63 protein-coding genes and 1 riboswitch (2 of these 64 cut by a window edge) are annotated in these 57671 nt (G+C 34.9%); of the genes, 34 read left to right on the top strand and 29 right to left on the bottom strand.

Going from position 1 to position 57671, the window contains the following annotated elements; translation table 11 throughout:
• The 3 genes from CHSO_RS20015 to CHSO_RS20005 form a co-directional block, all read left to right on the top strand.
• A protein-coding gene (locus CHSO_RS20015; protein WP_232509102.1) for an ATP-binding protein crosses the window boundary here: on the top strand, window positions 1–410 show its 3' portion. It extends 1813 nt beyond the left edge of the window; only the last 410 of its 2223 coding nucleotides appear in the window; its start codon lies beyond the left edge, outside the window; its stop codon occupies window positions 408–410.
• A 20-nt stretch (window positions 411–430) separates the two neighbouring features.
• Window positions 431–982 carry a biliverdin-producing heme oxygenase gene (locus CHSO_RS20010; RefSeq protein WP_045500036.1) on the top strand — a complete coding sequence of 184 codons (552 nt, stop codon included), beginning with the start codon at window positions 431–433 and terminating at the stop codon, window positions 980–982.
• A 119-nt stretch (window positions 983–1101) separates the two neighbouring features.
• Complete coding sequence (locus tag CHSO_RS20005) at window positions 1102–2028, top strand: malate dehydrogenase (RefSeq protein WP_045500033.1); 927 nt, start codon at window positions 1102–1104, stop codon at window positions 2026–2028.
• 47 nt (window positions 2029–2075) lie between these two features.
• On the opposite strand, the gene CHSO_RS20000 is transcribed toward CHSO_RS20005, so the two are convergent.
• The 6 genes from CHSO_RS20000 to CHSO_RS19975 form a co-directional block, all read right to left on the bottom strand.
• On the bottom strand, window positions 2076–3680 hold the full coding sequence (locus tag CHSO_RS20000) for a TIGR04141 family sporadically distributed protein (protein ID WP_045500030.1): 1605 nt from the start codon (window positions 3678–3680) through the stop codon (window positions 2076–2078).
• A gap of 160 nt (window positions 3681–3840) precedes the next feature.
• The gene (locus tag CHSO_RS19995) at window positions 3841–4515 is read right to left on the bottom strand and encodes an O-methyltransferase (RefSeq protein ID WP_045500027.1); all 675 of its coding nucleotides are present in this window, start codon (window positions 4513–4515) and stop codon (window positions 3841–3843) included.
• Window positions 4516–4589: 74 nt separating this feature from the next.
• Complete coding sequence (locus CHSO_RS19990) at window positions 4590–5312, bottom strand: DUF1963 domain-containing protein (protein ID WP_045500024.1); 723 nt, start codon at window positions 5310–5312, stop codon at window positions 4590–4592.
• A 15-nt stretch (window positions 5313–5327) separates the two neighbouring features.
• Window positions 5328–5588 carry a hypothetical protein gene (locus CHSO_RS19985; protein WP_045500021.1) on the bottom strand — a complete coding sequence of 87 codons (261 nt, stop codon included), beginning with the start codon at window positions 5586–5588 and terminating at the stop codon, window positions 5328–5330.
• Window positions 5589–5662: 74 nt separating this feature from the next.
• Window positions 5663–6214, bottom strand: coding sequence for a putative glycolipid-binding domain-containing protein (locus CHSO_RS19980; RefSeq protein WP_052480669.1), 552 nt, complete (start codon window positions 6212–6214; stop codon window positions 5663–5665).
• Between the two features lie 56 nt (window positions 6215–6270).
• Complete coding sequence (locus CHSO_RS19975; protein WP_045500018.1) at window positions 6271–6843, bottom strand: Crp/Fnr family transcriptional regulator; 573 nt, start codon at window positions 6841–6843, stop codon at window positions 6271–6273.
• A 155-nt stretch (window positions 6844–6998) separates the two neighbouring features.
• Here CHSO_RS19975 and CHSO_RS19970 point away from each other — a divergent pair, with 155 nt between their 5' ends.
• A complete protein-coding gene (locus CHSO_RS19970) occupies window positions 6999–8339 on the top strand; it encodes a M28 family metallopeptidase (RefSeq protein ID WP_045500015.1) in 1341 nt (446 codons plus the stop codon).
• A 70-nt stretch (window positions 8340–8409) separates the two neighbouring features.
• Here the strand turns inward: CHSO_RS19970 and CHSO_RS19965 are convergent, their stop codons facing one another.
• From CHSO_RS19965 to CHSO_RS19955, 3 genes are read right to left on the bottom strand one after another with little or no spacing between them, the layout of a single operon-like run.
• Window positions 8410–8946 (bottom strand): GNAT family N-acetyltransferase, encoded by a 537-nt coding sequence (locus CHSO_RS19965; RefSeq protein ID WP_045500012.1) that lies wholly within the window; start codon window positions 8944–8946, stop codon window positions 8410–8412.
• Window positions 8947–8957: 11 nt separating this feature from the next.
• Entirely contained in the window at window positions 8958–9350 is a 393-nt protein-coding gene (locus tag CHSO_RS19960) for a VOC family protein (RefSeq protein ID WP_045500009.1), read from the bottom strand.
• Between the two features lie 40 nt (window positions 9351–9390).
• The gene (locus CHSO_RS19955) at window positions 9391–10176 is read right to left on the bottom strand and encodes a hypothetical protein (RefSeq protein ID WP_045500006.1); all 786 of its coding nucleotides are present in this window, start codon (window positions 10174–10176) and stop codon (window positions 9391–9393) included.
• A 103-nt stretch (window positions 10177–10279) separates the two neighbouring features.
• Here CHSO_RS19955 and pafA point away from each other — a divergent pair, with 103 nt between their 5' ends.
• Window positions 10280–11926 (top strand): alkaline phosphatase PafA, encoded by a 1647-nt coding sequence (gene pafA / locus CHSO_RS19950; RefSeq protein ID WP_045500004.1) that lies wholly within the window; start codon window positions 10280–10282, stop codon window positions 11924–11926.
• Between the two features lie 60 nt (window positions 11927–11986).
• On the opposite strand, the gene CHSO_RS19945 is transcribed toward pafA, so the two are convergent.
• Together CHSO_RS19945 and CHSO_RS19940 are read right to left on the bottom strand one after the other, a co-directional pair.
• Complete coding sequence (locus CHSO_RS19945) at window positions 11987–13117, bottom strand: tetratricopeptide repeat protein (protein ID WP_045500002.1); 1131 nt, start codon at window positions 13115–13117, stop codon at window positions 11987–11989.
• A complete protein-coding gene (locus CHSO_RS19940) occupies window positions 13114–14721 on the bottom strand; it encodes a helix-turn-helix domain-containing protein (protein WP_045499999.1) in 1608 nt (535 codons plus the stop codon). The genes CHSO_RS19945 and CHSO_RS19940 overlap by 4 nt, the downstream gene beginning before the upstream one ends.
• A 203-nt stretch (window positions 14722–14924) precedes the next feature.
• Between CHSO_RS19940 and CHSO_RS19935 the strand changes: the two genes are divergently transcribed.
• The 3 genes from CHSO_RS19935 (at window position 14925) to CHSO_RS19920 (ending at window position 19496) form a co-directional block, all read left to right on the top strand.
• A complete protein-coding gene (locus CHSO_RS19935; RefSeq protein ID WP_232509101.1) occupies window positions 14925–16220 on the top strand; it encodes a T9SS type A sorting domain-containing protein in 1296 nt (431 codons plus the stop codon).
• Window positions 16221–16400: 180 nt separating this feature from the next.
• Window positions 16401–16578, top strand: a riboswitch (cobalamin riboswitch).
• A 33-nt stretch (window positions 16579–16611) separates the two neighbouring features.
• Window positions 16612–18447, top strand: a complete 1836-nt coding sequence (locus CHSO_RS19925) for a TonB-dependent receptor plug domain-containing protein (protein ID WP_052480668.1) — start codon at window positions 16612–16614, stop codon at window positions 18445–18447.
• A 5-nt stretch (window positions 18448–18452) separates the two neighbouring features.
• A complete protein-coding gene (locus CHSO_RS19920) occupies window positions 18453–19496 on the top strand; it encodes a DUF5074 domain-containing protein (protein WP_045499980.1) in 1044 nt (347 codons plus the stop codon).
• A 165-nt stretch (window positions 19497–19661) separates the two neighbouring features.
• Here CHSO_RS19920 and CHSO_RS19915 read toward each other — a convergent pair whose 3' ends face one another.
• The 10 genes from CHSO_RS19915 to CHSO_RS19870 form a co-directional block, all read right to left on the bottom strand.
• Entirely contained in the window at window positions 19662–21083 is a 1422-nt protein-coding gene (locus CHSO_RS19915) for a CCA tRNA nucleotidyltransferase (protein ID WP_045499977.1), read from the bottom strand.
• A 37-nt stretch (window positions 21084–21120) separates the two neighbouring features.
• Window positions 21121–21465: a nuclear transport factor 2 family protein gene (locus CHSO_RS19910; RefSeq protein ID WP_045499974.1), complete on the bottom strand. Its 345-nt coding sequence runs from the start codon at window positions 21463–21465 to the stop codon at window positions 21121–21123.
• 109 nt (window positions 21466–21574) lie between these two features.
• Window positions 21575–22123, bottom strand: coding sequence for an L-threonylcarbamoyladenylate synthase (locus CHSO_RS19905; RefSeq protein WP_045499971.1), 549 nt, complete (start codon window positions 22121–22123; stop codon window positions 21575–21577).
• A 298-nt stretch (window positions 22124–22421) separates the two neighbouring features.
• The gene (gene tnpA / locus CHSO_RS19900) at window positions 22422–22877 is read right to left on the bottom strand and encodes an IS200/IS605 family transposase (protein WP_232509100.1); all 456 of its coding nucleotides are present in this window, start codon (window positions 22875–22877) and stop codon (window positions 22422–22424) included.
• A gap of 280 nt (window positions 22878–23157) precedes the next feature.
• The gene (locus CHSO_RS19895; protein WP_045499969.1) at window positions 23158–23670 is read right to left on the bottom strand and encodes a DinB family protein; all 513 of its coding nucleotides are present in this window, start codon (window positions 23668–23670) and stop codon (window positions 23158–23160) included.
• Between the two features lie 112 nt (window positions 23671–23782).
• Entirely contained in the window at window positions 23783–24229 is a 447-nt protein-coding gene (locus tag CHSO_RS19890) for a GNAT family N-acetyltransferase (RefSeq protein WP_045499967.1), read from the bottom strand.
• A 7-nt stretch (window positions 24230–24236) separates the two neighbouring features.
• Window positions 24237–24713 carry a DUF4440 domain-containing protein gene (locus CHSO_RS19885; protein ID WP_045499965.1) on the bottom strand — a complete coding sequence of 159 codons (477 nt, stop codon included), beginning with the start codon at window positions 24711–24713 and terminating at the stop codon, window positions 24237–24239.
• A gap of 19 nt (window positions 24714–24732) precedes the next feature.
• Window positions 24733–25872, bottom strand: coding sequence for a cystathionine gamma-synthase (locus CHSO_RS19880; protein WP_045499962.1), 1140 nt, complete (start codon window positions 25870–25872; stop codon window positions 24733–24735).
• A gap of 116 nt (window positions 25873–25988) precedes the next feature.
• Entirely contained in the window at window positions 25989–26312 is a 324-nt protein-coding gene (gldC, locus tag CHSO_RS19875; protein ID WP_045499959.1) for a gliding motility protein GldC, read from the bottom strand.
• Window positions 26313–26595: 283 nt separating this feature from the next.
• Window positions 26596–27582: a gliding motility protein GldB gene (locus CHSO_RS19870; protein ID WP_171817671.1), complete on the bottom strand. Its 987-nt coding sequence runs from the start codon at window positions 27580–27582 to the stop codon at window positions 26596–26598.
• Window positions 27583–27628: 46 nt separating this feature from the next.
• Here CHSO_RS19870 and CHSO_RS19865 point away from each other — a divergent pair, with 46 nt between their 5' ends.
• The 9 genes from CHSO_RS19865 to CHSO_RS19825 all read left to right on the top strand — a co-directional run bounded on the left by CHSO_RS19865 (window position 27629) and on the right by CHSO_RS19825 (window position 32669).
• On the top strand, window positions 27629–28273 hold the full coding sequence (locus tag CHSO_RS19865; RefSeq protein ID WP_045499957.1) for a leucine-rich repeat domain-containing protein: 645 nt from the start codon (window positions 27629–27631) through the stop codon (window positions 28271–28273).
• Window positions 28274–28277: 4 nt separating this feature from the next.
• Window positions 28278–28799, top strand: a complete 522-nt coding sequence (locus CHSO_RS19860) for a GNAT family N-acetyltransferase (protein WP_045503034.1) — start codon at window positions 28278–28280, stop codon at window positions 28797–28799.
• 6 nt (window positions 28800–28805) lie between these two features.
• Complete coding sequence (locus CHSO_RS19855) at window positions 28806–29327, top strand: GNAT family N-acetyltransferase (protein ID WP_045499955.1); 522 nt, start codon at window positions 28806–28808, stop codon at window positions 29325–29327.
• Complete coding sequence (locus CHSO_RS19850; protein ID WP_045499952.1) at window positions 29327–29860, top strand: GNAT family N-acetyltransferase; 534 nt, start codon at window positions 29327–29329, stop codon at window positions 29858–29860. Before CHSO_RS19855 ends, CHSO_RS19850 begins: the two co-directional genes overlap by 1 nt.
• A 14-nt stretch (window positions 29861–29874) precedes the next feature.
• Window positions 29875–30666, top strand: a complete 792-nt coding sequence (nadE, locus tag CHSO_RS19845; RefSeq protein WP_045499949.1) for an NAD(+) synthase — start codon at window positions 29875–29877, stop codon at window positions 30664–30666.
• Window positions 30667–30761: 95 nt separating this feature from the next.
• Complete coding sequence (locus CHSO_RS19840; protein WP_052480667.1) at window positions 30762–31277, top strand: ribonuclease domain-containing protein; 516 nt, start codon at window positions 30762–30764, stop codon at window positions 31275–31277.
• Entirely contained in the window at window positions 31274–31648 is a 375-nt protein-coding gene (locus tag CHSO_RS19835; protein ID WP_316932454.1) for a GIY-YIG nuclease family protein, read from the top strand. The genes CHSO_RS19840 and CHSO_RS19835 overlap by 4 nt, the downstream gene beginning before the upstream one ends.
• A gap of 161 nt (window positions 31649–31809) precedes the next feature.
• On the top strand, window positions 31810–32364 hold the full coding sequence (locus tag CHSO_RS19830; RefSeq protein WP_045503025.1) for a hypothetical protein: 555 nt from the start codon (window positions 31810–31812) through the stop codon (window positions 32362–32364).
• A complete protein-coding gene (locus CHSO_RS19825) occupies window positions 32361–32669 on the top strand; it encodes a barstar family protein (RefSeq protein ID WP_045499946.1) in 309 nt (102 codons plus the stop codon). Before CHSO_RS19830 ends, CHSO_RS19825 begins: the two co-directional genes overlap by 4 nt.
• A 428-nt stretch (window positions 32670–33097) precedes the next feature.
• Here CHSO_RS19825 and CHSO_RS19820 read toward each other — a convergent pair.
• Together CHSO_RS19820 and CHSO_RS19810 are read right to left on the bottom strand one after the other, a co-directional pair.
• Window positions 33098–34350, bottom strand: a protein-coding gene (locus tag CHSO_RS19820; protein ID WP_144428993.1) for an IS3 family transposase whose coding sequence is annotated in 2 segments (ribosomal slippage) — window positions 33098–34023 and window positions 34023–34350 — 1254 coding nt in all. Because the reading frame shifts where the segments join, the coding sequence is not laid out codon by codon here.
• 189 nt (window positions 34351–34539) lie between these two features.
• The gene (locus tag CHSO_RS19810) at window positions 34540–35022 is read right to left on the bottom strand and encodes a cytidine deaminase (protein WP_045499942.1); all 483 of its coding nucleotides are present in this window, start codon (window positions 35020–35022) and stop codon (window positions 34540–34542) included.
• A 101-nt stretch (window positions 35023–35123) separates the two neighbouring features.
• Between CHSO_RS19810 and namA the strand changes: the two genes are divergently transcribed.
• From namA to CHSO_RS19770, 8 genes are all read left to right on the top strand, one after another.
• Entirely contained in the window at window positions 35124–36176 is a 1053-nt protein-coding gene (gene namA / locus CHSO_RS19805) for an NADPH dehydrogenase NamA (protein ID WP_045499939.1), read from the top strand.
• 27 nt (window positions 36177–36203) lie between these two features.
• The gene (locus CHSO_RS19800; RefSeq protein ID WP_045499936.1) at window positions 36204–36482 is read left to right on the top strand and encodes a DUF2752 domain-containing protein; all 279 of its coding nucleotides are present in this window, start codon (window positions 36204–36206) and stop codon (window positions 36480–36482) included.
• Between the two features lie 193 nt (window positions 36483–36675).
• Window positions 36676–37080, top strand: coding sequence for a type VI secretion system tube protein TssD (tssD, locus tag CHSO_RS19795; protein WP_045499934.1), 405 nt, complete (start codon window positions 36676–36678; stop codon window positions 37078–37080).
• An 84-nt stretch (window positions 37081–37164) separates the two neighbouring features.
• Window positions 37165–38226 carry a hypothetical protein gene (locus tag CHSO_RS19790; RefSeq protein ID WP_045499931.1) on the top strand — a complete coding sequence of 354 codons (1062 nt, stop codon included), beginning with the start codon at window positions 37165–37167 and terminating at the stop codon, window positions 38224–38226.
• Between the two features lie 30 nt (window positions 38227–38256).
• Window positions 38257–38910, top strand: a complete 654-nt coding sequence (locus CHSO_RS19785; protein WP_045499930.1) for a hypothetical protein — start codon at window positions 38257–38259, stop codon at window positions 38908–38910.
• Window positions 38911–39008: 98 nt separating this feature from the next.
• Complete coding sequence (locus CHSO_RS19780) at window positions 39009–39791, top strand: hypothetical protein (RefSeq protein WP_045499928.1); 783 nt, start codon at window positions 39009–39011, stop codon at window positions 39789–39791.
• The gene (locus tag CHSO_RS19775) at window positions 39791–40351 is read left to right on the top strand and encodes a LemA family protein (protein WP_045499925.1); all 561 of its coding nucleotides are present in this window, start codon (window positions 39791–39793) and stop codon (window positions 40349–40351) included. Before CHSO_RS19780 ends, CHSO_RS19775 begins: the two co-directional genes overlap by 1 nt.
• Window positions 40335–40718 carry a hypothetical protein gene (locus CHSO_RS19770; RefSeq protein WP_045499923.1) on the top strand — a complete coding sequence of 128 codons (384 nt, stop codon included), beginning with the start codon at window positions 40335–40337 and terminating at the stop codon, window positions 40716–40718. The genes CHSO_RS19775 and CHSO_RS19770 overlap by 17 nt, the downstream gene beginning before the upstream one ends.
• A 225-nt stretch (window positions 40719–40943) precedes the next feature.
• Here CHSO_RS19770 and CHSO_RS19765 read toward each other — a convergent pair whose 3' ends face one another.
• The 3 genes from CHSO_RS19765 to CHSO_RS19755 form a co-directional block, all read right to left on the bottom strand.
• Window positions 40944–42737, bottom strand: coding sequence for an endonuclease (locus CHSO_RS19765; RefSeq protein WP_045503023.1), 1794 nt, complete (start codon window positions 42735–42737; stop codon window positions 40944–40946).
• A gap of 246 nt (window positions 42738–42983) precedes the next feature.
• Window positions 42984–43511, bottom strand: a complete 528-nt coding sequence (locus CHSO_RS19760; RefSeq protein ID WP_045503020.1) for a DUF4136 domain-containing protein — start codon at window positions 43509–43511, stop codon at window positions 42984–42986.
• 1 nt (window position 43512) lies between these two features.
• Complete coding sequence (locus CHSO_RS19755; protein ID WP_007842321.1) at window positions 43513–43695, bottom strand: DUF5522 domain-containing protein; 183 nt, start codon at window positions 43693–43695, stop codon at window positions 43513–43515.
• Between the two features lie 40 nt (window positions 43696–43735).
• Between CHSO_RS19755 and CHSO_RS26355 the strand changes: the two genes are divergently transcribed.
• The 5 genes from CHSO_RS26355 to hemL all read left to right on the top strand — a co-directional run bounded on the left by CHSO_RS26355 (window position 43736) and on the right by hemL (window position 48764).
• The gene (locus CHSO_RS26355) at window positions 43736–44062 is read left to right on the top strand and encodes a membrane protein (protein ID WP_045503012.1); all 327 of its coding nucleotides are present in this window, start codon (window positions 43736–43738) and stop codon (window positions 44060–44062) included.
• Window positions 44063–44481: 419 nt separating this feature from the next.
• Window positions 44482–45390, top strand: coding sequence for a 1-aminocyclopropane-1-carboxylate deaminase/D-cysteine desulfhydrase (locus tag CHSO_RS19745; protein WP_045499909.1), 909 nt, complete (start codon window positions 44482–44484; stop codon window positions 45388–45390).
• Window positions 45391–45405: 15 nt separating this feature from the next.
• The gene (locus tag CHSO_RS19740; RefSeq protein ID WP_045499906.1) at window positions 45406–46464 is read left to right on the top strand and encodes a glucosaminidase domain-containing protein; all 1059 of its coding nucleotides are present in this window, start codon (window positions 45406–45408) and stop codon (window positions 46462–46464) included.
• Window positions 46465–46479: 15 nt separating this feature from the next.
• On the top strand, window positions 46480–47457 hold the full coding sequence (locus tag CHSO_RS19735) for a hypothetical protein (protein ID WP_144428992.1): 978 nt from the start codon (window positions 46480–46482) through the stop codon (window positions 47455–47457).
• Between the two features lie 17 nt (window positions 47458–47474).
• Entirely contained in the window at window positions 47475–48764 is a 1290-nt protein-coding gene (gene hemL, locus CHSO_RS19730; RefSeq protein ID WP_045499900.1) for a glutamate-1-semialdehyde 2,1-aminomutase, read from the top strand.
• Between the two features lie 48 nt (window positions 48765–48812).
• On the opposite strand, the gene CHSO_RS19725 is transcribed toward hemL, so the two are convergent.
• Window positions 48813–49166 carry a hypothetical protein gene (locus CHSO_RS19725; RefSeq protein ID WP_045499897.1) on the bottom strand — a complete coding sequence of 118 codons (354 nt, stop codon included), beginning with the start codon at window positions 49164–49166 and terminating at the stop codon, window positions 48813–48815.
• 263 nt (window positions 49167–49429) lie between these two features.
• Between CHSO_RS19725 and CHSO_RS19720 the strand changes: the two genes are divergently transcribed.
• From CHSO_RS19720 to CHSO_RS19705, 4 genes are all read left to right on the top strand, one after another.
• Window positions 49430–50764: an amidohydrolase gene (locus tag CHSO_RS19720; RefSeq protein WP_045499894.1), complete on the top strand. Its 1335-nt coding sequence runs from the start codon at window positions 49430–49432 to the stop codon at window positions 50762–50764.
• 12 nt (window positions 50765–50776) lie between these two features.
• The gene (locus CHSO_RS19715) at window positions 50777–51448 is read left to right on the top strand and encodes an ankyrin repeat domain-containing protein (RefSeq protein WP_045499891.1); all 672 of its coding nucleotides are present in this window, start codon (window positions 50777–50779) and stop codon (window positions 51446–51448) included.
• A gap of 381 nt (window positions 51449–51829) precedes the next feature.
• Window positions 51830–52675 carry a helix-turn-helix domain-containing protein gene (locus tag CHSO_RS19710; protein WP_045503009.1) on the top strand — a complete coding sequence of 282 codons (846 nt, stop codon included), beginning with the start codon at window positions 51830–51832 and terminating at the stop codon, window positions 52673–52675.
• An 80-nt stretch (window positions 52676–52755) separates the two neighbouring features.
• Window positions 52756–53994: an amidohydrolase gene (locus tag CHSO_RS19705; RefSeq protein ID WP_045499888.1), complete on the top strand. Its 1239-nt coding sequence runs from the start codon at window positions 52756–52758 to the stop codon at window positions 53992–53994.
• Window positions 53995–54492: 498 nt separating this feature from the next.
• Here the strand turns inward: CHSO_RS19705 and CHSO_RS19700 are convergent, their stop codons facing one another.
• On the bottom strand, window positions 54493–55896 hold the full coding sequence (locus tag CHSO_RS19700; protein ID WP_045499885.1) for a hypothetical protein: 1404 nt from the start codon (window positions 55894–55896) through the stop codon (window positions 54493–54495).
• Window positions 55897–55941: 45 nt separating this feature from the next.
• A protein-coding gene (locus CHSO_RS19695) for a TonB-dependent receptor (protein ID WP_045499882.1) crosses the window boundary here: on the bottom strand, window positions 55942–57671 show its 3' portion. 1060 nt of this gene lie beyond the right edge of the window; only the last 1730 of its 2790 coding nucleotides appear in the window; its start codon lies beyond the right edge, outside the window; the stop codon is at window positions 55942–55944.

Raw genomic sequence — 57671 nt, 5'->3', positions numbered from 1 at the left:
ATAATGCAAAAATCACTTACGGAAGTCCGGAAAGTGAAATTACCATTAAGGAGTGTCCGGATGTTTTGGCAGATAAAACAATGCTTCATCAGGTGTTTCTGAATATCATCAATAATGCAGTAAAATATTCTTCTCATAAAGAGCAGCCTAAGGTAGAAATTGAAGGAACGGAAGATGGGCAAACCATTGTATACAGGATTTCTGACAACGGAATTGGTATTCCTGAGGAGGAAAAACATAAGATGTTTAAAATCTTCAACAGAATGGATAACGCAAAGAAATTCAAAGGAAACGGAGTAGGACTTTCCATTGTACATCGTATTATGAAAAGGATAGGCGGAAATATAGATTATAAGAGCAATAAAGATGGTACATCATTTATTTTAACGTTCAAAAAACCTTACATTTGAGAAACTTTTAAAATGTTATTATGGTATCAGAATATCTTAAACAAAACACAGCAGACTATCACGATGCAGCGGAAAAACTTTTTAATTCTGAAAAGATTTTTAATAAAACCTTCACTTTAGAAGATTATAAAAAGATCATCCATACCAACTATCTGATGCTTCTTCACAGTGAAGATAAAATATTCAACAGTCTTTTTGATAAGTATGCTGATAAACTTCAGCTTGCGGAAAGAAAGAAACTTCCTCTTATCGAAAAGGATCTTGCAAGCCTTTCTCTGGAAAATCAATCAGCATCCCACTCCCTTGAATTTGAAAATGAACATGAAGCTTTAGGAGCAATGTATGTGATTGAAGGTTCTACGCTGGGCGGAAATGTGATTACTAAACAGCTTTCTAAAACAGAAGGTTTTGATGCAGTGACTTTTAACTTTTTCGGATGTTATCAGGAGAATACAGGACCGATGTGGAAGAATTTTAAGGAGGTTCTGGATACTGAAGTGGCAGAGGAAAAGTATGATGAAGTGCTGTCTGGAGCGAAAAAGCTGTATAGTTTTTTACTGAATGTCAACTAATTCCTTTTAATTCTAATAAAATTTCTGAAAAATTGCTCATTTTTTCAGGATTTATTAAATTTGGGAAGTTTCAAATTTAAATAGTAACTCAACAAATAAATAATTAAAAAAGTAACAATATGAAAGTAACTGTAGTAGGTGCAGGCGCTGTAGGAGCAAGCTGTGCAGAATACATCGCGATGAAGAACTTCTGTTCAGAAGTAGTTTTGGTAGATATTAAAGAAGGGTTTGCTGAAGGTAAGGCAATGGATTTGATGCAAACAGCGTCGCTTAACGGATTCGATACAAAAATTACCGGAACAACAGGAGATTACAGTAAAACTGCAGGTTCGCATGTAGCAGTAATTACTTCAGGGATTCCTAGAAAACCTGGAATGACAAGAGAAGAATTGATTGGTATCAATGCTGGTATCGTGAAAGAAGTTACTGAAAACTTAGTAAAACATTCTCCAGAAGTAATTATTATCGTAGTTTCTAACCCAATGGATACTATGGCTTATTTGGTACACAAAACTTCAGGTCTTCCTAAGCACAAAATCATCGGAATGGGTGGTGCATTAGACTCTGCAAGATTTAAATACAGATTGGCTGAAGCATTAGAAGCACCAATTTCTGATGTTGACGGTATGGTAATCGCTGCTCACAGTGATACAGGAATGCTTCCATTATTGAGCAAAGCTACAAGAAATGGAGTTCCAGTGACTGAGTTCTTAAGTGAAGATCAACAAAAATATGTTATTGAAGAAACTAAAGTAGGAGGTGCTACTCTTACTAAATTATTAGGAACTTCTGCTTGGTATGCGCCAGGTGCAGCTGTTTCTGTAATGGTTCAGGCAATTGCTTGCGACCAAAAGAAAATGATCCCTTGTTCATTAATGCTTGAAGGAGAATACGGTCAAAATGATATCTGCTTAGGTGTTCCTGCTATCATCGGAGCAAACGGAGTAGAATCAATTGTAAATGTAACATTAACTGCTGAAGAGCAATTGAAATTCGCTGAAGCTGCTAATGCAGTAAGAGAAGTGAATGGAGATCTTAAATTCTAATTACTGAATTTTATATAGGAAACGCCGCGCCCGGAGGGCGCGGTGCTTTATTTTTTCAAAATTGTTTTAACTCTTACATGAAACCCCCTATTTATTAATTCCTCTAAAGTTAATCTAAAATTAACCAAGCTAAAAAAAGGTAATGAGTCAACAAAATTTTTATTTTTACTGACTATTATAGCATAAGTTATTGTGTAGTTATCCGTTTTAAAATCTTTGTCTTCAAGAGGAATCAATTCTCTATTTTCTTTCAAAAACTTCCTTATATTTTTTCTAAATATTTTATCTTTTTGCAATGAATTAGAAGAGACTTTGCCTTGAGAAAATAAATGACTTAAAGTAGAGGAGCTTTCTCTGATTTTAATATGAATAAGTTCTTTATTTGATTTATTAAAAACATCACATACTTCAATTTGAGATCTACTTATATCAGATTTTATTAATTTTTTATCAAAAAGGATATAATTTTTATTGGACATAGCTAATTCTTCATTATAAATTCCTTCATCATATTGGCTTTTAGTTTTTGCCCTTAAACTTTTTAAACAATCTATAAAATGGGATTCTGATTCTTCAATTTGTGAACAATAATTATAAATATCTTCATAATAATTTTTACTTATTCTATACCAATTTGAAGAAGTGAAAATATATTTAAATCCATTGAATTCAGTTTCATAATTTATAAAGTGCCAAAGTTTATTATGAAATATATCTTCGGTTGTAAATTTAATGTAAATGTTTTGATTAACTAGTTTTTCCCAGTTCTCAAATTCAAAATGATCTTTAAATTTATAAGTATAAAAATTGGCTATATCAAACTCTGTAAACTTTTCTCCTTTAGGAGTATATGATAAGTATTCAAATTTTTCCCAATCTATAAGGTACGGAGGAGCTAAGTGTATGGTATCATCTTTAATATTTAAAGAACTTATTAAATTATCTCTTAACTTTTCAATGATAATCGGATCTTTTTCAGGTTTAATATTATCAATCCAATCAAACCTCTCTTTATATTCATTTGATACATAGGAACTATATAGGCTTTTTAAAATATTGGGAACTTTGGACATTCTAATTCTAGGAGAAATATGTATACCATCATTTCCTGTGATAATATTTCCATATAAATTTTCTTTAACAATTTTTGGCTCACCAGTAACACCCTTAATTAGGTCTCGTAATATATCAATTTCAAAATGAGATGGGCTTCCCTTTTTTGAAGCTTGAGTTTTTGTAAGAAGATTTAAGTCACCAATATTAGCTTTATCAACACTTATTAATTTATCAGCATCAATTATATTTAATGCTGTTTTCAACCCAAATTCTCTTTCAATGCATTCATCTTTCAACAATGATTTACCATAACCAAAACAAATGGCAAATATTCTATTATTTTTTTTAAAAAATAATACGGCTTTGTTCGATGTATTATTAAGTCTGGGAATATCGTCTTCACATACTGACTCTAATAACGCTTTCCATTCAGGTTCAGTTGACTTTTCTTTTCCAATAATTATAATTCCATCTTCTTCAAGGCTGTTTTTTAATTTATATCTTATAACATCATTAGATTTTATAAGATTATTATAATTTTTGAATTTATCCTTTATTAAGAATATAGCTAGTTTCTTAGTTATATCTTTTCTCATATTCAATGATTTAAATGGTTATTTTCAAATATAATTAAATTAGATTATAAAAAAATACGGGAATCCATAGCGAACTTTCAAAGTAGTTTCGGCGCGGCCTTTGGCCGCGCCGAAACTACTTATTAATAATATTCAATATATTTTAGTTTAATATTTCTTATCAATCAACCCTATTAACCACAGCAATAGCCATCCCATCATGTTCTTTCGCTCCAACGGTCTGAAGAATTGTGGTTGTGACGTTTTCAGTGGTACTTAATAATTTATTTAATCTTTGAACTCCCTGTACTTTCTCATCCTGGCTATTGGCATCGAGAATCTTTCCTTCCCTGATTACATTATCCAATATAATAATTGTTCCGGGACGTGATAATTGAAGGGCATATTTGAAATATTTTGTGTAAGGAGGTTTATCTGCATCAATAAAAATCATATCAAATTTTTCATTGTCGTCCTTTACCATTTGAGGCAAAATATCCAATGCTTTACCAATTCTAAACTCTACTTTGTCTGAAAGTCCTGCATTTTCAATGTTTTGTTGAGCAACTTTTCCATGATGCTGATCTACTTCTATTGTAATGATTTTACCTTCTTCTGGTAAGGCACGGGCCAGCCAGATTGTACTGTAGCCCCCTAAAGTTCCCAGTTCCAAAACTTTTTTTGCGTTACATGCCATCATCATTACCTGTAGAAATTTTCCTTGATTAGCAGAGACACTGTGTTGAGGTAGACCTTCTGTGTCGAGAGATGTAATCGTATCTTTTAGTACTTGATCTTCAGGAGCAAGTAAATCACTGATGTAATGGTCAATTTCTAAAAAAAAATCTGTTTTCATAGTATAAAAATTTAAGTGAAATCAATCCTTACTGATTGATTATAGATAGGTGAATTTTAAAATAGGAGATGACCTCAATAAAAGTCATAATATAAACTCCACTCCGCAGTCTCCTTATTCTTTGCAAACATGAGACTGCCACTGTCAATCACATTCAAGTTAGCCTTACCATCTGAAGAAATCTGAAAAACAAACTCAAAACCTTCTCCAAAGCCGTCTTTAAATCCAATACCGGGTTGGCAGAATGATGGATAACCACCCAGTTTAGTGCTGTAACAGTGATTAATAATTTGAAAATAGCTGTCGAAAAGTCCTTCTCTTTCAAGGGTAAGGATTTCAGAAATTAAGTTATAATCAATATCTTCAATTCCGCCGCCATCCCATAAAGGCGCGTCTTTAGTGTATAGCTGAGAGCGTAAAGGGAATGGTTTTAAATAGGAAACAGGGCTTTGTAAATCTTTGATGATGATATCTTCCAGATTATCATATTCTCTGATAAGCCAGTTGTCGCCCATTTTTTCAAAAGTTTCCGGGAAATCCTGAGAAATAAATACAGTAATCAGTTTTTTATCCTTTATCAGGTCTGGTACAAAGGGTTGGTTAGGGAGATAAAGCTGGATGAGTGGCATCATCGGATCCCCATTTCTATCCAAAGGAATCTCTTCGTTTTCAGCATAAGTAAATACGCGTCCGATCCATGATTCTTCCAAAACATTCAGAGGCCTGAATCCGCCGGTAAAAAACTCTGTAGCTGGTCTTTCTATCTGATCTTTTATTTCCCTAATTCTGTTATCCATTTTTGTGATAAGGTATTAGTCTTCTTCTTTAAAATCTTCCATCATCAAATTATGATATCCATTGTATTCCGCTTTTTCTTCATTTGTAAAAGCATCAAGTTCCAATGTGAGATTTCTGGCTTCTAGAGTTGAAATTTGTTGATTATGCTGGGTAAATGCAAAACATCCGAGATAGGAAATTCCACTGTCCTTTAATTCTCTTATCTTCTTACTCAGCTGCTGTTGGTTTAGAACTCCACAAGTAAGCGCTGCTTCTTTTATTTCGGCAATAGTCATGGTGATTGTTGATGTTGAGTCAAAGATAAAAAATTGAAGAAGGATAAAGAAATTAATGTTGAACAGGTTACATTTTAAATTTCAGCAATTTTATCAAATAGCTTAGGATAATTAACAACCAAACCATTCTCGTCCACTACAATATCCGATTTAAAATCGGTCTGCAGATTGTCATAATGGTAAGTGTAAGGAGCAATTCTGGTGTATTGCTGAGTAACTGGTTTTACAATATTACTTAAAACATCAATATAAATCACCTTAATTTTCTGAGTATCATTTTCAGCCAGCTTTAGATTGTTAATAGGTAAAGTATTGGTGAAAGGAGTTAAAGAAATATCAATAAAGCTAAAGTCTTTAAAATCAGGGTTAATTATATTGTTGATTTTCCATTCATCCTGATATTTTTTTCCTGTGAGTATATTTTTAACCGTATTGATTTCAGATTCAATCGTAAATTCCTGAATATTCCAATCAGGATCAATGATTAACCGATATTCTACAGTATACATGTTATTTTCATAACAGCCAATAATTTTGGATGTTACAACTGAAGCTTTTCCGTTTTTTTTAAGGTTGAAATATTCCAGTGATTGAAAAGCAATTCCTTGCCAGATCAATGTTTTCATTCTGTTTTTGGTTTATTGTGGTTGTATTTTTAGGGTCTTAGGCTAAGAAATTCCGGTTACTGGAAAATTCTCCGTTTCCTGATCCTGCTTAAAGTTTCTCTTGCCACTCCCAGGAATGATGCCAGTTGGGTAAGAGGAACGCGTTGCAGCATTTCAGGATATCTTTTTTCAAGATATTCCAGTCTCTCCTGAGCTGAATACAGTTTGAAAAGATTAGAAAACTCTTCCTGTTTAGAAGCAAACTGACGAATGCAGTGTCGCCCCAGTGATTCTATTTCGATGTGCTGCTCTGCAATGGTAAACAGTTTTTCTTTATCAAAAATCACAACATGCAATTCTTCACAGGCAGCCATATTGAATTCCGAAGGTTTCCCGCTCCCAAAACTGCCGATATGGGTAGCAATTTCATTTTCAAAGAAAAAATTGGTGTTTTTTATTACGCCGTCTATTTCATAATAAGATTTACAATATCCTTTATCAATGTAAAATAAAGATTTACATACTTCACCTTCCTTCAGTATCCATTCATTCTTTTTGTATCGTTTTTCAGTGAGAGCAGGTTGAAGTAAATTCCAGCTTTCATCTGAAAATGGAGTAAGAGAATGGATGTATTTCAGGAGGTTTTCCATAGTGCATATTTTGGAGAAGTAGTAAGGTATTTCAAAGATGCATATTTTTTACCAAATATCATATCTGCTGGGAGCTATTATCAATAGGGTTGCATTCTTTTTCGTAATTTCATCCAATCAAAATAAATGGTAAAAGATTAATTGATTGATTCATTATGATAAAAATACTCTTCACTTTGTTCTTTATTCCTGTTGTTTTTCATGCCCAGCAAACGGCTCATCAGGATCCTGAAATCATCAATTATGTTTCACAGGTAAGTACAGATTCTCTGAAAAGCCATATCAATTCCCTGGTGAGTTTTGGAACGAGACATACCATGAGCTCAACTACAGATCCTAAGAGAGGAATAGGAGCTGCCAGAAAATGGGTGCTGAAAAAGTTCAATGATTATGCTAAAAATGCTGGTGGAAGAATGGAGGTTTTTCTGCAGAATCAAACGATCCAGCCGGATGGAAAAAGAATTGACCGTCCTACCGATTTAGGAAATGCCATTGCGATTATCCATGGAACAGATCCCAATGATAAAAGGCTTTTTATGATGAGTGGACATCTGGATTCAAGGGTAAGTGATGTGATGAATAGTAAAGATAATGCTCCAGGAGCCAATGATGACGGAAGCGGAGTGGCGGCACTTATTGAAAGTGCAAGAATATTAAGCAAATCTAAATTTCCTGCAAGTATTGTATTAGTGGCTTTTTCCGGAGAAGAACAAGGATTGTTGGGATCAAAAATGTTGGCTGAGAAAGCAACTAATGAAGGCTGGCAACTGGAAGCTTTGCTGAATAATGATATGATCTCCAATAATCTCAGCAGTGATACTCATTTAACCAATACTCATCAATTAAGAGTCTTTTCCGAAGGCCTTCCTCAGTATGAACTGGATCAAAAAGCTCAGGATATCAGAAAATTCGGATTAGAAAATGATGGCGAACCAAGACAGCTGGCAAGATATATTAAAGAAATAGGAGAACGGTATGTTGATCATCTACAGGTTAAATTAATCTATAGAAATGACCGGTTTTTGAGAGGCGGAGATCATACTCCATTTGTTGAAAAGGGATTTTCTGCTGTACGACTGACGGAATTCAATGAAAACTTCAATCATCAACATCAGGATATCAGGAAAGAGAATGGAGTGCAGTATGGAGATTTACCGGGATTTATGGATTTTGACTATTTTAAAAAGAATGTAGGCGTGAATATTGCGGTTCTTGCTAACCTGGCAAAATCGCCTTCAAAACCGGAAAATGTAAAAATAGAAGTCACCAAGCTTACCAATTTTACAGATCTTTCCTGGGAAAAACCCAAATCAGGGGAAATAACAGGTTATTATATTCTAATGCGTGAAACAGACACTTCTGTGTGGCAGAAAAAGATTTTTACCAAAGAAAATACAATCAAGTTGCCCTATTCTAAAGATAATTATTTCTTTGCTGTACAAGCCGTAAATGCTTCCGGGAATGAAAGTCTGATCGTTTTACCTAAAATCAAATAAAAGAAATTTAAACATCAATAGGAGCGGGCTATTATCCTGAGCGTTGTAGAAGAATGCCCGCTTTTATCATTTATTCTATATCCAGTGTCATAAAAAGAGCAATTTCTTCGGAGTTATCGTATAATCTCGTATTCACTCCGGTGATATTGAAGCCCATTCTTCTGTAAAACTGTATCGCAGGATAGTTCGTATTCTGAGTTTCAAGTTCAATAACCCTGCAGTTCAGTTTCCTGGCTTCCTTGATGGTATTTTTAATCAGCATGATCCCTAACCCCTTTCTTCTGTATTTTTCATTAACCAGAAGGTTTTCGATATAGAAACTATTGTTCCATATTCTGTGTTCACCAATGATCCAGCCTTGAAGTTCACCATCTGCAAAAACTCCGAAAGAAGAGTCTTTTTCGATAATGGTATTGAGCTCATCAATGTCGTCAGAACAGGTTTCCCAAACTTTAGTGTAGGATAATCTTTTTTCTCTCATACTAAACTCAAAAGAATCGTTGAACTCGATTGAAGAAATAGAGTAGATGATATCTGTTGAATATCCGTTATGACCCCAGCTTAAACTAGGGTTGGAAGTTAGCTGTTGTAGTTTTTTTATTTCCACGGAAGAATATTTTATTGAATTTCAGTACAAATTTCCACGAGGTAATTATTAGGATCTTTGATGTATGCTGTCTTTTGTCCCCAAGGTTTTACAGCAATATCTTCGTACAGAACAGCTCCGTTTTTTATTGCTTTTTCTACTAAGGTTTCTACATCATCTGTGACAAATCCCAGCTCAATTCCAAAAGGTTTTTCTTCCGTTTTTGAAAGCATAAATCCTTTTTTAATATTGGAGCCGGCTAATTCAACAGAGGCAAAAGACAGCGTAGTTTCTCCTGTAACCAGTTCACCATAGTCTTTTTCCGGAGTGATGAATTTGATCTCAGCATTGAAAGTGTTTTGGTAGAAATTCATTGATGATTCTACATCTTCTACATACAGAATAACATATTTAAACTTAATCATAACTATTATATTTAGAGGCGTTTTTTGAATTAAACTTGTTTTATTTTTTACTTAAAATATATTCTTCATCCACCATCAACTCAATATTAGGACCATTTTGAGGATAATATTTTAATCCTTCAAGATGACCAAAATGAAGCGGATATTTTTGAGTAAGCTGTCTTACTTTATCTCCAAACGAATTAAGATTGACTGTTTGAATTGAATCTTTTTTCTGACGACCATTGGTAAAGAAAAGCATCAGGTTACAGTGATTGTAGAAATCATAATCGTTATAATAGAATACATTGAGGTTTTCTTCACGACAGATAGAACCCAGGTCATTAATGAAGAATTCTTTATCAGATAAAGGCAGGTTACAATCAATTCTTATGGAAAGATTTTCAGCATTATTTTTTTTGAGATCTGAACCTATAATCTGTAGAAAACGGTGTTCATTATTTCCCATATTTTCTCCTTCAGTATGATAGGCTTTGGTAGAGAGTGATTTAAATGGGATACTGAAATCTAATATAATAGCATGTTCACGAATCAATAATTCTTCTATTTCAAGAGCCAACTGGAAATAAAAATCAAAAAGAACATATCCTCCAATGCTGATGATGAGTTGATTCTCGTTGATATTAAGATGTAAAAAAGCTTTCTTAAACTGGGTTTTCAGTTTTTCCAATTTTACAATAAAATCATCTGCATTCTCAACCTGAACTCTTGCAGCCAATTCAGCAGCATTATCTGCATGACCTCCATATCCTTCGAAAAACTTAAAAAATCTGAAATGATATAAACTTTCAGGAAATTTAAAATACCAGTAGGCTCCTAAAATCATGATGAATTGTGTTGAGAATTGAATAAAGATCAAATTTAAATAAAAATTCACGTTCTAAAACATTCAAAACCCCTAAATTTGTGAACAATAAAATTTTACTTGGATGCTTAGGAACATTTCAATTGCGGCAGCTACTTTTTTGTCCGTAGTTACAATCAATGCACAGAAGAATAGAAATTCTCAACTGGAAAGACCCAAATTGGTAGTGGGTCTGGTAGTAGACCAGATGCGTTGGGATTATTTATACCGTTTTTACAATAAATATGGAAATGACGGTTTCAAAAGACTTTTGAATACAGGATATTCTTTAAATAACGTACACATTCCTTATGTTCCTACCATTACGGCTTTGGGACATACTTGTATCTATACAGGATCAGTACCTGCCATTCACGGGATTGCCGGAAACGACTGGACAGATAAGGAAACAGGTAAAGGAGTATATTGTACGGCGGATGACAGCGTTCAGCCGGTAGGAACAACCAATACAAAAACAGGAAGCCACTCTCCGAAAAATCTTTGGTCTACAACAGTAACTGATGAATTGAGACTAGCAACCAATTTCCAGGGAAAAGTAATTGGAGTTTCTTTAAAAGACAGAGCTTCCATTCTTCCTGCGGGTCACACACCCAACGGAGCTTTCTGGTTTGATGACAGTACAGGAAACTTTATCACAAGTACATGGTATATGAATGATCTTCCTCAGTGGGTAAAGTCATTTAACTCTCAGAATTTACCGGAAAAATTGGTTGCTAACGGTTGGAATACTTTGCTTCCGATCAATCAGTATACAGAAAGTGCACCGGACAATTCTCCTTGGGAAGGATTATTAGGAAGTGCAAAAACACCTACATTCCCTTACAGTGATCTTGCAAAAGATTATCAGACCAAAAAAGACAACATCCGTTATACACCTTTCGGAAATACGCTGACACTAAAGTTGGCTGAAGCTTCTGTAGAAGGTGAAAAGCTGGGTGGTGATAATATTACAGACTTTTTAGCCATCAATTTGGCTTCTACGGATTATGCAGGACATAAATTCGGTCCGAACTCCATTGAAGTAGAGGATGTTTATATCAGATTAGATCAGGATTTAGCACAATTCTTCAATTATCTGGATTCAAAAGTTGGAAAAGGAGAGTATACAGTTTTCCTTTCTGCTGATCACGGTGGAGCGCATTCTGTAGGATTCTTGAAAGAACATAAAATCCCGACAGGTTTCTTTGGAGAAGGTGCAGAAAAGAATCTTAACCAAAAATTAAAAGATAAATTCGGGGCTGATAAATTGATTAACGCTATCGATAATTACCAAATCTATTTCGATAGAAAAGTATTGGAAGACAGCAAACTTGAATTGGATGATGTAAGAAACTTTGCCGTTAAAGAACTGGAAAAAGATCCTACTGTTTTATATGCAGTTTCTGTAGATAGAGTTCAGGAATCAAGCATTCCGGAGCCAATCAAACAAAGAATTATCAACGGAATCAACAGACAGAGAAGTGGTGATATCCAATTAATCTCTCACGATTCTATGCTTCCGCCATATTCTAAAACAGGAACTACTCACAGTGTATGGAACTCTTATGATTCACACATTCCATTGATCTTTATGGGCTGGGGAGTTCAGCACGGAGAAAGCAACAAGGCTTATCATATGACTGATATTGCACCTACTGTTTCTTCATTATTGAAAATCCAGTTCCCAAGTGGAAGTGTTGGAAATCCAATCACTGAAGTTATGGGTAAATAAACAGAATAACATACACAAAAAAACATTCCAACTTTGGAATGTTTTTTTGTTTTATACAAATTATGAAGCTCTTATAATTTGTTGAATCTCCTTTTGAAGCTTTTTATTCTGCTTTCTTATTTTTAAAATAAAATACAGTAAAAGAGAAACCAAAATTCCAGCAATAGCAAAAGACAGAATATTCATATAATGGTACTGAGATTTCAGTTTTTGTTTTTTTGCGGAGGTTTCTTTATTATGATTATTTATGACCTGGTTAATAGAAGATAACTCGTTTTGCTTTCTCTTAAACCGCATTTCAAAATATTTCTTATTGTATAGTTGATATAAATCCTGCTGCTCCATGGCGAGATAATTGTTTGCCATTTCGTTATAAATTCCTTCATTCAAGATAATGTCTCCTGTATTTTTACTTAGGTTTTCAGCTTTTATCAAAAGATGGATAGCGGTTTTATTATCATGCTTTTGTTTATAGACCTCAGACATTCCTTTTAAAGCGAATGCTTCCAGACTTTTGGCATTATTTTGCTGAGCACAGTCTATGGACTGTAAAAATGCCTGTTGGGCCTTATCAATGAGATTAAGGTTAAGATAGCAATAGCCAATATTATAATAAACCACACTCATATTGGAATAGGAGGTTTTCTTTACAGGTACTTTTTCAAAATTTTCTATGGAGATCAGAAACTTTTCCAGGGCAATTTCAGAGTTGGACTGACTTTTATAAATCATTCCTTTTATGGCATAGATTCTAGCAGTTTCGGCATATTTTTCAGTGGCTCCCTCAGGTAGTTTTACCAGGTATTGATCTGCTTCATTCAGTGTTTCAAGACTCTTGCTGAAAAGCTCCATTTGCTGATATTGTATAGCAACAGAGACAAGCACACTCACCTGGCTTTTGATATCATTGGTTTTCTGTGAAAGTTCTTTGGCCTTTAAAATGTACATTAAAGATTCTTCGAAATTCCTTTTGGCAACATTGGCTGTTGAAAGAAGCATATAGATCTCAACAGATGTTTTGAGATCATTATCTTTTTTCAGTAGTTGCTTTCCAATGTGAATGGCTTTATCAGGATTGTCATAAATTTCAAGTTTGGCTTTTTTTAACAGGGAAGTATACGAAGTGTCCTGACCTTTTATAAAAATAAAGGCCAAAAAGATTAATGAGAAAATGTTCAATCTTAGTTTCATGATACTTTACTTTTACTGATTTCCTGAATGTAAGCATTAGGAGATATTCCGGTAACTGATTTAAAAACAGTGGTAAAGGCACTATGTGAAGAAAAGCCTGAGTATTCTGCAAGATAACTTACCTTATAATTAAGAAAAGTAGGATCTGTTTTTAATAGTTGAACGATGTGGTTGATCCTTAGCTTATTAATATATCCATTGAAATTTTTTTCCTTGTTATTATTGATGACTTCTGAAAGATATTTGGTATTAACCTCCATTTGAGCAGAAAGCATAGATAATGACATATTTTTGTTCAGATATCGGTCAGATTGTTCAAATTCTTCTAGTTTTTGAAGGATTTCTTCTTCTTTTTCTTTGGAAATTTTATTGGAATTCCTTTCTGTCTCAGTACTTTTTGCTAAGTCAGTAATTGGATGGACCATTTGTTTTTGTTGGCTGTTCTGTCTTTCAAAGAAATCAAATTGCTTTTTTAAATCTTTATTTTTGTTTTTAATAACCAGAAAATAGATCAATAGTCCAATGACAATCACAGAGAAAATGAAAGTGGAAGTCCAGAACGATTTTAAATAATTCTGCTTTTCAAATTCAAGGGTCTTATTTTGATTGGTTTCAACCAGTTTTACAATATACCGTATTCCTTCTTTTGTGCTTGAATCTGTTTTTGATCTTAGATCATTATAATATTTATTGTATTGATGGTATTTGATATCATCATGGAGCGCAAAATAAGTCCGGGATAAAGATTCGTAAATTTTGATCTTTATATTATTAAAAGGAAGATCTTGAATCAATGACAGTCCCAGTTCCAGTTTTTGAACTGACGTTTTATAATCCTGTTGTAAGAAATAAAAACGAGATAGGTTTTCATAAGCTAAACTGAGTAAAAATGGCTGATTTTTCTGTTTTTCAAGTTCAGAAATTACATTTTCTATAATTTTTTTATATTCTTCCAGTTTATTTTGTTTCATTAAATAGGAAGAACGGAAAATCTTATTTTCTGTTTTAATAATTTTATTTTCCTCATTATCATTATCAATATACTGATCGCTTTTGTTAAGGTTTTCTAAGGCATTGGAATAATCTCTACTGATTCCCAGATTCAAAGCCTGAAGCTGATAAAGTTTTGCAGTGGTAATCCTTAATTTGGGATCATTGCTTTTCAGAAGCGTTTGATCTGATAAAAGATGAGTAATAATCTGTTTAGACTGATTATATAATCCCAAGTTCTGATATTGGTCTGCGAGATTATAATCCTCAAAAACCCGCATAAAATAAGAAATATCTTGGTTTTGATCCGGATTTTCTTTCTGGGAAAAGCTATTGACAGACTGCATATAGTCTCCCTTCATGGCAAAAGCTTGTGAAATAATGTTTTGAAGTACGATTCTATCCTCTACATCCTGATCACTTACCAGAAGCCCTTGGGTGTAGCTGATACAGTCGTCAGGATTTTGATATAATTTCTGAATTGCCTTATCAGCAATAATAGTAAAGTCAGGACCAGATTGCCCGCTGATAATAGAGAAGCATAACGTGAGGATCAGCAGGAAAATTCTTCCTCTGTTTTCAATCATCTTTCTGAATAATAATTTATTTTTCATGTATTTCTTAACGACCTACCCGGAAATCGTCTTCAAAATTGATTTTGTTCAAATGTTTGGTTATTAGGGTTTTATATTTTTTATTCTTTTAAAATTCACGAATTGTGAAAGCCTATTTCTTTTGCCTAGTCAAATATAATGTTAATATTGTTTCTGTTGGTTTTTAAAATTAAATATAATAATATATGAGAAATTTTTACAAAATGTCAATTAAATTACTTGCTGTTTGTTTCTTTTTTAATTTTAATATAGTTGAGGCTCAGCTTTCGGTAATGGGACTTGGGAATTATAATGTCGGTTCGGTTTCTGATAAAGGAGTGGTAAGCATGCAGACTACTGGTGGTGGAATATTTATGTGGACAGCAAATACAGGAATTGTACAAATAGGGACGATATCAAACGGATATCCGGCAGCTGGAAAAACGGTTGTTTCTAATGACGGAATGAAGATCGCATCCTCAGTCACAAATACTGTGACAAACTTTAATGAGATTTCAACGTATGATGTGAGCTCTGCTACATGGACTAATAGAGGTGGACTTGTGCCCACTGGTTGGGATGGCAGTGTAAGTTCTACATGGGGAATGTCTCCTGATGGCAGTGCAATTGTAGGACTGGGGTGGCTTACCGCAGCAAATGCCCATGCTGTAAAATGGGATGCAACAAACGGAGTGGTAGATCTAGGGAGTATGGTGAGCGGACGAAGCTCGAGAGCCAACGCAATAAGTGCAGATGGAACTGTTGTGGTAGGATGGCAGGATGAGTCTACAGGAACAAGAAGTGGTGCAAAATGGGTAGATGGTGTGGAAAGTTTCATTACAGATAACAACGGAAACAACGTAGGAGAAGCAGGAGCTGTTTCTACAGATGGCAATACAATAATTGGTTCGGCAAATCCAAATCCTTATGTATGGAAGGCCGGAACTGGACTAACATATATAACACACCCCAATGCTTCATTCTCTTTTAAAGGAGGAGCAACCGGAGTTTCGGGGGATGGAACAAAGGTTATTGGATTTTACAGGGCATTTGGAGCTCCGCCAATGTCTGGAGAAGGTTTCATCTGGACGGAAACGGATGGACGTCTTAATCTCAATGACTATGCAACAAGCTTAGGCATTAATACCAATGGGGTAATTATGGGACTTCCTTTGGCTATATCTCAGGACGGAAAAAAGATAGCTGGTATGGGAGTGAATGCGTCCAATCAAATGGTAGCGTTTTATCTCGATCTTACGGGATATTTATCAGTAAACGATGTTGTAAAAGATCAAAATACACTAGGAATTTACCCTAATCCGGTAGTTGATATTTTATATATTAAAGGGACCGGAAATATAGAAAAGGCAGAAGTTTATAATATGGTAGGGCAAAAAGTAAAATCGTTCACAGCTATGGAACATCAGATTGATGTTTCCTTTTTACCAAAAGGAAATTATATAGTACAGTTTTCCGAGAAAGGAGGGAAGCAGCAGAGTTATAAATTCATCAAGAAGTAAAAATTAGCAAATTTTAATAATAGTTATACCATGAATGGTTGTTTTCAATATTGAGAACAACCATTTTTTAAGCACTGAGATGAAAGAGTGGGTTTGTAAGTTTATACTTCACTATTTTCATCTTCAGGTTTCCTTATACCTGTTATAAAATTCATTTTTTGCCTAATACATTTAAAAAACTATCTTTGCAAAAATTTTGGTTTCCAGTATATTGGAATGAAAAGGGAATTGGGTGGAACTCCCAAACTGTCCCCGCAACTGTAAATCGCAATAGAAATTTCTGTAGACAGCCACTGTATAAAACGGGAAGGCACAGAAAGCGAAAGTCAGGAGACCTGCCAGAATAGTAATCAAATAAAACATATTGCTTTCGGAGGAAAAGTAGAAGGATATGGATATAAAAAGATCTCTAGTACTGTTTTTGTCATCTTATGGCGGCTTTCTTTTCGGGCAGGAGAAGGTTGTTGATACTATTTATATTTTCGACAGCCAGATGAACAAGGTGAAGCAGTTTCACCCTGTGAAAACAATTAATATTGAAGATGTAGAAAAGAACTCTAGTAATCTTTCTGAGCTATTAAGGTTTCAATCTTCCATTTATATCAAAGAAAACGGCCGTGGTGCTGTTTCTTCACCTTCTTTCAGGGGAACTTCAGCTCAACAGACAGCTTTTGTTTGGAATGGGATTAATATTAACTCTAATTTTTTAGGTCAGGGAGATATCAACAATATTGCCTTGTTTGGATATGACCAGATTGGAATAAAAGCAGGTGGAGGAAGTGTTACTTATGGTTCTGGGGCTATTGGTGGAAGTATTCACTTGAACAATAACCTTGATTTTAATAAAGGTTTTCATGGTTCTCTGTTTTCAGAAATAGCATCTTTTGGTACTTATAATAATTTTCTCAAAGGCTCGTACAGTAATGATAAATTCAGCTTTAAAGCTTCTGCAAACTATGCTGTAAGTACAAATGATTATGAGGTACCTGAATATGTAGTAGGCAGGACTTCATTTAAGAATATCAATGGAAGATATTACAATACAACCTTTAATATAGGAACTGCTTATAAAATTACGGATTCTCAGACTATTTCATGGCAAAGCCAGATATTTGATGCTTCGCAACATTATGTGATTTACGAGGAAAATGGTAACAGAACAAAGTATAAGGCAAATACTTTGAGAAGCATGATCTCCTGGGATATCAATAAAGTGAATCTCTCCAACAGCTTTAAATTTGCTTATACGGAAGATAATTACAGGTATTTTTCAGATATACATTCGCTTAAATCTAATGGAGCAGAAGGAAAGAATTATATCCTTAAAAACGATTTTAATTATTTTATAACTCCCAAAATCAATATCAATGCAATCGGAGAGTTCCAGGTGAATAAGGCTGAAGGTTATGAGATAGGAAGTGTAAGCCGGAACATAGGATCTTTAGCCGGAATGATAAAATATTTTGTTTCTAAGGACCTACGCTTTGAAGCAGGTATAAAGAAAGATTTTGTAGAAGATATCTCATCTCCGGTTCTGTATTCCTTTTCGGGAAAATGGAATGCTTTGAAATGGTATCATATAGGAGCAAGCTTTTCAAGAAACTTCAGATATCCTACTTTTAATGATCTTTATTGGAAGCCGGGCGGGAATCTGAATTTACAGCCTGAGACCTCCTTAAATATCGATATGGACCATGAGTTTAATTTTGGTGGTTTTAAGATTATTCTTAACCCATATTATATGGATATTAAGGATTTTATCAGCTGGCTTCCTACTTCATACGGATATTGGGCCCCTTTTAATACATACAAATCTGAATTCTACGGGTTAGAATCACAGGTTAGCTGGAATAAAAGTTTCGGCAGACATCGCCTGAAGATTAATGCCGGATATACCTATTCTAAATCTATAAATAAAGAAACCCAAAAACAGATGATGTATGTTCCTTTACATAAAGTAAATGGTTCTATAGATTATAAGTTTGATTTCCTTAAAATCTATGCACAAGGACTGTTTAATGGACTGACTTATACCACAGCAGATGAGAAAAGATCTGTGGCTTTGGATCCTTATTTTATTTTAAATACTGGTATTTCCGCAGATATTTTGAAAAAATATACTCTGGGATTTAAAGTGAATAATCTTACAGATACTATTTATCAGACAGTATACGATTATCCGATGCCAAAAAGAAATTATAGTATTTATGCAACAATTAATTTTTAAATAATATGAAACTGAACAAACTTTTACATCTTCTTTTTGCTTTTACGCTTCTTTTAGGTGTCGTATCTTGTAGTACAGATAACACCGATGAACTTCAACCTAGAATTGATTATAGTGCTGGGTTTCTGATTGCCAATGAGGGAAAATACGGAACACCAAATGCTGAGGTAACCTTTGTTACTTCAGACTTAAGCCTTAAGCAGGATAATATTTTCTCGTTTAACAATGGAGGCAAATTAGGAGATGTTCTACAGATGATTGCTTTCAATGGTAATAATGCTTATTTATTATTAAACAATTCAAATAAGATTCAGATTGTAAACCGTTATAACTTTAAAGCGACTGGTGAAATTACATCCGGACTTAATCAGCCTCGTTATATGGCTTTTGCAAACAATAATATTTATGTAACTAATGATAAATATCAGGGAGATAAATATGTAAGTGTTTATAAAGTTTCAGATAATTCTCTTGTTAAAAAAATTCCTTTTTCAGATACTGTTGAGAGAATTGTAGAAGCAGGTAATAATATTTTTGTACAGAATGCTTCGTTTGGATATGGAAATAATATCACCCTTATTAATACAACTACCAATGAGATTCAGAAGACTTTTTCTGTAAACGGAAATATTAATAAAATCATTTCAAATAATCAGAATGTTTATGCTATAGCAGCTGGAACTACAGATTCTTATATCTATCAGATCTCAAGTACGGGTGATATTATAAAAACTACTACTTTAACAGGAATTGCCGATGCCAAGAATCTGGAGATCTCCAACAGTAAATTCTATTTCAGCTCAGGTAAAAGTGTCTATACCATGGATATGAAACTAGGAACGGTACCTACTTCACCGTTATTTACTGTAGCAAGTAGTTCTGATCCATATTCTGATCTTTATGGATTCAGTGTAGTAAAAGATCTCATTTTTACTTCTGATGCCAATGGATTTAAGCAAGATAGTAAGATTGTTGTTTATAATACATCTGGAGCTATTATTAAAACTTTCTCCGCAGGTATAGCTTCCAATTCAATATATTGGAACTAAAATATATTGCGCTTCGGCGTATATAATATAATTTTTTATTTTTTCATCATTTGTGTTTTTTTCCGGGCGGGTTCTTAGAACCCGCCCGGCTTTGGTATATACCTCATTGAAGCATAAAAAAGCTGGATATTTTATCCAGCTTTAAATATTTTTATTGAGTGAAAATTAGTTCACTTTTAATCCCAGCTTTTCAGCTTCAGCAATTACAAATTTTGTTGCCTCTTCCTTTTCATTAGCAATTTCGCCTTCAAGGATGGCTTCTTTTACCTTTTCCTTTAAAATACCGATTTCACGGCTCGGCTGAAGATTAAACATCTCCATAATCTCTTCTCCTGTAATAGGAGGCTGGAAGTTTCTTACCTGATCTTTTTCCTCTACCTCTTTAATCTTCACCGCCACATATTCAAAGTTTTTCTTGAATTTTTCCTGCTTTTTAGAGTTTTTAGTGGTGATATCTGCCTTACAAAGTGTAAACAGATCTTCAAGGTTTTCTCCGGCATCAAATAAAAGTCTTCTTAAAGCAGAATCTGAAGCGTCATCTGTAATCAGAGCAATAGGCCTGGAAGAAAGCTTTACCATTTTCTGAACATATTTCATATCGTTTCCCAATGGTAATTTCAATCTTTGAAAAAGAGTTTTTACCATTTTAGAGCCTAAGAATTCATGCCCATGGAATGTCCATCCAGTGCCTTCCACAAATTTCTTCGTAGGTGCTTTTCCTATATCATGAAGTAATGCAGACCAACGCAGCCAAAGATTATCCGTATTGATGGAAATATTATCTACTACTTCAAGAGTGTGGTAGAAGTTATCTTTGTGAGTTTGGCCTTCAACTTCTTCAACTCCTTTCAGTTCGATCAATTCTGGAATAATAAGCTTTAAAAGTCCTGTTTGTTCCATTAATTTCAAGCCTACAGAAGGTTTTTCAGATAACATGATCTTATTGAATTCCACCATGATTCTTTCCATAGAAACAATCTTAATTCTTTCTGCCTCTTGTTTAATAGCTTCTAAAGAATTTTCTTCAATAGTAAAATTTAGAGTAGAAGCAAATCGTACTGCTCTCATCATTCTCAATGGATCATCAGAATAGGTTTGAGCAGGCTCTAACGGAGTTCTTAAAATTTCTTTTTCCAAGTCTTCAATTCCGTTAAACGGATCAATAAGCTCTCCAAAATTGTCTTTGTTCAGAGAAATGGCCATTGCATTGATCGTAAAATCTCTTCTTTTCTGATCGTCTTCTAAAGTTCCGCCTTCTACTTCAGGCTTTCGGCTGTTTTCCGTATAGCTTTCCTTTCTGGCTCCTACAAATTCCAGCTCAAGATCTTTATACTTTATCATGGCGGTTCCATAGGTTTTGAATACGGAAACTTTTAATTTAGGATCAATATCCTGAGCTACATTCTGAGCCAGTTCAATACCGCTCTGTTCTGTTACAAAGTCGATATCTGTGGAAGCATTTCTCTTCATCAGAAGATCACGAACATATCCACCAACAATGTATACAGACTGGTTATTTCTTTCTGCAGCTTCAGAAATTATTTTAAAAAGTTTTAAATTCTTATTTTGAGTAAGATTAATTTTCATCGTTTATAATAGCGTCAATTTCTACCAATGTGGATCATTAATCATAATGAGCGTACATTCTACTTATTTTTCCTTCTTCATTAAAAAACATCACTTCTACAGCGTGTTTATCCATGATAGACTTATAAAATAATGCTACAGAACCTACTCCTGCTGTGGAATGAATCAGATTAAAGTGCAGATCCGGAAATTTATCCAGTGCCTTTCTCCAGTATTCACGAACGGCCTCTTTTCCTTTTAAAGAACTTTCTTTTCCTCCGGTAGCCATAACAATCATAGGAGTGGTTATCTCAATATCATCAGAATAGTGGGTGAGGATATCTTCTAAATCATGAGAGTTCCAGGTATTTACCCACATTTGAGCAAATTCTTGATGATTCATAGCATATAATTTTACAAGTTGGATTTTGCAAAGATAGAATTAAAAAAAAGAAATCCTGCCGATATATACAGACAAGACTCTAAAAAATAAACAGATTAATACTGGATTTTTATTCTCTAAGAATTTTTATTCTATTATCGTTCCATATTTTGATAACGGAAGATCCAGAGTATTTCGAAACCTTATCTCTGTCTTCTTCTACGGCATAATCTACGAGGTTGATGATTTCTTGAGAAATATCTGAAAATTTTAACGGACTTTTATCACCACTGAAATTGGCAGAAGTTGATACCAAAGGCTTGTTCAGCTTGGTAATTAGTTTTTTACAAAAATCGTTTTTTACTAATCTGATTCCAATGCTGCCATCTTCCGCTAGCAATTCTTTAGGTAGCCCTCTTGGATTTTCATAAACAATGGTTACCGGTTTTTCGCTTAAATCGATAATTTCCCAGGCCATTTCAGGAACATCTACCAAATCCTGAAGTCTTTTTTCAGACTCTACCAGAATAATCATAGACTTGTTTTTCTCGCGCTTTTTGATGTCAAAAATTTTGTTGACAGCTTCTGTATTAGTCGCATCACAACCAATTCCCCAAATGGTATCTGTAGGGTAAAGAATAGTTCCGCCGGATTTTAATATTTCAATAATAGGTTCCATATTTTTATGTACATTCAAAATAGTGGATAAAGGTAGAGAATCTGTGAATTTTGAACAAAAAATTGGAGATAAAAAGGTTTTCGTATTGGTGTTTTTTTAGGTTTTGGCCAAAGCCAATGGATTGGATATACAATTTAAAAGACGGGCTAAAGCCCGTCCCTAATGATGTTTTTATTTATGTTACTGTTGTCTATGATGAAAAAATATGATGTTGTGTAAAATTACAATGTCGTTTTAAATAATTTTACGCTATTTATCAAATTCAATAGGAATGGGCTTTAGCCCATTCAACAATAAATTAAACTCCATCTGGCTTTAGCCAAAACCTACATTTTAAAATTATATTTTTCAATAAATTCCTGATATTCCTCTGTAAAGCTTTTTTCTGATGCTGTTTTTCCTGATTTTTAATATAATTCCTCACTGCATCTAATTTGGTTTCTGAAACAGAAACTGCAAAGTATTCATCCTGCCATGCAAATTTATCTTTAGTGAGTTGATGTTTATTGATCCAATAAGAAGATTCTCCCTTCAATAATTGTACAACTTTTTCTATATTTTGATTGGATCCTAGGGAAATAAGACAATGACAATGGTCTGAATATCCATTAATCATGTCTAAGAATATTCCTTTTTCTGAGGCGTAGTCTTTGATGTGTTTCCATATCTTTATTCTCAGATCAAATGTATTGAGATAGGGAATTCTATTTCTTGTGGAGAAAACTATGTGAACGTAAATTTTGATAAAGGACATTTGTGTTGTTTTTATCAAAAATAATGTTTTTTTTAATAAGTTTTGGCTAAAGCCAATGGATTGGATATACAATTTAAACGACGGGCTTTAGCCCGTCTCTATTGATGTTTTGTATGTGTAAATTATGAATATATTTATTGCTTATGAATTAAAAATAAGTGTTTGATTATATTACCTACACCATTTCACTGCATTTTATCAAATTCAATAGGAATGGGCTTTAGCCCATTCAACAATAAAGAAAAAATTCTCTTGGCTTTAGCCAAAACTTATTATTTCATTACATCCAGCCCAGTTTAGATAAATACCTTTCCTCAATAATATTCAGGTGATGGTAATTGTGTCCAATAATCAATTTTGCTATGGTTTCCACTGAAATTTCATGTCCATTAGCTGTACCAATATTTTGTAAAGCTTTAGGGTTCATGGTTTCGATTAGAATCTGAGAAGATTTTCTTACCAGTTTGTATTCTTCCAGTAAAGATTCCACTGATCTCTCACTGGCAAAAGACTGATCCGCATATTCATTTTCATCAAATCCGGGAAGGTTATTTTTATCACCTCTGGCAAACGCTAATATTCTGTATTGGAAAACTCTTTCTGTATCAGATAAATGAAGAAGTAATCCTTTCAATGTCCATTTTCCTTCAGCGTAAGCGAATTTTGATTGCTCTTCAGTAAGATTAGAATAAATTCCTACTGTTTTTTCTTCCGATATTTTTAATTCAGTTAACCAATCTCCTGATGGAATCTGGTCTAAATATCTTTGAATGTATTTTTGAAAATCTGTCATGTTGTTTTGGGGTTATAAGTTAAAATGCAGGTACCGGGTTCGAGATGCAGTTTGATGAGGTTCTATTTTTTAGGTATGAAAATATTAGTTACAGTATTTTATTATTCATTACTTATGAATTGCTCCATTCATAGAAATTCACGGAGTCATAGAGTTCAAATCCGCAGGAAGGGTAGAGTTGGTTACCTACATCATTGTTTTTTCCTGTTTCAAGCAGGATTCCACAGGCATTTGAAGCTCTGCACAGTTCTTTTGCTTTTTCAATAAGTTCTTTGGAGTGGCCTTTTCCTCTATGGTTGGCATTAACATACAGATCATTCAATAGCCAATAACGTTGCATTCTGGTGGATGAAAAGATCGGGTATAATTGTACAAAACCAGTTAAGATTCCATTTTCTTCTGAAACAAAAACTTCAGAGTCTTTATTTTCAATTCTTTCCTGAAGAAAATCTGAAGCGGCAGGGATATCGGATGATTTGTGATAGTATATTCTGTACTGATCGAATAGTTCGGCCAGTTGGGGTAAATCTGCAAGGACTGCTTTTCTGGTGTTTTTCATAGGGGTATTAGTGATGATTATAACTTAGAACACGCTTAAGTTTCCATTGGTTATTTTCCAAAATCCATAAATGGGTAAACTTTGCCTGTCCTGCTTTTTTCCATACTCCTTCTTCCATAAAAAAGAAATCGTGATTTCCTTCCTGTATCAATCCATAAAGCGTTTTATCTTTATGTAAAGGATACACTTTCATGCTGTTCCCAACCAACTCCCGTTTCAACTTATTCTTAGAAGCGCAAATATTATTTTTAGCAGATGTAATAAATGCTTTCTTACCTAAAGTAACACCTCCAATGTCATGATAAAATTCAAGATCGTTACTTATGATAGAATCATAATGAGAATGATCACATTTATTAAATCCTACATCAAATATCAGGCTGTCCAGTTTTTTTGCTGTTTTATATAATTCATCGGTTTCTTGTACCTGAGAATATGTAAATTGGCTAAAAACTAATAACAATAAAATATGAATCTTTCTCATTATGTTTTATTTTTTTATGTTAAGAAAATGCTTTTTCCAGATCTGCAATAAGATCATCTGCATCTTCAATTCCAACGCTTAGGCGTACTAGGTCATCAGTAATTCCCAATTCAGCACGTTTTTCAGCCGGAATAGAAGCATGGGTCATTAAAGCAGGGTGGTTCGCTAAAGATTCTACACCACCTAAAGATTCGGCTAAAGTGAATACTCTTACTTTTTCAAGGAACTTAATGGCATCTTCTTTCTTTCCTGATTTGAAAGTGAACGAAACCATTCCTCCCGATTCCTTCATCTGAGATTTTGCCAACTCATATTGAGGGTGAGACTCTAATCCAGGATAAATTACTTTATCTACTGCAGGATGAGTTTCAAGATATTTGGCTACAGCAAGTCCGTTATCAGAGTGTCTCTGCATTCTTAATGCTAATGTTTTAATCCCTCTTAATACGAGGTAAGAATCGTGAGGTCCTAAGATACCACCACTTGCAAACTGAATGAAGTGAAGCTTTTCACCTAATTCAGCATCTTTCGCAATAAGAGCACCTGCAATAACGTCAGAATGTCCTCCTAAATATTTAGTAGCTGAATGCATTACAATATCAGCTCCTAGATCAATTGGTCTTTGGATATAAGGGGTTGCAAAAGTATTGTCTACAGCAACTAAGATATCTTTTCCTTTAGCAATGTCTACTACAGCTTTGATATCTACCAATTTCATCAATGGGTTAGTTGGAGTTTCTACCCAGATTAGCTTGGTTTTATCTGTGATTACATCTGCAATTTTAGAAACATCATCAAAATTCACAAACGTGAACTTCAGCTGATATTTTTCAAAAAGTCTGGTGAACATTCTGTAAGTACCCCCGTAAAGATCATCTACAGCAATCACCTCATCACCAGGGTTTAATAATTTCAAAACGCAATCAATAGCTGCAAGACCAGAACCGAAAGCTAAACCTCTGGCTCCGTTTTCAATACTGGCTAAAGAATCTTCTAACGCCTGTCTTGTAGGGTTAGCGGCTCTTGAATATTCATATCCGGAGTGTACTCCAGGGCTTTTCTGTGCAAACGTAGAGGTTAAAAATACAGGAACGTTTACAGATCCCGTTGCAGACTCATGATGCTGCCCTCCGTGAATTACTTTGGTATTAAAATTCATATTTATATAATTTGATAATTTTAAAATAGGGTAATTTGAAAATTAATTTTTATTGTGGTACAAATATTAGTCCTTTTATTTTCAAATTCTCAAATTACCTCATTCTCAAATTGTTTTTATTTTATAGCTGATTTTACAGCAAACTCTTCCGCAACTTCTTCCAGCCATTGTGCCACATCTTCTTCTCCGGTTGCTCTTTGGTAAGTATTTCCTAGAGAAACTAAAATCTGGTGGATAAACATCTTCATCTGGTCTACAGGCATTTCTTTTGTCCAAAGATCGATTCTTAAAGCCTCCATTGTTTTATCATCCCATACAGAAATCATGGTAGCTTTTGTTTCCTCCTTTTCAACACCTCCATCCTGAGCATTCCATGTAATGTTTTCCGGAACGTGGTTTTCATCAAGCTCTACATCTATCGTAATCTGAGTTTTTCTCATATCAATCTAAAATTTTTTGGCAAAGTTAATACTTCTTCAGCTTATCCAAAATTTCTACGAAATTATCTTCATCATAAAATGGATTATTTGGGGATGAAAACTTTGTCTGCTGGATTGATAAAATCGGAAATGTTTACCTTTTTAAGGATAAGTTTATTCTGAATGAATTCCTAAATATAGATTCCGTATGTTAATCAGGTTTTCCATCCATATTGTTTGAATAATATCCATAAAAAAGACTTTCTGTAGTTACAAAAAGTCTTAGACAGGTATGAAATAACGGTTACTTTGTTACACTAGGCTTATAACCGGATTCGTTAAAAATTTGTGTGGCATCCATTTTTAGAAAGCTTGTCAGCGTCGTGTCAGGCTTTTCTTTAAGGTAAGCTTTACAGATTTGCCATCCGGTAAAAATTCCGATTTGTGGGGAAGACTCATTGTCTATTTCTGTATAGAACTTTGAAAAGGGTCCCGGAGCAATAAAACGCTCTCCCAATCTTGGGTCATCACCAAATAACAGATTACTTTCCACGAAATAATTCCAGATATTGGCTTCATTGTAAGTAGCCCATTCATATTGTTTTTTGGTATAATTCATTTTCAGGTAGTCTGGGGTATCAGGAAGGAATGCATCCTGCAGAATCATTACTTTTCCGTTAAGAATTACCTGATCTATGAATTTTTGATGATCCGGAGATTCCGTTACAATATTTTCGGCAAAAAGTTGAGAAACTTTTGGAACAATGTTCTGTGGATTCATTGATTTCTGAAAATAGAGTTCCAGTCCTTTGTAATGAGCATTGCCATCACCCATAAAACCGGTAATATCTATGAATAAAAGATTTCCTTTTTCATCGTAAAAAATTGGATCTTGAACCATTTGTAATGCTGATGAAAACAGATATACTTTTGGACTTTTAAACTGTGGGAAATAATGCTTGATATGTGAAAATAAACTCTGAAGATCTTTCTGCAATTTAGTCTGATCTATTTTTCCAATAGCTTCCTTATAGATCTTAATTTCTTCTGCATCAGCTCTTCTCTTAGAGAAATCAGCATCAGAAACGGTTCCCTGAAACCACGGAAACTGAGCTTTAAATTGATCCAATGGAACATTAGGATTGTAAAACTCTTTAGAAATATCTGTCATTTCGATTTTTTCGGAGGCATCTTTCACTTCTATTTTCCATTGGTTTTCAGGTTCTTTTTTACAGGAGTTCAACCCCGCAACTAAAATAGAAGAAACGGCAATATATCTGAAAATCTTCATTATTTTTACATTAAGTTTACAAAAGTAAGGATTAAATGGATATTTCATGATGAAATTTAAAATATTTACCGTTCTCATGGGGATTTTCGGCTTAGCTCTTTTACAGGAACAGAAGCTTGAGTTTAAAGATAAAAATCTTGAAAAGGCAGTTGTTGAAAACTTTGATGTAAATAAAGACGGAATAATCAGTCAGGCAGAAGCAGAAGCAGTTAATAACCTGTTTTTGGTTCAAAAAGGAATTAGTTCAGCAGAGGATCTCCATTTCTTTAAAAATGCAAAAATGATTATGTTGGATGATAATGCGATACCTTCCATTGTTATGAAAGATATGGACAAACTAAACCTTTTTTCATGTACAGGATGTAAAGTAGTATTATTTAAAGCTGAAAATCTGAAAAACCTCACTTCTTTATACATGGATAATAATCTTTTGGAGACTATTTCCATGGAAGGAATACCAAAAATTGACCAATTAACATTATCTTTAAATCAGCTAAAAACAATTGATCTGTCTCAGCTTAAAAATCTAAGGAGACTGAATGTGGAACACAATAAAATCCAACACATTGATATTTCCGGAAATCCAGCTTTGCAGACTTTAAATGTAGGCGGAAATAAAATGAAAGAAGCAGATGTCAAGAAAGGATTAAAGACAGATGTTATCATTTTTGGAACCGATGAACAAAACTAATAATATGAAAATAGAAACCCAAAGACTGATTTTAAGAAAGCTTGAAGAAGAAGATGCAGAACGTATTTTCCTTATGGATTCTGATCCTGAGGTGATGAAATATATTGGTATACCGGTATCTACGGATATCAATGAATCTAAACATGTTATCAAAATAATCCAGAAGCAATATGAAGAAAACGGGGTTGGAAGGCTTGCCGTTGTTGAAAAAGAAAGTGGAAAGGTTATTGGTTGGAGCGGATTGAAATTATTGACCAAAGAGACAAATGGTCATCAGAATGTCCTGGAACTAGGCTATCGTTTTTTACCAGAATCTTGGGGAAAAGGATATGCTGTGGAAGCAGGAATAGCTTCTCTGGATTATGGATTTAATGAACTGAATGCAGAGGTCATATATGCCTATGCCCATTCTGAACATGAAGTTTCCAATCACATTTTAAAAAAGCTTGGATTTGAGAAAACAGGTGAGTTTGAAGAACCGGATGGCATTTGCTTTTGGTATGAATTGAAAAGAGAGAAAAAATAAGCGGATATGATACTTGAAACTGAAAGACTGATTTTAAGAAAACTTGAAGAGAGAGATGATGAACGCATGTTTCTTATGGATTCCGATCCTGAAGTGATGAAATACCTTGAGCCTCCTGTAAAAAACAAAGAAGAATCAAAGAAAGTGATCAGAATGATTCAGAAACAATATGAAGAAAATGGAGTAGGAAGACTGGCCGTTATTGAAAAAGAAAGCGGATTGTTAATAGGATGGTGCGGATTAAAACGATTAAAAGAACCTATCAATGGGTATGTAGAAACTCTGGATTTAGGTTATCGTTTTATCCCTGCATTTTGGGGGAAAGGATATGCGTGGGAAGCAGCAAATGCTACTCTGGATTATGGTTTTAAAGAATTGAAAGCAAATATTATATACGCTTATGCTGATTCAGCAAATGCAGGTTCCAATTATATCTTAGCCAAATTGGGCTTTGAAAATACAGGACAATTTGAAGATTCAGGCGTTAAGTGTTCTTGGTATGAACTAAAACGTGAAAAATATATTTAATGATCACCATAAGAGAGGAAGAGGAAAAAGATTATGAGAAGGTTTTTATACTTATAGAAGAAGCCTTCAGGGATATGGAATATAGTGACCACCAGGAACATTTCCTTGTTGAAAAATTAAGAAAATCTGAGGCATTTATTCCTGAACTTTCATTAGTTGCAGAAGATGAAAATAGTATTATTACCGGACATATTTTGTTTACAAAACTGACCATTGAAAATGGTTCAGAAACATTCGAATCCCTGGCACTGGCTCCTGTTTCAGTAAAACCTGAGTTTCAAAATCAGGGAATTGGAGGCCAATTAATTCGCGAAGGTCATCGTATTGCTCAAAAATTAGGATACCATTCGGTGATCCTAATTGGACATGAAGATTATTATCCTAGGTTTGGTTACGAAAAAACAAGTAATTTTGGGATCTTATTTCCGTTTGAGATTCCGGAAGTAAACGGCATGGCCGTTGAGCTGGTAAAAGACGGATTAAAAAATAGAAAAGGGATGGTGAAATATCCCAGAGAATTTGGAATAGACTAAAAAAAATATAAAAGATGCAGACACAAAAAGTGATAGATCATATCGTAAAGTGGTTAAAGGATTATGCAGTAAATGCAGGAGTAAACGGATATGTAATTGGAGTTTCAGGAGGAGTGGATTCCGGAGTGGTTTCAACACTGGCAGCTATGACCGGTTTGAAAACATTATTGATAGGAATGCCGATTCGCCAGAAAGCTGACCAGATAGACCGTGCGAAGGACCATATGAATGATCTTAAATCCAGATTTCCAAATGTAGAAATAATATCTGTAGATCTGACGCCGGCATTTGAAGAGATCTATAGAACCTTTCATGTAAAAGGTGAGGTATATCCTAATGAGAATTTAACCTTTGCCAACACTAGAGCACGTCTTAGAATGCTTACACTTTATTATTATGGGCAACTGAACGGGCTTTTGGTTTGTGGAACCGGAAATAAAGTAGAAGATTTTGGAATCGGGTTCTATACAAAATATGGAGATGGAGGGGTAGATGTTTCACCCATTGCAGACCTCTATAAAACTGAAGTATATGAGCTTGCCAAAGGACTAAATCTTATCAAAAGCATCCAGGAAGCAATTCCTACAGACGGACTTTGGGATGTGGACCGTACCGATGAACAGCAGATTGGTGCAACCTATCCGGAACTGGAAAAAATCCAGAAAGAATACGGAACTAAAGCAGTTGATGACTATGAAGGAAGAGATAAGGAAGTATTCCAGATCTTTGACAGAATGCATAAGGCAGCAAAACATAAGATAAATCCTATCCCTGTTTGCGACATTCCTGAAGACTGGAGAGAATAATAAGTATAATAATGTGTTCATTTAGCAGTATAGCAGGTTATTCATCATTGTTATATTGCTAGACTGATATATGGCTACATTAAATAATCATTACTATGAACAGTAAAATAAGAGCTGTGTTTTTTATGTGTCTTGGCCTTCTTTTCGGAATGTCTGTGATGTACATCTATAATAATTTCATTAAAGATAAAGACCATTCATCCTCAGCTGAAACCGAGAATGTAAGTTATGGAAGTGCTTCCATAGAAGATCAGCATAATATCGGAAATTCATCAACACAGGTTTCTATTGAAAAACTGACTGAAGAAAAAACAGTGATCAGCTATGTAAAACAAAACCATAAGCTTCCATATTACTACATCACCAAAAAAGAAGCAAGAAGCCAAGGGTGGAATCCTTCCAAGGGAAATCTTTGCGATATACTTCCTGGAAAAGCTATTGGTGGTGACAAATTTGGAAACAGGGAAGGAAGACTTCCGGATGGAAATCAATATTTTGAAGCAGATGTCAATTACCAATGCGGTGGAAGAAATGCAGACCGGATCATTTATACTAAAAATGGAGATGTTTATCTTACCAAAAACCATTATAAGAGTTTTGAAAAGCAATGACTGTCATTGCGAGGAGCATGGTGACGAAGCAATCTCTTCAGTACAATAACCCCTATAGATTGATGAAAGCAGGTTTTATTTACATAATGACCAATAAAAATCATACAACTCTTTATACCGGAGTTACCTCAAATCTGCCTAAACGTGTTCAACAACATAAAGAAGCCTATTATTCTCAAAGTTTTACATCAAGATATAAATTGTATATACTTGTGTATTGGGAAGGTTTTCTGGAAATAGGAGATGCCATTGCCAGAGAAAAACAAATAAAAGCAGGATCAAGACAGAAGAAGCTTAACTTAATTAATAGTATAAATCCTGAATGGGACGACCTACCAAACACTATTCAGGGTATTATGGATGTTTTTTGAGATTGCTTCGTCACTTCGTTCCTCGCAATGACAAAACCCGAAGTATAAAAAGTAGAAGAGTATAATTTGCATTTAAATAAGGATAAGTAGTAATTTTGAAAAATAAAAGTTTTGTTTACTTACCAGGTTTATTTCTGATACTCTCATGCTCAGAAAAGAAAATGACAGTGAAAGAGCCGGAACAAAAAAGTGCAGTAACCATCCTGATCCAGCCATTCAGTGACATAAAACCTGAAAAAGTGGAAATGGTAGCTGCGGGAATTAAAAAAGTATATCCTAATGTTAAGGTGCTTGAAGCGATGGACTTTCCGGAAAATGCTTATTATAAGGAAAGAAACCGCTACAGAGCCGATTCGACGATTAAGTTTTTAAACAATAGGACACAAGAAGGTTTTGTTACCATTGGACTTACGTCAAAGGATATCAGTGCGACCAAAGGGAAGATAAAGGATTTTGGAATCATGGGCTTAGGATATAGGCCAGGTAAAGCTTGTGTAGCTTCAAGCTTTAGGCTGAGCAGAGAAAATTCGGATGAGCAGTTTTATAAAATTGCTATTCATGAGCTTGGCCATACGCAGGGGCTGCCACATTGCCCGGAAAAAATGTGCTTCATGAGAAATGCAGAAGGTAAAAATCCTACCAATGAGGAAACGGATTTCTGCAAAAAATGCAAAACTTTTTTAATCAGTAAAAATTGGAAATTTAGTTCAATATGAAGACAGTATATATAGATTTTACAGACATAGGCGATTATGAGGATTTCTATGCCCAATTAAAAGAAAAAGTTCAGCTTCCTGAACATTTCGGAGATAACCTCGATGCGCTTTTCGATACCATTACCGGTGACCTTGAAATGCCGCTTCACATTGAATTCGTGAACATGACGGTAGATCAGCTTGAAATCTTTGAAGACCTTTTAACCACATTGGAAGATGCAGAGGAAGAAGTGGAAGATTTTACTTTCAGCTATTATCTGGAGCAATATGAAGATGATGAAGACGAAGAGGAAACAGAAGACTAATTGGTAATGTGAAAAATAAGAAGGTTGTTTTAGAAATAAAGCAGCCTTTTTTATTTATACCTTTCAAAGATCTGCTTCATCAGCATAATTTGCGAGCGTTTAAAATTATATACGGAATGCTTTCTCTCAGATTTAAGAGATTTCGCCGATTTTTATCTGATACTGATTGTTGGAAAATGCAATGATACAAAATGAAGAATCTTAGTAATGAATCAGATTCCTCCTTCGTTGGAATGACAGTTTGGTGAAAATTGTCTAATCTAAAATAATTCGTGGCAATATTCAGCGGTATACAATTTTATCGAAGATAAAATCCTTGCGCCTTTATAAAGCGTTAAATGGAAAAAAAATTGCGCCTTCGCGTTTTCCAACCTGAATATCCTGACTAGTCCTGAAAAAGGTTGACTAGTTTAATATTTCAAATATACTTAAATCAGAGTAGGAATTTTCCTATTCTGATTTTGTTTTTTATAGGTTTTTAATTTCACATTATTTTTCATGTGCACTTGGCTTGGAATATTATAATTCAAAGAAAAATGAGGTCTTAAATTATTGTAATAATAGATTGATTGATCAAGCTGTTGTGAGAGATTTTTAAAGTCTTCAAAGGTATCGATCAATCCAAATTCATATTTCAGAATACCATTGACTCTTTCGGCTACAGCATTTTCATAAGGGTCTGAGTTCTCTGTCATACTGATGAGAATGTCATTATTCTTCAGCATTTCAGTGTATTCTTTACTACAATACTGCAGGCCTCTGTCTGAATGATGAATTAGGGGATGTTTGTAGACTCGATTCTTTATAGCCTGTTTTAATGCTTTCAACGTAGAGCTTGTCTGTAAATTATCACTCAATTCATGTCCTACAATTTTCTTTGAATAGGCATCGGTAATCAAATGAAGATAATATTTCCTCTCTTTGGTTTTCAGATAGGTAATGTCTGCAACCCAGACTTTCTCTGAACATTCCAACTCTTTTTCTTTGATAATATTGGGGTACTTCCTCATCCAATGTCTGGAATTCGTTGTTTTAAAGTAGCTGTGTCTTCTGGGGATTAAAAGATAATTTGATCTTAAAATCTTAAACAAGCGATCTCTTCCTATATGAAGTTTCTCTTTTTCAAAATCATCCTTAAGTAAGAAGTAAAGTTTTCGAGTCCCTATTTTAGGCATCTTTTTACGAATTGATAACACCAATTCTATAATCCTTTCTTGATTATTTGTAGAATCAGATTGTTTTCTTCTTTTGTAATAAGCTTGTTTACTGTGTCCAAACAATCGGCAGATATCTTCCAGTGAAAGATGCGTATACGGCCTTATTTCCTGGATTGATTGGAACCAGACTTTTTTACAATCTCAATCTTTAGCTCACGCTCTGCTATTTCTATAAACTTCCTAAATACCTTAAGCTCTTCTTCCTTTTTTAACAAAGCTGCCTCAAGTTCTTTAATCTTTTGTTGCTGTGGATCTTTCATGGGTCTACCTTTACTTAGTTTTGTTTCGTAAGTAAAGTTACCATATTTTATTAACCAGCTGGAAATACATGAATTACCACGAATATTGTATCGTGTCTGTAATTGTGATTTCGTAAATAATCCCCGTTCATATTCGGAGACAACCTGTCTTTTGAAAGCCTCGCTGTATTCCTGTACAGGGAATGCTATTTTTTTTGAATCCATAAGAGTGACTGTTTTTATGATTTTATAGTCAACTTTTTTCAGGACGAGACATCCCAAATAAAAAACCAACAGAACTTCTGTTGGTTTAATGAATCTTATTGTAAAATGTAAGACCGTATTATTTTAAATATCACAGTAAAAGCTGAATATTTATTTTAAAATTATGTACTACAATTCTAAAAATTCGTCTTATAAAAATGATGAATCAAAATAGAAAGGTAACAAATCTTTCACCGCATGTACTTTTACCACCTCTTCATTCATACTTGAAAAATAAAGGTCGATGTTTTCGTGTTGCTTGGTTTCATATTCTATTAAACTCTGACGGCAGGCTCCACAAGGCGGAATCGGTGGATTCTTCTCATGAAATTCCTTTGGCCCACCTACAACGAAGATCTTTTTAACTTTCACATCAGGAAAGTTGGCTGCTACCCAGAACAAGGTAGTTCTTTCTGCACAAAGCCCTGAAGGGAAAGCTGCATTCTCCTGATTATTTCCGGAGTATATTTCTCCGTTTTCCAGTAATACAGCACATCCTACAAAAAATTGTGAGTAGGGTGCATAAGCATTTTCGCGGGCCGCTTTGGCTCTTTCGAATAATTGTTTTTCTATATCGCTCAGTTCGCTGCTATTTTTAAAATATTCGTAACTGATCTGTATGTCTTTTTTCATATATTGTACAGTAAAAAAGGGGGGTAAAATTAGTTCTTTTTAATGAGGTGGGCAATATTTTATTCTTCCGGTAAAAAAGTTCAATTTTTTAAGACTATAAAATGTTATATACTCCAATACAATTCAGGAAAGTAGAATTAAAAAACCGCTGGGTAATGTCTCCCATGTGTATGTATTCATGTGAAAACGGAATGGCAAATGATTTCCATCTGGTGCATTACGGAAGCAGGGCACAGGGTGGAACAGGTTTAGTTGTTGTGGAAGCCACAGGTGTAGAGCCAAGAGGAAGAATTACCAATCACTGCATGGGAATCTGGAATGATGAACAGGCAGAAAAACTACAGAGAATTGTAGAATTTGTTCATCAAAACTCAGACAGTAAAATAGGAATTCAGCTGGCTCATGCCGGAAGAAAAGGCTCCACATGGAATAATTTACAGATTCCTCTTGAAGAAGGTTGGGAAACCATTGCACCGAGCTCCATTCCTTATCATCCTTCAGAAAGAATTCCGCATGCTTTAAGTACAGATGAGGTAAAAGAACAGGTTCAAAACTTTAAGAAAGCAGCCCGAAGAGCGGTAAAAGCAGGATTTGATCTGATTGAAATTCACGGAGCACATGGTTATCTTATCCATCAGTTTCTGTCACCGTTATCCAATATCAGGACCGATGAATATGGCGGAAGTTTTGAGAACAGAATCCGTTTTCTTATTGAAATTGTAGATGCTGTGAATGAAGAACTGAATGAAAATACGGCACTTTTTGTAAGGGTTTCCGGTACCGAATATGCTGAAAGTGGCTGGGATATTCAGGATAGTGTAGCCTTGGCGAAAGTCTTAAAAGAACATTCTGTTGACCTTGTAGATGTATCAAGCGGCGGAAATATCCATGGTGCAAAAATTTCAGTTTTCAATGGATATCAGGTTCCTTTTTCTTCTCAAATAAGAAACGAAGCTGATGTGAAAACCGGAGCTGTAGGTTTAATTACAAAAGTAGAACAAGCTGAGGAAATTCTTCAGAATGGAGAGGCTGATCTGATCTTTGTGGCAAGAGAAATCTTAAGAAATCCATATTTAGCAGTTCAGGGAAGTTTTGAAATGAAAGAAGACTGTTTTTTTCCCCATCAATATACCAGAGCGAAGATCTCCTCATAATGATTTGAATATCTTAATTCTGCGAAAATGAATATAGAAGATTTTATGCTGACCTGTCCCAGTAAAAAATTTCTGGGCGTGGAATGTTTGGGATGTGGGGCTCAGCGTGCTATTGTTCTGGTCTTTGAAGGAAAGTTCTCAGAAGCATTTAAAATGTATCCTGCTGTATATACTGTATTGCTGTTCTTTTTCATTCTGGGAGTAAGTTTTATAGATAAGAAAAGAAAATATTCTTCTGTCTTTATGCCGTTGATTGTTATCAATCTTGTGATTATGGTCGTTTCCTATGTTTACAAACATTTCTGATTATATCGTAGAGAAACTTAAAAGGCAAAGCCCTTTTTTGAAAAACCTATAATTTTGAAAACGATAAAGTCGTAGAACTACTACAATTTTTGAAACTATGACCTTAAAACTTTTTAAATTAGAACGTGAAGTCTATCTTTGTTTTAGAAAATCCTTTAAACAGGGCTATCATTAATGATTTAAATTTAAGAATATGGCAGGAAATTCAAGAGGAATTTTAAAATTCAATGGAGGTGAAGGTCAGAAGTTATTAAAACTTAATTACAGTGTTTCAAGAGCTACCGATGTTTCAGGACGAGTAGCATCAGATCCGTCAAACGCATTGATTAAAGTAACCATCGAAGCAACAGAGAAATCTGATGTTCTGGAAAGCTTACTGAACAGCAAATATAAGCCTACAAGCGGAGAAATTAATTTTAATAAATCTCATGAAGAAGGAACATTAATTACTTTGAAGTGGGAAAACGGATATGTAATCCAACACGAAGTAGACTTTGATGCAATAGACAGCAATAATATGCTGATTAGCTTTGTAGTAAGCGCTGAAACCATTACTTACGGTAATTCTGAATATGCAGGACTTTGGCCAAGCAGCTAAGTCTTCATCACTTAAAATAAAAAGACTGTCCTTGTAAGGCAGTCTTTTTTATCATAGTACCTTTAATTATAAAAAACGAATACAATGAAACTTAAATTAAACGATAAACTTTTTACGGCAATAAGTACCCTGTGCTTCAGTTTGTCATTTGCACAAAAAGTAGAATTTACCGTACCTAAAAGTATTGATGTCCTTGAAAATATCATTTTTGATTTTAAAAATAACTACACAAAGGAAATTGCAGCAGACGCAGCAGCTATGGAGGATAACTTTTCAACCACCGTTGATCTTTTTAATCTGAAGTATGATACCGGAAATAAAAATCCTTACCTGAATCTTGCGTTAAATAAAGGGGCGAAAAACAAGCAGTTCATTGAGCGGGCAAGCTGGATGGTGAACTTTAAGAAGATCTCCAAAAAAAGTACAAAAGTTACTATAGATATTGAATCTATTGTTCCTGATCGTTGGTCAAAGAAGGATGTAGATGTAAAGCTTACTAAATCAACAGGAAAAGTAGAAAACGAAATCAAAGAATTCCTGTTAACCTATAAGAAACCAAAATCTTCTTCTGCGCAGGCTACAGCAGATGCCGCAGCAGAACCTACGGAAGAACAGATGGCCGCTGCAGAAGCACAGGCCGTTGCTCAAATGGAAGAACTGGATAATAGAAAACTTATACAACAAACAACTTCCAAAAAGTTACAGGCATTATTCAGCAAGAAACAATTTATTACGTTACCAACAACAGCAGATACCTTTACAAAACTTTTGCAAATACAGCCAAGTGAACCGGAGTGTGAGACCTGCAAAGGTGGTAAATATTCAAGCTGGGACATAGAAGAAGTCTTTAACCTTATTTACGCCAAAATGAATGATGGTGAAGAGTATTATGCCCTTCAGTATTACGGAGATCAAAAAGTTGCTGGTTTACCTTATGGATTGGTATTCAATGAAAGCTCAGCTTCAGAATGTAAAACCAAATTTGCAAGATATAAAGCACAGCTGTATCAGACCACGGTAGACGTTGATGCCAATACTTCAAGCGCATTAACCGTAGTTACTTTTAAAATGGATAACCGCTTTGTTCGTCTTGAGTTTGGCAACCAATACCTGACGAGACTTCTAGTGTCCAATAAAGAACAGTAAATTGGATATTAACGATTCATCAAAATAAATATGACCTTATTCGGATACTTCTTTTTAGCCGTATGTTTATTTTCACTCTACATTGCGTATAGGATTTTTAATAAGATTATAAAAAAGAGAAGTGATATAAAAGGAAAGAGTGAATGGCTGGAAAAAGGATTTATGTTGTTTTTTATAAGTCTGATTGTGATTTCTCTCAATTGTATAACGATGGTTTTATCCTATAGTTTCTTTTGGGAGAAAGCGTACAGAACTCTATCGGAAAATCAATACGAAGCTGTTGTTATTGGTTACAAAAAAGAAAATATTGCTACCAAAAATTTTCCTACTTCCGGGCGTTACGATAAACCAGTATATTTTCCTAGAGTAAAATACACCAATTTCAAGGGAGAAGAAGTCATAAAAACATTGGATATTACCGATGATCATCCGTTTGCAATAGGTCAGATCCTGAAAATTACAGACAATGAAGCCAATGAAAATGCCAACAGCATTGAACTGGATTGGATAATGCTGATATTTGGATGTGTTTTTACCGGATTGGCAGCTTTTTTTGCATGTTTACTCACGACTTACATTAAAAATGATACCTTTAGAAAACGGATTGCCTTTTCTTTATACGGAGCTCTTTTTATCATTGTTTTGAATGCAGGATGTATATTGCTGATGATACTTAAACACTGATACAATTCCATAAAAAGAAAAAACAGAATGATTCTGAAATAAAAATGTATTTTTGAGATAACACTAATCCGATAGAGGTTTTAAACACAAAATTATATATGGAGAATAAGAAAAAAATGTCACCTGCAGGCTATACAGTTCTAGGAGTAGTTTTGTTCTGTTTTCTCTATTATATACTATGGCTGATCTTTAAGGAAAAAATGCCGCTGCATAAATACCTTTCAGATATTAATACCAACTATGACGAGTATGCAGGTCGTGTTTTGTATTGTATTCCTTTGCTAATTTTTGTCCTGATCTTTTTTGCCATTATGAAACCTTCTGGCTCCAAACGTTTTTTAAGACTACAGGCTTCACTGCCTACCTCCAAAATAGCATCATTGGCCAAAGGAATTGTTGAAGTAGAAGGAACGTTAGTAATGGAAACTCCTTTACGTTCACCGGTGAATAATGAAGAATGTATTGGATATTATTACACCATTGAAGATATTGATAAAGACTCGGATGGTAAGAATACCTATACAACAGTTCATAGAGAAACCCGATGCAATATCTTTCGAATGAGAGATAGTACAGGAACCATCGAAATCCAGCCGGAAGGAATTGAATTGGTCTTGTTGGGAGAAACCAATATCAGCAGTACTTATAACAAAAGATATAAAGAAACCCTTTTAAAAGATGGTCAGCAAATGCTGTTGGTGGGGTATGCCGATTCAAAAGACGGAATTCCGTTCATCAGAAAAGATGAGCAGCACAAAGTTCTTGGGATTACCTCATCATCAGGAATCACTGTGTGGAACAAATATCAGCCCTTGTTGAGGTCATTTCTTTTTACCTGTTCAATCATTTTATTAATCATCATTTATATACTCATACAATAATGAATCAAACCGTAGCCATCATATTATTCGGCCTGCTGATTGTAGCAGTGATAAGCTTTCTGATTAACCTGTATAACAAATTAGTGTTGCTCAAATTCAATGTTGATAAAGCGTATAGCAATATTGATGTTGTTTTGAAGCAGAGAGCTGATGAAATTCCCAATCTGGTAAGTGTAGCCAAAAATTTCATGAACTATGAAAAGGATATTCTTATCAAGCTTACAGAACTGAGAACCGTTTACAATACCACTACAGATTCAGATAAGAAAACAGAATTAGCCAATGAAACATCAAAAGCTTTATCTTCATTCTTTGCTGTATCTGAAAATTATCCGGAACTGAGATCCAATAATAACTTTCTCGAACTTCAGAAAAGAATATCGGAACTGGAAAATAAAATTTCCGACAGAAGAGAGTTTTTCAATGATAGTGTTAACCTTTATAACATCGGAATCCATGAATTCCCGAATGTGATATTGGCAAAAATGTTGGGCTATAAAGATAAAACCCTGCTAGAAGTAACCGATCAGGAAAAACAATACCATGGAGTACAGTTTTAACACCTTTTTCGGTTTCGAGAAAGACCTGATGGCTCATCCCGAAATGCTGATTTTTGCAGCACTTCTTACCCCAATATTGTTGATGCTTCCCATTGCTTTGGTAGGCTGGGTTTTCAGAAAGCTGAAGTTGAATATGTATATCATCAATGTATTATTATATACGCTGATGTTTACCTTTTTATTGGGGATTCTTACCATTTTCGTTCTCTATTTTATTACAGATAAGAATGGGATTAAATTAATGTATTGCTGGTTAACCGTTTTTGCAGGAATGTTCTTTTTCAGTCTGATGAATGAGAAAACCATTACTAAAATGTTTACAGACTGGTCTAAAATAATTGAAGAAAAAGATAAGCACGGCAAGTAAGGAAGTAGAGTGCTGGAAGCTGGAAGTTTCTGAAGTTGGATAAATAGAGGAATTCATTGAAACAGATTAACAGGAATAATTTGAATCATCAATTTTATCGCAGAAAAAATCTTTGCACCTGAAAATAAGATTCAGAAAAATCTGCGAAATCAGCAAGATATGTGAGAATAAAAATGGCTGGACTTCCAAGGAGACCAGCCATTTTTTATGATAAATATTTTTGAATTATTTTACTAAAAACTGCATTGTAGTTCCATCCAGTTTTAAAATATAAACTCCCTGATTAAGCGTTCCGGTTCTGATTATATTTCCATTTCTGAAAGGTCTGTCAATCGTTTGCAGAACTTTCCCTTGTAAGGTATAGATCTCAGCCTTTTTGATATTCTGAACATCACCTTTTACAGTAATCTCCTGATTAGTGATCGGGTTAGGGGTGATTTTAAAAGTTTGAGCAGTCTCTGAGGCAACATTTTGAGATTGTCTGGCAGAAGTTCCGGAATAACATGTCCATTTCAGATCATCAATAGCCACTCTGTTGCTGGTTGACTTATTCACCAGGCTTACCGTTATATTTCCGGAAACATTAATATTGTTGATGGTTGTTGTTGTAGCTGTAGTACTGTAAGGAATTGTACCTACTGTAGCTCCGTTTACTTTCACATCAAAGGCATCATTATTTCCTGAAAATTTCAACTGTGTAGTTACTGTTAAAGAACCAATGCCATTAGCAGAACTTCCCGATGTTAAAGATCCATTTCTTATAGTAATTGCTTTATTATTGATCGTTTGGTCAGTTCTTGCATCCGTAGCAGTCCAGGAAATACCACCATTACTCCATGTTTTGGCAGAATAGGTAGAACTTGCAGCTGGAATGGATTCAAAATTTTCATTGGCACAATCCGTGGATGGATTAGGGTTGGTTGTTCCGGCATTTGTTGTTCCTGAAACGGTAGAACTGTTAGAAGACGAATTTCCTGCCGCATCCTTAGCCACAACATAGAAACTATAAGTTGTAGATGGTGTTAATCCCGAAATTGTCGTAGAAGTTGAACTTACCGCAGTTTGCAGACTTCCATTCATGTAAACATTGTAAGCAGACACACCAACATTATCTGTAGCAGCATTCCATGTAAGAGAAATACTGTTGGATGTTTTGGCAGAAACGGCTAAGCTTGTAGCAGCTGTCGGAGCCTGGGTATCACCTGTAGGTTGTTGAGAGCCCCAGATAAGATTTACATAGCTTGGATTATCAATAAAAGGGTTTCTGTTACCCTGATAAGTATAAGAAGCATTATTTCTCTTGATTTCAGCCTGAGAAACCGGATCCTGATTATGCCATGCTAAAAGAACATTCAGTTCCCAGGTCTGAAGTCCTGGAAACGCAGAACTTCCCAGCATATTTCCAGAAGAAAAAGAAGAAAGTTTACTCTGATAACGCGTTACAAAATAGAAGATCATACGGGCAACATCCCCTTTAAACTCATCAATCGGCTCAAAAACTGTCCCTGAATATCCTGAAGAAGCAGAATTACCCAATTTTGATCCATTTTGAGAAGTAAAAGTAGCACTTCCCACTTTTCCGAACGGATAGTTACTTCTCATTCCATTTACTTTACCATCCGTAGCTCTGATGAAGTGAATATCAGCTACCATTGGTGAAGCCTGACTGAATAAACTTTGAGGGACAATATGCTCTCTGTTATAGCAGTTTCCTTCCGTAGAATAAGTTCCACACTGGTTAGATCCGGGTGTGTATTTATAAGGATCGGTACCTACAGGTTTTTCCGAATAAATATCAAGGATAGACCCGTCATTTTCGTAGTCTTTATCAATGTCAGTGGTCTTATAGGCTGTCCATAATCCGTTGTAGCCTTTATCCTGATGTCCGCTGGTGATAATGCTGCTCAAAGCAGTTTTCAAAGCAGCACCACTCAATCCGTTGGCAGAGTTATAGTATCCTGCTGGAGCCTGAGCATAGGCAAGTCCCGAGAATAAAGAGAATAAGATAATTTTTTTCATATTAATATAATTTCCCACAAGATTACTACATTTTTGTGAATAAAAAATTACATTATTATTAATTTTGAATGTAGAGCATTTTGCTTTCATCAAAGAAGGATAAATAATGATTGATGAACGATAATTGATATCCAATTAAGAATTTTAATGGCTTTAATTTTCCACCCCACACCCAGAAAGTCAGCGCTCATAAAAACAAAAAAGCCAGTACAAAAGTACCGGCCTATATAATAATAGCTATCAATCTTATTTTCTCTGTGGCGGATAATTTTTCATAATCTCAGCCATAATTTCAGGAATCTGTCTCTGTTTAGATTTTGGAGAATCTACAGAAATTCCGCTTCCGATACCCTGCCATACCAATTTATTGGATTTTGCATCAATAAGGTCAACAATCAGAGCTCCTTCATTGTAATTGCTTGTCCATGTTCTGTTCATTCCAACACCCCATCCGAATGGGCCACCCCAGCCCCACATTCCGTAAGGAGAAGAACTTTGTATATCGGTGATTTTTTTATGGTTTGCTTTTACATTGATAATAAGATCAGGGTTCTCTCCGGACTGAAGTCCTTTGCTCTGAAGCTGTCTTGAAAGCTCATTCAGAACTCTGTCTTTATCAATATCATTCAATTTTAGATCATCAATTCTTATTTTATAGGTTTTGTAAGAATTAAAATTGGCGGTTTCAGCATAATCTGAACGTACCTGAAACGGGCTACAAGAAGTTAAACCTAATGTAGCTGCTGCCAACAAAATAAAAATATATTTTTTCATTTTATTTATTTTTTTTGTCATTTTTAATGAATGTATCAGTCTTTTTATCGTACCCGTAAGGACAGTGTCTGCAGCCGCTTTTACAGCAATATCCCCTTTTCAGATGGAATTTCTCTGTAAAAACTTTATATCCCTGTTCATTATAATAAAAGTCTTCACCTTCTTTGATGTCATAATGGGCCATAAGTTAAATGCAAGTCAAAAAACTTTTTATATTTGTTAGTATGATAATTGTATGCCAAAAGCCATTAAAAAAACTTAAAATTAACGGCATTGCTCTCTTTCCCTTTATCTTCATTAGGAAACTCGAAGATAAGGAAAATAATACACTTATCAATCACGAAAAGATCCATTTGCGGCAACAGATGGAGATGCTTGTCATATTTTTCTACATTTTCTATGTTATTGAATACTATTACTGGTTTTTTAAGCTAAAAGACGGTTATCAGGCATACAGAAGGATTTCATTTGAAAGAGAAGCCTATGCCAATGAACACGATTTGAATTATCTTAAAAAAAGAAAGTTCTGGAACTTTAGGAAATATTTGTGAAAGATAAAAGATAAAAGATAAAAGATAAAAGATAAAAGATAAAAGATAAAAGATAAAAGATAAAAGATAAAAGATAAAAGATAAAAGATCTTGTTGTTAAACAACTATTATCCATTTATCCATCCGGATATCAACATCAATAGGGGCGGGCTTTAGCCCTGCCAAATTAAAATAACCCAAAATTCCACTGGCTTTAGCCAAACCCTAAAAATCTAAACACAAATATCACCAATCATTTCACCAATTACACCAATATGTAGGACATCATAAAACACATAATCATCTGTGAAAATCCGTGATCTGTGGTTAAAACCAATCAAATTTTACTTCCAAAAATCTGAGGGCATCACTAGAAATCCAATAATTAATCTTTTCCTACTTTTGTACTCCATAAACCATGAATAGTTTAAAAAACTAAAATGTTATTACAATTCCCTACAGAACTTATTCCCATTCAGGAAATCCCGATTCATAAAAATGTAAAACTCTTCATCAAGAGAGAAGACCTTATTCATCCTCAGGTTTCTGGTAATAAATACTGGAAACTGTTTTATAATGTTAATCGTTATCTGGAAGGAAATCTGGAGAAACCGTATATCATTACATTTGGTGGGGCTTTTTCCAATCATATTGCTGCTGTTTCTGCAGTAGGTAATCTGGCTGGTATTCCAACACTGGGAATTATCAGGGGAGAAGAATTACAACATAAATGGCGTGACAATCCTACTTTACTTTTTGCAAAAAGAAATGGAATGAACCTGAAATTTGTCACCCGTGAAGAATACCGTCATAAAGAAAAACTGACAGAATTCCTGCAGCAAGAGTTTCCTGAGGCGCTGGTAGTTCCGGAAGGAGGAACCAATGAAGAAGCTGTGGAAGGGGTGAAAATGATGCTCAATGAGCAAACAAAAGATTTTGACTATCTTTGCACCGCAGTTGGAACAGGAGGAACCATTGCCGGAATTTCAAAATTCTGTGAAGATAATCAGAAAGTTATAGGATTAAAGGTCGTTGACGATGCTTCACTTGAAAATAAAATTTTTGAATTAACTTTGAAGCAGAATTTTAATCTAATAGATTCATGTTTTGGAGGTTATGGTAAAATAAGTGATGAAAATATCCGTTTTATCAATAATTTCAAAGAGAAATACGACATTCCTCTGGAACCGATTTATACAGGAAAGATGATGCAGAAAGTTTTTGAACTTATTGAAGAAGGCTACTTTCCTGAAAACAGCAGAATATTGTGCTTTCATACTGGAGGATTACAGGGGATTGAGGGTGCTAATCTGCTTTTGGAAAAACAGAATAGAAATTTAATTATATAAGTAAAATTGAAAAACATGAAAAGACTTTTTCTAGCCATAAGCCTTTTAGTTTTATCAAAATTTTCGGCCCAAGGCTGGGCAACAGAAGATCAATACATTCAGAAATTTGCTAAATATGCAGTAGAAGAAATGGAAAAATATAAAATTCCTGCTTCTATTACTCTTGCTCAGGGACTTCTTGAAACAGGAGGCGGGCAAAGCAGATTAGCACAGGAAGGTAAAAATCACTTCGGAATAAAATGTAAAGAAGACTGGACGGGTAAAACGATGAAACATACGGACGATGCTCCCAACGAATGTTTCCGTGTATATGATGATCCAAGACAATCTTACGAAGATCACTCTATATTTTTATCCACCAGAAAATATTACACAAATCTTTTTAATCTGGATATGAAGGATTACAAAGCGTGGGCTTACGGATTAAAAAAAGCCGGATATGCAACCAATCCACGTTATGCTTCCATCTTAATCACTAAAATTGAAAAGTATAAACTATACGAGTATGACAACACCAATTCTAATGAAGTGTTGTATGCCGTGCTTAAAATGTATCCGGATTTAAAAGACGACAGAACTTTCATGGCACAACTGGAGCCTTCAAAAGTAACAAAGAAAGCTAAAGAGCCGGTGACAGTAGAAGTTCCTTATAAGCAAACTTCTTACGCACAGCAGCAGAAAAGAGTGGAGAGAATCAAAACAAAAGCTGAGATTCTGAATTCTATTCTCATTAAAAGCCACCCGAATGACGGGCTGAAATATATTGTTATTCCTGAAGATACCGATGTAAGATTCATTGCCAATAAATTCAAAGTAAGCGAAAGCCGCCTGATGAAATGGAATGAGCTTGAAAATGAAACATTAAAGAAAAATGATATCGTTTTTCTGGAATCTAAAAATTCCTCAGGAAATACAGCTACTTATAAAGCAATGTCGGGAGAAGACATGCATGCTATTGCCCAGAAATTCGGAATCAAGCTGCATAAGTTATATGCTAAAAACAGAATGGATGAAGGACAACAGCCATCTGCAGGACAGCTTATTTATCTGATTGATAAAAAACCCAGAAACTAATCTCCTTTACTTCCCATGAAAATATTAAATGTGACTTCTAGGTATCTCCGGGTATTTTTGATGTTCGTGTCATGTGCAGTATTTTCTCAGGAACAAAATTATATTCCTTACAGAAAGGGTAAAGTATGGGGGCTTTGCGATACCTATAAATTTATTACAGTACAGCCACAATACAGCAGTATAAGCTGGTATGATGAATCCGTGAAAGGTTTTCATGCAGAACAAAATGGTAAATTTGGAATCATTGGGCCTAACTCAATGCTTATTATGCCATTTATTTCGGATAAACCGATAGCTGTAAAAGATGACAAATTCTTAGTTTTCGATGGATGGAGTTCCTATTACTATTCGATGAAAACAAAAATGCGTCTGGAAGAATATATTCAGAGTGAAAGATACCCTTATCCTATTAATGATAGAGGATGGGGAGAAATAGAGCCGTTTTACAGAGGAGATATCAAGGAAGCTGTATTAAGCTGGGATGATCTTAGTGATGAAGACATTGAAATGCTAAAGCCCTTTGATAATGACCAGTATGAGCTAACTTTCAAGAGAAGTTTTATAGAAATAGCATCTGCCAATACAGATATTGGAATTTACATTCCTGAACTGAAAAAAATATTTTTAAATACACAGGATCTGGCACATACAGGATGGCAGTATTATAGAGGGAATCCTTATATTTTTACAGTGAATACTTCGAATTTAATGGGACTGGTAGATGTAAATTCAAAGGAGATTTACCCTAATGAATATAATACGATCAGCTTGGTAGATGTCCATAAGTTGGTATATCTTTCAAAAGTTGATCCCAATCATCAGAATAATTTATTTTTTAAAACAATTCTTCCCAATAATAAAATATTAGATGGTAAATTTGAACCGGTTATGCAGCTTTGGAAAAACGGTAATTCTTTTCAGCTGTACTATACGATAATCAATGGGGAAAAAAATTATGCAGGAGAAGATGGTACCCTTTACTTTGAGGGTTAAACAATAAAAAAAAGAAAATGAAGTATCAAAGAAGTTCGGCTTTATTTGATGAAGCCTACAAATACATTCCGGGAGGAGTAAACTCTCCGGTAAGAGCATTCAAATCAGTGGGAGGAGTTCCCGTTTTCATGAAATCAGCAAAAGGAGCTTACCTTACCGATGCTGATGATAATACGTATATCGATTACATCAACTCATGGGGACCCGCTATTTTAGGACACACACATCCTGAGGTACTGGAAGATCTGAAGATCCAGGCAGAAAAAGGATTCTCTTTCGGAGCTCCTACAGAACTGGAAACTGAAATTGCAAAATTTATCATTGAAAACGTTCCGAATATCGATCAGATCAGAATGGTTTCCTCAGGAACAGAAGCTTGTATGAGCGCGATCCGACTGGCTAGAGGGTTTACAGGAAGAGATAAGATCGTAAAATTTGAGGGTTGTTATCACGGACATTCAGATTCATTCCTGATTAAAGCGGGAAGTGGAGCAGCAACTTTCGGAAATCCAAATTCTCCGGGGGTAACTGAAGGTACAGCAAAAGATACTTTATTGGCTCGTTACAACGATTTTGAGCAGGTAGAAGATTTATTCCGCCATAACCAGGGTGAGATTGCAGCAGTAATTATTGAGCCGGTTGCCGGAAATATGGGTTGTGTATTGCCTGAGAATGATTTCTTACAAAATCTAAGAAAGATCTGTGATGAAAACGGTGCTTTATTGATTTTCGATGAGGTAATGACTGGTTTCAGATTAGCATTCGGGGGAGCACAGGAGCTTTTCAATGTGAAAGCTGACCTGGTAACCTACGGAAAAGTAATCGGAGGCGGACTTCCGGTAGGCGCTTTTGCAGGAAGAAATGAAATTATGGATCATCTGGCTCCAAAAGGAGGAGTATATCAGGCTGGAACATTAAGCGGAAATCCATTGGCAATGAGGGCCGGATTAAAAACACTTCAGCTGATTAAAAATGATCCTGAATTCTTCAACAGATTAAACAAAACAACACAAACCCTGGACATTGAAATCGGGAAGATTTTAAATGAAAAAGGAATTGCTCATAAGATCAACAGAAAAGGTTCTATGATGTCTGTATTCTTCCATACCAACAGAGTTTCTAACTTTGATGAGGCACAGGAAGCAAACCATTCATTGTTTAATAATTTCTTCCACCAGATGCTTCAGAATGGAGTGTATCTGCCACCAAGCGGTTATGAAACATACTTTGTAAGTGATGCCATCAAAGAGAAAGAAATTGATATGACATTGGAAGCCGTTAGAAAATTTGAATATTCTAATTTATAATACAAAAAAGACTGTCTCTTAATAGGCAGTCTTTTTTTTGTCCGTTTATTAAACAACACCATAGCAGAACATACACATCCATCGTCCTTCATTATTAACAGCTTCAGCATCAAAGATATAAAGTCCTTTACTTTGAATATTTTCTCTTTGGCTGAGAGCATCTCCTCCGGAAGCGTCTGTAATATAGATAATGGCTCCATCCTGCTCTTTTCCATATAATGTATTGCCTTTCTCGGTTAGTTCAGCACGTGTTAATCTAGGGGGTAATAATCCATCAATAGTTAAAACTTCTTTTTTGGCAGTAACATCAAGGGTAGCTTTAGGGCTTTCGGTATTAATCCCTGTTTGTGCAAAGACAATAGAAGTTATACATATTGAAATAATACTCACTATTTTTTTCATAGGTTCTTTTTTTTTTTGCAAATATAAATTTTAATAAAAAAATGCAGTACAAGTTCAATTGTAAGAAATGTGTTAAAGAAGTTTACGGATAGTAAAATAAAGTATGTGTATGAAGTTTATGTGAAGAGAAAATAATGAATGATGTATTATTGTAAATGTTTTTATTACAGTTGCGAATAAAGCATAAATCATACAGATTTTGTAATAAACCATACACTTTGTTCAGAACACTTCTTTTTAATTTTGTCATAAATAGATTGGAAATGAAGACTTCAGACAATAATATGTCCCGCAAGGATTTTATAAGAAATTCAGCATTGGCAATGGCAGGATTAACTTTAATACCGAATATCATGACAGCATCTCCTTTTTTTGATGAGAAAAATATTTCAGCAAAAGGAAAACTGAGCCTTAAAAACGTTCGTCTTGAAACCGGTTTCCAATATGATGAAGGAGAAGTTTCTGCTACAAAAACAGATCTGTTTTATGTAGAAGTTGAAAACGGAAAGATTACTAAGATCGCTCCAAACCAGCCTAACGTAAAAGCTATAGATGCAAAAGGATTATTGATGCTTCCTGCATTTAAAGATATGCACATCCATTTAGATAAAACTTTTTATGGAGATAAATGGCAGGCAGTAAGAAAAAGAACCGGCGGTGTAAAAGGAATGATTGAGCTGGAGCAGAAAATGCTTACGGAAATGCTGAAGAATTCAACATTCAAGGCTGAAAAAATGATTGAATTATTGCAGTCAAAAGGAACATCCTTTGCAAGAAGTCACGTCAATATTGAACCTACCTCAAAACTTCAGTCATTAAAGAATCTACAGAAAGCTTTAGACAATAAAAAGAAAAGTTTCGGGGCAGAATTAGTAGCTTTTCCACAACATGGTGTGTTCTATACAGATTCAGCACCTTATCTAAAGGAAGCAGCAAAGATGGATGTTGATTTTATCGGTGGAGTAGACCCCTTCAATGTAGACGGCAATATTGAAAAAGTAGTGGATTTCACTGTTCAGTTAGCCCTAGACAACAAAAAAGGAATAGATATTCACCTCCATGAAACCGGTGATTCAGGATTGAAAACGGTAGAATATCTTATTAAAAAAGTAAATGAAAATCCGTCTTTAAAAGGCAAAACATACCTGAGTCATTGTTTTATACTCGCAAAATTGGACGAAGCAAAACAGGAAGATATTGCTGAAAAGCTGGCGGAAGCACAGATTGGAATTGTTTCCACAATTCCTTTCGGAAGACTGATTATGCCGATCCCGACTTTATACAAGCATAATGTAACCGTATTGACGGGAAATGACAGTATTGTAGACCATTGGAATACTTTCGGAACGGGAAGTGTACTTCAGAAAGCCAATTTAATGGCGCAACTGTATGGATATTCAACAGAGTTTTTATTATCAAGAAGCTTAAAACTGGCAACAGGAAATATTCTTCCATTGGATGATAAAGGAACCCAGCAATGGCCTAAAACAGGTGATAAAGCAGACTTCGTTCTATTGAATGCAAGCTGTTCTGCGGAAGCTGTTTCGAGAATCTCCAATGTAGAATCATTGGTACATCAGGGAAATGTAGTTTTTTAAATTCAATTTAAAATGAAGAAAATATTAGTATTTCTCTTGGCATTCGGGAGCCTGAGTGCCTGTCAGGAGAAATCTGGTGATTTTCCAAACGAAGAAATCATGCAGGAAAAAAACATTATTAATCAGGTAAAGAAAAATAATCTTTCTGCTGTAAAATCTGCTCTGCAAAATGGGGCAGATGTTAATACAAAGGATGGAAAAGGACGCTCTTTATTGCTCATTGCAACAGTAGAGAAGCTAACTGAAATGGCTAAGCTATTGGTTTCCTATAAAGCAGATGTTAATCTTCAGGATGATCAGCTGGATAGTCCATTTTTATATGCCGGAGCAAGCGGACAGACAGAATTGGTGAAATTATATCTGGAAAATGGCGCCCGTTTTGATGTATTTAACCGCTACAACGGGACAGCTTTAATTCCAGCATGTGAACGAGGGCATGTGGAGACCGTGAAGATTTTGGTTAAAGCAAAAGGCTTTCCAATTAATCATGTGAACAAATTAGGATGGACAGCTTTAATGGAAGCGGTAATCCTTGGAAACGGAACCCAGAAATACCAGGAAATTGTGCAGATCCTGAAAAATAATGGCGCAGACCTCACGATTCCTGACCATGCAGGCAAAACGCCTTTACAACATGCAGAATCATTAGGTTTTAAAGAAATAGTTCAAATTTTGAAATCATAAAAATAACGTTAGGGAGATCAATACTGTCATCAATCAGCAGTATTCAATTTTATCGGAGATAAAATCTTTGCGTCTTATAAAACAGCATTATGAACCAAATCTTTGCGCCATTGTGATTTCCCAACATCATCAGGAACATAAAAATTTAGATATATAATTTAGTTGGTGTTTTTAGCCACAAAGGTCACAAATGTTTTATTATTCTGTTTTAAAAGTAATTTTCTTTTAAAGCAGAGTTGAATTCAAAATCATTCTCTATGTTGAAGAAAAGGGGAGAAGCTGTAGTTTGGAGGAGAATGATTGAGAGCATTTGTTTCTTTTGTGGCTATTTTAATTTTTTCTCTCATAAATTTTATTAATTTTAAGAGAAATTCAGGTAGCGTGGGTTATCATACAGATCATTTTCCCATTTTAGGAATTCAGGAGTTTAGCGAGAACCAGCATAAGGGCTGTAATTTGTTGTTTAATGAACTCTACGGGGCACGCTCTATCGATGATCCCCATAAACATGATTTTTTTATCATCAATCTTTTTGAATACGGAGTAGGTTCCCATACCATAGATTTTACGAAATATGAGGTAAAAGATCACCAGATTCATCTTGTTTTTCCTGATCAGGTGCATCAATGGGTGATTGAAAAAGATACGGTAGGCTATCAATTAATGATTAGCCGGGATTGGTTTGAAAGTTTTTTACCATCACTGAGATTTTCTGCTTCCTATTATCAGAATCATCCTGTTATTAATCTCTCTGTGGAAGTTTTTAAAACATTTTTATATGAATTTCAGGCCATTCAAAAAGAATTGAGTGGAGAAAATGTTTTTTGGGAACTGATTCAAAAAAGAAGCGAACTGATTGGATTATTGGTTAGTAAAACAGTGGAAGGAGCGTTTAAGGATTTTGAAGTTTACAATTCAAACCCGATTATCTCTAAATTTTTGAATCTTATTGATGAACATTTCAGAACAGAAAGATCTGTTTCCTTTTATGCTGATAAGTTGAATATCTCTGCCAATTACCTGAATATTGTCTGTAAAAAAAATCTCAATGCTTCCGCATCATCCCTTATTCAGGACCGTATTCTACTGGAAGCAAAGCGCCTTTTAAAGGTTTCAGAGATGTCTGTAAAAGATATTGTGTATGATCTTGGATTCTACGACCATGCCAGTTTTTCGAAATTCTTTAAAATGCAAACGGGAATGACACCGTCTCAATTCAAGGAATAATTGATACAAAACAAGACATAATTGATACACCGGTTTTCAAAAGAAGCTGGTGTAATTTTGTAGGGTTAAAATATTAAAACATGCAATTTCCCTATCAATTAACTGCAAAAGGAAACTATTCCCTTAAAAATGTACGCCTGGAAACAGGTTTTGAATACGAAAATGAAGAGGTTATTGGAACAAAAACAGATCTTTTCAGTATCGATATTGAAAACGGAAAAATTAGATCAATAAAAGCTAATGATTCCGCTTCGAAAGCTATTGATGCCAAAGGGTATCTGATGCTTCCTGCTTTCAGAGATATGCATATTCACCTGGATAAGACATGGTACGGTCTCCCTTGGCAGGCACTTTCTCCCAAAAGAAAAACGGTTAAGGATATGATTGCCTATGAACAGGAAATCATTCCTGAGCTGTTGAAAACTTCAGTGGATAGAGCGGAGCAGCTGATTAGCTTGTTACAGCATTATGGGACTCATTTTGCCAGAACGCACTTCAATATTGATCCCACTTCAGGCTTAAAATCATTGGAGAATTTGGAACAGGCCCTTCAAAATAAAAAAGATTCCTTTAATGCCGAACTGGTTGCTTTTCCACAACATGGGGTGTATTATACAGAGTCAGCTCCTTTAATGAAAGAAGCTGCAAAATTGAAAAGTGTTGCTTTTATTGGTGGAGTAGATCCATTTAGCCTTGATGGAAGCATCGAAAAAGTAATGGACTTCACCGTACAATTGGCATTGGATCATAACAAGGGAATTGATATTCACCTGCATGAAGCAGGAGAGTCCGGAATGAAAACGATTAGCTATCTGATTGATAAAGCGATTGAAAACCCTGCGCTTCAGGGAAAAACGTTTGTAAGTCACGCTTTTGCGCTGGCTCACCTTTCTCCAAAAGAAACAGAGGAAATCTCAGAAAGGCTGGCTGCCGGAAAAGTAGGAATTGCTTCTTCCGTACCGTTTAAAAAGACCATCATGCCGATCCCAACGATGAAAAAGCATGGGGTAAATGTTCTGATTGGGAATGATAATGTACAGGATTTCTGGAGTACTTTCGGATCCGGAAGTATTTTGCAGAAGGCCAATCTTATCGCTGAATTATACGGCTATGCTACTGAATTCGCATTATCAAGAGCATTACAATTCGCTACTCAAAGTATTCTTCCTTTGGATGATAAAGGAAAACAGCAATGGCCTAAAGCAGGTGATGAAGCTGCTGTGGTTTTAGCAGATGCTTCATGCTCAGCAGAAGCCGTTTCCAGAATATCTGCAATAGAAGCCCTGATGCACAACGGGAATCTGTTCTGGAGAAGTTAAAATTTACGTAGTATATATTTTTTATACACTTGTTTTTTGTGAATCAGCCACCGGAGTTTTCTGGTGGTTGTTTTTTTATTATGATAAAAGATAAAAGATAAAAGATAAAAGATAAAAGATAAAAGATAAAAGATAAAAGATAAAAGATAAAAGATAAAAGATAAAAGATAAAAGATCTTGTCGTTAAACAACTATTATTTATATAAATATCCACACGGATATCAACATCAATAGGGGCGGGCTTTAGCCCGGCCAAATTAAAATAACTCAAAATTCCACATTCCACTGGCTTTAGCCAAAACCTAACATGAAAACTTAAACAGATTAATTATGCATACATTTTTGTGTTCACATAACATTTGATTTATATTCTGAATATTAACATCCCTTAATATTGAAACTTCCATTAATCTGTTATTTTGAATAATAATGCTAAAAAAAGCCTTCGGAAAAATATCCGAAGGCTTTTTATGAATAAAATCTAATTACTATATTATTTTATAAATTGAAGTTAGTCCATCCAGCATACCAAGTATCATTAAGGTCTGCTACAGCACCTTTATAAGCTACTTGTTTGAACCAGTTGCTTACTTTAGTATTGGTGAACTTAGCTCCATTCAATAGTGGTGAACCTGAAGCAGGAGCAAAGTTTGGAGTTGTTCCCGCAGGAGCCCAAGCGTTAGTAAGTTTTGCATCAGCCGTAGAACCTAAGATTGAGTTACCACCATTATTAAACCAAGTGGTAAGAAGTTCCAGTGAATATGTTGTTGGGCTAGAAGGTCCGAATTTTAGAGGAGTTGTATTTCCTGCCAACACATTGTTTTCAAAGAATAATTTATTCCCTGTGATATTAAGATCTGTTGCAGTTCCTTTAGTAGCATCAATAAACAATCCTACAGGATATCCTGTGAACACAGAGTTGAATACAGAGATAGAAGAGTTTCTTCTGATCTGTAATGCATTTTGGAATAAAGCATTGATTGGTGTTGAAACAGCAGAGTTGATTGGTCCGATAACCGTCATGTTAGAGAATGTAGCAGAAGTCTGAGGGGCAGTTGGAGAACCATTAGCATCATTATCAGACTCAAATGCATTAGATCCTGAAACGTCAGCTACCTGAGAATCTCTTACAGCAATACCAAACTGTACATTTCCTGAATACCCGTTATCTGTATCGAAATCATCATCAAGACCTTTGTAAGCGATAAGGTGAGAACAGTTTACCGTTCCTCCGAACCACTCGAAACTGTCATCATTCGCATAAGCAACCTCTACATAATCTACAAGAGTTCCGTTACCTACACCACCGAATGTGATCCCGTTAATTTCTTTATCCGGTAAGAATGCATATCCTGCATATTCTACTCTTACATATTGTAATACACCACTGTTGTCAGCAGGATTAGTTCCTCCGTAAAGTCCAAGACCGTCAGCATCATTGATGCCTCCTTCCATTTCTCCAACACCGTTTTGTCCTTTAAATGTAGCATTGGTAGGAGCGTTTCCTAAGATAACAAGACCTGCCCAGTCACCTCTTTTAGGGCTTGGCTTTTCTGAAGTAAAGATAATTGGATTGGTAGCCGTTCCTTTTGCCATGATCTTACTTCCTCGGGTAATGATCAAAGCTCCATTTTTGTCAGCTTCACCAACAATTTTTGTACCTGGCTCAATTGTTAAAGTCGCCCCCTTAGTTACATATACTAATCCTCTTAGTTTATAAATTTTATTAGCCTTAAGAGTAAGATCTGATGTAATTTTTCCTGTAAGAATTAGATTTTCAGTATCTCCATTTCCGTTACCCCCATTTTGAATGATGGTAGGGCCATCTTCTTCTATATTTCTACATGCAGTAGTTGACACTAAAGCACCAAGCATTAAAGAATATAAAACGAACTTTTTCATATTGTAAGAATTAAATTATTTTTATTAGATTATTTGAGTAAATTATTAAAAACTGTACCCTAGTGTTAAACTGAAGTTGGTACCTGTTAATCGATCTATGGCAAGAGCATCAGTACTGTCATACTTTTTGTTGTTGTTCAGATCATGATAGAATTTTGCACGACGGTTCAGGATATCAGAAACGTTTAGCTTAATTTCTCCTTTCTTATTCCATATTTTCTTAGCAACCTGGAAGTCTAAAAGCGGTCTTGGAGCCTCCCAGATTGGTGGAACCTGATCATTTCCAACATAAAGAATTCTTCTTCCAATCATATTGAATAATACTGTAGACGACCATCCTGATTTTTCAGCTTCATACTGAAGATTTAAGTTAATCGTGTATGGAGACTGACCCTGCATTGGTCTGTTAATTCTGGTAGCCTCATCCGTTACTTTGTTTTTAATATAAGCGAAGTTACCACCTAGCGTAAAGTCTTTAAGAGCACTTACAAAATCCAGTTTTTTTCTGAATTCCAATTCAACCCCATAAGCGTCAGCTTTGTCTACATTCAGATAGTTGAACGTGTTACTTGTTCCTACCCCAGATTGGTTGAAGTATAATTCGATCGGTTTTTTGAAGTTTTTATAGAAACCTGCCACGGAAAGGATTTCCCCATTTCTTGGATAGAATTCCCAACGAAGGTCTGCACTGGTAATTTTAGTTCTTTCAATATCTTTGCTCCCAATTACTGTAGCGCCCAAATCAAAATCATAGTAAGCTAAAGGAGAAACCTCTCTGAACTCAGGTCTTACCACAGTTTGTGAACCGGCAAGACGGATATTCATTTTAGGATTTACTTTGAAAGTTAAGTTAAGTGCTGGTAAGAAGTCTGTAACACGAGTGTTTACAAAACGGTCATCACTTCTTTTGGTGCTGCCTACTAACTGGTCAAAGTTTTCAACTCTTAATCCCCAAACAGCTCTTAGCCACGGTGTAAAGTTGTTATCAAACTGTAAATATCCTGCATTAAGGATGGTGTTGGCGATGTATCTGTATTGGTTTCCGGCAATTTCATCAAATGTAAATCTACCGTCAGTTCCGAAGTTTTCAGGATTAAAGATTGTCTCAAAAGGTTGAGAAAGTAGCCCCTGATTGTATTTTTCAAGCCTTACGGAGAATGGCCTTGAATTGTATATTCTGTCTTTTACCTGGAACAAATAGCCTCCCTTGATGGTTTGCTTTTGTCCAAATAGTGTAAATGTTTTAGAAATGTCACCTCCTGCATTATACAGATAATCACTTAGTGTAGAATAGAAAACACTTCCTGATTTCTGAGAAAGACCATTGGAGATCAAAGCCAGATAAGGGCTTCCCTGCATATTCGTGTATTGGTTATATTGTAAACGCTGTAGCAAAGGAATATATTGATCCAGGATTCCGAAGCTTCCGTACCAGTTTACGGTAAGTCCGCCAAGAGCATCTATTTTGTGTGTTCCGGTAAGGGTTGAATTATAGAAAATAGTTTCTTTAAATCCAATTTCTCTTGCCTGAATATTCGTTCCATTGATAGGGTCAAATTCAAAATCCTTTCCTGATCTGAAAGACATGTGGTTCACCGTATTATTGGTGATAATGTTCTTTAGGGAAATTTTATTGTTGCTGTTAAATTTTAGAGCGAGATTCAACATCCCACCTAGAATAACATCATTGGTATACTTTTCTGTATAATAATCGAAGTTTGTATTGGCTACCTCGTCGTTGATGGTGAAGAAACGGTTGTTGGTTACAGTTCTTC

It is taken from the genome of Chryseobacterium sp. StRB126 (assembly GCF_000829375.1).
GTDB lineage: Bacteria > Bacteroidota > Bacteroidia > Flavobacteriales > Weeksellaceae > Chryseobacterium.
The sequence above is the reverse complement of the archived record's forward strand: the minus strand, read 5'-3'. Positions and strand labels throughout refer to the sequence as shown.

Coding starts and splice junctions, on each gene's coding strand:
- CHSO_RS20010 (WP_045500036.1), top strand. CDS start 431: ATGGTATCAGAATATCTTAAACAAAACACAGCAGACTATCACGATGCA.
- CHSO_RS20005 (WP_045500033.1), top strand. CDS start 1,102: ATGAAAGTAACTGTAGTAGGTGCAGGCGCTGTAGGAGCAAGCTGTGCA.
- CHSO_RS20000 (WP_045500030.1), bottom strand. CDS start 3,680: ATGAGAAAAGATATAACTAAGAAACTAGCTATATTCTTAATAAAGGAT.
- CHSO_RS19995 (WP_045500027.1), bottom strand. CDS start 4,515: ATGAAAACAGATTTTTTTTTAGAAATTGACCATTACATCAGTGATTTA.
- CHSO_RS19990 (WP_045500024.1), bottom strand. CDS start 5,312: ATGGATAACAGAATTAGGGAAATAAAAGATCAGATAGAAAGACCAGCT.
- CHSO_RS19985 (WP_045500021.1), bottom strand. CDS start 5,588: ATGACTATTGCCGAAATAAAAGAAGCAGCGCTTACTTGTGGAGTTCTA.
- CHSO_RS19980 (WP_052480669.1), bottom strand. CDS start 6,214: ATGAAAACATTGATCTGGCAAGGAATTGCTTTTCAATCACTGGAATAT.
- CHSO_RS19975 (WP_045500018.1), bottom strand. CDS start 6,843: ATGGAAAACCTCCTGAAATACATCCATTCTCTTACTCCATTTTCAGAT.
- CHSO_RS19970 (WP_045500015.1), top strand. CDS start 6,999: ATGATAAAAATACTCTTCACTTTGTTCTTTATTCCTGTTGTTTTTCAT.
- CHSO_RS19960 (WP_045500009.1), bottom strand. CDS start 9,350: ATGATTAAGTTTAAATATGTTATTCTGTATGTAGAAGATGTAGAATCA.
- CHSO_RS19955 (WP_045500006.1), bottom strand. CDS start 10,176: ATGATTTTAGGAGCCTACTGGTATTTTAAATTTCCTGAAAGTTTATAT.
- pafA (WP_045500004.1), top strand. CDS start 10,280: ATGCTTAGGAACATTTCAATTGCGGCAGCTACTTTTTTGTCCGTAGTT.
- CHSO_RS19945 (WP_045500002.1), bottom strand. CDS start 13,117: ATGAAACTAAGATTGAACATTTTCTCATTAATCTTTTTGGCCTTTATT.
- CHSO_RS19940 (WP_045499999.1), bottom strand. CDS start 14,721: ATGAAAAATAAATTATTATTCAGAAAGATGATTGAAAACAGAGGAAGA.
- CHSO_RS19935 (WP_232509101.1), top strand. CDS start 14,925: ATGTCAATTAAATTACTTGCTGTTTGTTTCTTTTTTAATTTTAATATA.
- CHSO_RS19925 (WP_052480668.1), top strand. CDS start 16,612: ATGGATATAAAAAGATCTCTAGTACTGTTTTTGTCATCTTATGGCGGC.
- CHSO_RS19920 (WP_045499980.1), top strand. CDS start 18,453: ATGAAACTGAACAAACTTTTACATCTTCTTTTTGCTTTTACGCTTCTT.
- CHSO_RS19915 (WP_045499977.1), bottom strand. CDS start 21,083: ATGAAAATTAATCTTACTCAAAATAAGAATTTAAAACTTTTTAAAATA.
- CHSO_RS19910 (WP_045499974.1), bottom strand. CDS start 21,465: ATGAATCATCAAGAATTTGCTCAAATGTGGGTAAATACCTGGAACTCT.
- CHSO_RS19905 (WP_045499971.1), bottom strand. CDS start 22,123: ATGGAACCTATTATTGAAATATTAAAATCCGGCGGAACTATTCTTTAC.
- tnpA (WP_232509100.1), bottom strand. CDS start 22,877: ATGTCCTTTATCAAAATTTACGTTCACATAGTTTTCTCCACAAGAAAT.
- CHSO_RS19895 (WP_045499969.1), bottom strand. CDS start 23,670: ATGACAGATTTTCAAAAATACATTCAAAGATATTTAGACCAGATTCCA.
- CHSO_RS19890 (WP_045499967.1), bottom strand. CDS start 24,229: ATGAAAAACACCAGAAAAGCAGTCCTTGCAGATTTACCCCAACTGGCC.
- CHSO_RS19885 (WP_045499965.1), bottom strand. CDS start 24,713: ATGAGAAAGATTCATATTTTATTGTTATTAGTTTTTAGCCAATTTACA.
- CHSO_RS19880 (WP_045499962.1), bottom strand. CDS start 25,872: ATGAATTTTAATACCAAAGTAATTCACGGAGGGCAGCATCATGAGTCT.
- gldC (WP_045499959.1), bottom strand. CDS start 26,312: ATGAGAAAAACTCAGATTACGATAGATGTAGAGCTTGATGAAAACCAC.
- CHSO_RS19870 (WP_171817671.1), bottom strand. CDS start 27,582: ATGAAGATTTTCAGATATATTGCCGTTTCTTCTATTTTAGTTGCGGGG.
- CHSO_RS19865 (WP_045499957.1), top strand. CDS start 27,629: ATGATGAAATTTAAAATATTTACCGTTCTCATGGGGATTTTCGGCTTA.
- CHSO_RS19860 (WP_045503034.1), top strand. CDS start 28,278: ATGAAAATAGAAACCCAAAGACTGATTTTAAGAAAGCTTGAAGAAGAA.
- CHSO_RS19855 (WP_045499955.1), top strand. CDS start 28,806: ATGATACTTGAAACTGAAAGACTGATTTTAAGAAAACTTGAAGAGAGA.
- CHSO_RS19850 (WP_045499952.1), top strand. CDS start 29,327: ATGATCACCATAAGAGAGGAAGAGGAAAAAGATTATGAGAAGGTTTTT.
- nadE (WP_045499949.1), top strand. CDS start 29,875: ATGCAGACACAAAAAGTGATAGATCATATCGTAAAGTGGTTAAAGGAT.
- CHSO_RS19840 (WP_052480667.1), top strand. CDS start 30,762: ATGAACAGTAAAATAAGAGCTGTGTTTTTTATGTGTCTTGGCCTTCTT.
- CHSO_RS19835 (WP_316932454.1), top strand. CDS start 31,274: ATGACTGTCATTGCGAGGAGCATGGTGACGAAGCAATCTCTTCAGTAC.
- CHSO_RS19830 (WP_045503025.1), top strand. CDS start 31,810: ATGACAGTGAAAGAGCCGGAACAAAAAAGTGCAGTAACCATCCTGATC.
- CHSO_RS19825 (WP_045499946.1), top strand. CDS start 32,361: ATGAAGACAGTATATATAGATTTTACAGACATAGGCGATTATGAGGAT.
- CHSO_RS19810 (WP_045499942.1), bottom strand. CDS start 35,022: ATGAAAAAAGACATACAGATCAGTTACGAATATTTTAAAAATAGCAGC.
- namA (WP_045499939.1), top strand. CDS start 35,124: ATGTTATATACTCCAATACAATTCAGGAAAGTAGAATTAAAAAACCGC.
- CHSO_RS19800 (WP_045499936.1), top strand. CDS start 36,204: ATGAATATAGAAGATTTTATGCTGACCTGTCCCAGTAAAAAATTTCTG.
- tssD (WP_045499934.1), top strand. CDS start 36,676: ATGGCAGGAAATTCAAGAGGAATTTTAAAATTCAATGGAGGTGAAGGT.
- CHSO_RS19790 (WP_045499931.1), top strand. CDS start 37,165: ATGAAACTTAAATTAAACGATAAACTTTTTACGGCAATAAGTACCCTG.
- CHSO_RS19785 (WP_045499930.1), top strand. CDS start 38,257: ATGACCTTATTCGGATACTTCTTTTTAGCCGTATGTTTATTTTCACTC.
- CHSO_RS19780 (WP_045499928.1), top strand. CDS start 39,009: ATGGAGAATAAGAAAAAAATGTCACCTGCAGGCTATACAGTTCTAGGA.
- CHSO_RS19775 (WP_045499925.1), top strand. CDS start 39,791: ATGAATCAAACCGTAGCCATCATATTATTCGGCCTGCTGATTGTAGCA.
- CHSO_RS19770 (WP_045499923.1), top strand. CDS start 40,335: ATGGAGTACAGTTTTAACACCTTTTTCGGTTTCGAGAAAGACCTGATG.
- CHSO_RS19765 (WP_045503023.1), bottom strand. CDS start 42,737: ATGAAAAAAATTATCTTATTCTCTTTATTCTCGGGACTTGCCTATGCT.
- CHSO_RS19760 (WP_045503020.1), bottom strand. CDS start 43,511: ATGAAAAAATATATTTTTATTTTGTTGGCAGCAGCTACATTAGGTTTA.
- CHSO_RS19755 (WP_007842321.1), bottom strand. CDS start 43,695: ATGGCCCATTATGACATCAAAGAAGGTGAAGACTTTTATTATAATGAA.
- CHSO_RS26355 (WP_045503012.1), top strand. CDS start 43,736: ATGATAATTGTATGCCAAAAGCCATTAAAAAAACTTAAAATTAACGGC.
- CHSO_RS19745 (WP_045499909.1), top strand. CDS start 44,482: ATGTTATTACAATTCCCTACAGAACTTATTCCCATTCAGGAAATCCCG.
- CHSO_RS19740 (WP_045499906.1), top strand. CDS start 45,406: ATGAAAAGACTTTTTCTAGCCATAAGCCTTTTAGTTTTATCAAAATTT.
- CHSO_RS19735 (WP_144428992.1), top strand. CDS start 46,480: ATGAAAATATTAAATGTGACTTCTAGGTATCTCCGGGTATTTTTGATG.
- hemL (WP_045499900.1), top strand. CDS start 47,475: ATGAAGTATCAAAGAAGTTCGGCTTTATTTGATGAAGCCTACAAATAC.
- CHSO_RS19725 (WP_045499897.1), bottom strand. CDS start 49,166: ATGAAAAAAATAGTGAGTATTATTTCAATATGTATAACTTCTATTGTC.
- CHSO_RS19720 (WP_045499894.1), top strand. CDS start 49,430: ATGAAGACTTCAGACAATAATATGTCCCGCAAGGATTTTATAAGAAAT.
- CHSO_RS19715 (WP_045499891.1), top strand. CDS start 50,777: ATGAAGAAAATATTAGTATTTCTCTTGGCATTCGGGAGCCTGAGTGCC.
- CHSO_RS19705 (WP_045499888.1), top strand. CDS start 52,756: ATGCAATTTCCCTATCAATTAACTGCAAAAGGAAACTATTCCCTTAAA.
- CHSO_RS19700 (WP_045499885.1), bottom strand. CDS start 55,896: ATGAAAAAGTTCGTTTTATATTCTTTAATGCTTGGTGCTTTAGTGTCA.